The 57,671-nt window shown below is 41.6% G+C and carries 43 protein-coding genes and 3 pseudogenes (2 of these 46 only partly in view); 16 read left to right on the top strand and 30 right to left on the bottom strand.

Going from position 1 to position 57,671, the window contains the following annotated elements:
* The 18 genes and pseudogenes from HBH39_RS01725 to HBH39_RS01640 all read right to left on the bottom strand — a co-directional run.
* Positions 1-504, bottom strand: partial view of a type II secretion system protein gene (locus HBH39_RS01725; protein WP_167675035.1) — the 5' portion only. 9 nt of this gene lie to the left of the window's left edge; the window shows 504 of its 513 coding nt (coding positions 1-504); its start codon is at positions 502-504; its stop codon lies beyond the left edge, outside the window.
* Positions 505-711: 207 nt separating this feature from the next.
* Positions 712-816 (bottom strand): annotated as a pseudogene (locus tag HBH39_RS20080) (prepilin-type N-terminal cleavage/methylation domain-containing protein); the annotation flags it as partial.
* Positions 817-954: 138 nt separating this feature from the next.
* A complete protein-coding gene (locus tag HBH39_RS01715; RefSeq protein WP_167675033.1) occupies positions 955-1,467 on the bottom strand; it encodes a prepilin-type N-terminal cleavage/methylation domain-containing protein in 513 nt (170 codons plus the stop codon).
* Positions 1,468-1,520: 53 nt separating this feature from the next.
* Positions 1,521-2,126 carry a prepilin-type N-terminal cleavage/methylation domain-containing protein gene (locus tag HBH39_RS01710; RefSeq protein WP_167675031.1) on the bottom strand — a complete coding sequence of 202 codons (606 nt, stop codon included), beginning with the start codon at positions 2,124-2,126 and terminating at the stop codon, positions 1,521-1,523.
* A gap of 129 nt (positions 2,127-2,255) precedes the next feature.
* A complete protein-coding gene (locus HBH39_RS01705) occupies positions 2,256-2,858 on the bottom strand; it encodes a hypothetical protein (protein ID WP_167675029.1) in 603 nt (200 codons plus the stop codon).
* Between the two features lie 33 nt (positions 2,859-2,891).
* Positions 2,892-4,106 carry a type II secretion system F family protein gene (locus tag HBH39_RS01700; RefSeq protein ID WP_167675027.1) on the bottom strand — a complete coding sequence of 405 codons (1,215 nt, stop codon included), beginning with the start codon at positions 4,104-4,106 and terminating at the stop codon, positions 2,892-2,894.
* 4 nt (positions 4,107-4,110) lie between these two features.
* Entirely contained in the window at positions 4,111-5,871 is a 1,761-nt protein-coding gene (locus HBH39_RS01695) for a GspE/PulE family protein (protein WP_167675025.1), read from the bottom strand.
* Positions 5,868-7,103, bottom strand: a complete 1,236-nt coding sequence (locus HBH39_RS01690) for a tetratricopeptide repeat protein (protein ID WP_167675023.1) — start codon at positions 7,101-7,103, stop codon at positions 5,868-5,870. Before HBH39_RS01690 ends, HBH39_RS01695 begins: the two co-directional genes overlap by 4 nt.
* Entirely contained in the window at positions 7,100-8,056 is a 957-nt protein-coding gene (locus tag HBH39_RS01685; RefSeq protein ID WP_167675021.1) for an ExeA family protein, read from the bottom strand. The genes HBH39_RS01690 and HBH39_RS01685 overlap by 4 nt, the downstream gene beginning before the upstream one ends.
* Before the next feature lie 24 nt (positions 8,057-8,080).
* Positions 8,081-9,753: pseudogene (gene mshL, locus HBH39_RS01680) on the bottom strand (pilus (MSHA type) biogenesis protein MshL).
* A 13-nt stretch (positions 9,754-9,766) separates the two neighbouring features.
* Positions 9,767-10,087: an MSHA biogenesis protein MshK gene (locus tag HBH39_RS01675; RefSeq protein WP_167675019.1), complete on the bottom strand. Its 321-nt coding sequence runs from the start codon at positions 10,085-10,087 to the stop codon at positions 9,767-9,769.
* Entirely contained in the window at positions 10,068-10,724 is a 657-nt protein-coding gene (locus HBH39_RS01670; RefSeq protein ID WP_167675018.1) for an MSHA biogenesis protein MshJ, read from the bottom strand. The genes HBH39_RS01675 and HBH39_RS01670 overlap by 20 nt, the downstream gene beginning before the upstream one ends.
* A complete protein-coding gene (locus HBH39_RS01665) occupies positions 10,724-11,335 on the bottom strand; it encodes a fimbrial assembly protein (RefSeq protein ID WP_167675016.1) in 612 nt (203 codons plus the stop codon). The genes HBH39_RS01670 and HBH39_RS01665 overlap by 1 nt, the downstream gene beginning before the upstream one ends.
* The gene (locus HBH39_RS01660; RefSeq protein ID WP_167675014.1) at positions 11,332-12,213 is read right to left on the bottom strand and encodes a biogenesis protein MshI; all 882 of its coding nucleotides are present in this window, start codon (positions 12,211-12,213) and stop codon (positions 11,332-11,334) included. The genes HBH39_RS01665 and HBH39_RS01660 overlap by 4 nt, the downstream gene beginning before the upstream one ends.
* 382 nt (positions 12,214-12,595) lie before the next feature.
* Positions 12,596-14,503 (bottom strand): RNase E specificity factor CsrD, encoded by a 1,908-nt coding sequence (gene csrD / locus HBH39_RS01655; RefSeq protein ID WP_167675012.1) that lies wholly within the window; start codon positions 14,501-14,503, stop codon positions 12,596-12,598.
* A gap of 171 nt (positions 14,504-14,674) precedes the next feature.
* Positions 14,675-15,919 (bottom strand): malic enzyme-like NAD(P)-binding protein, encoded by a 1,245-nt coding sequence (locus HBH39_RS01650; RefSeq protein WP_167675010.1) that lies wholly within the window; start codon positions 15,917-15,919, stop codon positions 14,675-14,677.
* Between the two features lie 441 nt (positions 15,920-16,360).
* The gene (rpmE, locus tag HBH39_RS01645; protein ID WP_167675008.1) at positions 16,361-16,573 is read right to left on the bottom strand and encodes a 50S ribosomal protein L31; all 213 of its coding nucleotides are present in this window, start codon (positions 16,571-16,573) and stop codon (positions 16,361-16,363) included.
* 153 nt (positions 16,574-16,726) lie between these two features.
* Positions 16,727-18,142: a FimV/HubP family polar landmark protein gene (locus HBH39_RS01640; RefSeq protein WP_167675006.1), complete on the bottom strand. Its 1,416-nt coding sequence runs from the start codon at positions 18,140-18,142 to the stop codon at positions 16,727-16,729.
* Between the two features lie 393 nt (positions 18,143-18,535).
* Here HBH39_RS01640 and priA point away from each other — a divergent pair, with 393 nt between their 5' ends.
* The 3 genes from priA (at position 18,536) to HBH39_RS01625 (ending at position 23,255) form a co-directional block, all read left to right on the top strand.
* Positions 18,536-20,731, top strand: coding sequence for a primosomal protein N' (priA, locus tag HBH39_RS01635; RefSeq protein WP_167675004.1), 2,196 nt, complete (start codon positions 18,536-18,538; stop codon positions 20,729-20,731).
* Positions 20,732-20,910: 179 nt separating this feature from the next.
* Entirely contained in the window at positions 20,911-22,656 is a 1,746-nt protein-coding gene (gene argS / locus HBH39_RS01630) for an arginine--tRNA ligase (protein ID WP_167675002.1), read from the top strand.
* Between the two features lie 2 nt (positions 22,657-22,658).
* Positions 22,659-23,255, top strand: coding sequence for an SPOR domain-containing protein (locus HBH39_RS01625; RefSeq protein WP_167675000.1), 597 nt, complete (start codon positions 22,659-22,661; stop codon positions 23,253-23,255).
* A gap of 159 nt (positions 23,256-23,414) precedes the next feature.
* Here HBH39_RS01625 and HBH39_RS01620 read toward each other — a convergent pair whose 3' ends face one another.
* The gene (locus HBH39_RS01620; protein WP_167674998.1) at positions 23,415-24,515 is read right to left on the bottom strand and encodes an AI-2E family transporter; all 1,101 of its coding nucleotides are present in this window, start codon (positions 24,513-24,515) and stop codon (positions 23,415-23,417) included.
* A 258-nt stretch (positions 24,516-24,773) separates the two neighbouring features.
* Between HBH39_RS01620 and hslV the strand changes: the two genes are divergently transcribed.
* The 3 genes from hslV (at position 24,774) to HBH39_RS01605 (ending at position 27,176) form a co-directional block, all read left to right on the top strand.
* Positions 24,774-25,298: an ATP-dependent protease subunit HslV gene (gene hslV / locus HBH39_RS01615; protein ID WP_167674996.1), complete on the top strand. Its 525-nt coding sequence runs from the start codon at positions 24,774-24,776 to the stop codon at positions 25,296-25,298.
* Positions 25,299-25,318: 20 nt separating this feature from the next.
* The gene (gene hslU / locus HBH39_RS01610; RefSeq protein WP_167674993.1) at positions 25,319-26,644 is read left to right on the top strand and encodes an HslU--HslV peptidase ATPase subunit; all 1,326 of its coding nucleotides are present in this window, start codon (positions 25,319-25,321) and stop codon (positions 26,642-26,644) included.
* Between the two features lie 145 nt (positions 26,645-26,789).
* The gene (locus tag HBH39_RS01605; protein WP_167674991.1) at positions 26,790-27,176 is read left to right on the top strand and encodes a gamma-butyrobetaine hydroxylase-like domain-containing protein; all 387 of its coding nucleotides are present in this window, start codon (positions 26,790-26,792) and stop codon (positions 27,174-27,176) included.
* 206 nt (positions 27,177-27,382) lie between these two features.
* Here HBH39_RS01605 and acnB read toward each other — a convergent pair whose 3' ends face one another.
* Positions 27,383-29,980 (bottom strand): bifunctional aconitate hydratase 2/2-methylisocitrate dehydratase, encoded by a 2,598-nt coding sequence (gene acnB, locus HBH39_RS01600; protein ID WP_167674988.1) that lies wholly within the window; start codon positions 29,978-29,980, stop codon positions 27,383-27,385.
* A gap of 400 nt (positions 29,981-30,380) precedes the next feature.
* On the opposite strand from acnB, the gene hxpB reads away from it, so the two are divergent.
* On the top strand, positions 30,381-31,064 hold the full coding sequence (hxpB, locus tag HBH39_RS01595) for a hexitol phosphatase HxpB (RefSeq protein WP_167674986.1): 684 nt from the start codon (positions 30,381-30,383) through the stop codon (positions 31,062-31,064).
* Positions 31,065-31,146: 82 nt separating this feature from the next.
* On the opposite strand, the gene HBH39_RS01590 is transcribed toward hxpB, so the two are convergent.
* From HBH39_RS01590 to ampD, 8 genes are all read right to left on the bottom strand, one after another.
* Positions 31,147-33,444, bottom strand: coding sequence for a patatin-like phospholipase family protein (locus HBH39_RS01590; RefSeq protein WP_167674984.1), 2,298 nt, complete (start codon positions 33,442-33,444; stop codon positions 31,147-31,149).
* Positions 33,445-33,506: 62 nt separating this feature from the next.
* A complete protein-coding gene (locus HBH39_RS01585; RefSeq protein ID WP_167674982.1) occupies positions 33,507-37,982 on the bottom strand; it encodes an EAL domain-containing protein in 4,476 nt (1,491 codons plus the stop codon).
* 261 nt (positions 37,983-38,243) lie between these two features.
* Complete coding sequence (gene lpdA / locus HBH39_RS01580; RefSeq protein ID WP_167674980.1) at positions 38,244-39,671, bottom strand: dihydrolipoyl dehydrogenase; 1,428 nt, start codon at positions 39,669-39,671, stop codon at positions 38,244-38,246.
* 173 nt (positions 39,672-39,844) lie between these two features.
* Positions 39,845-41,809, bottom strand: coding sequence for a dihydrolipoyllysine-residue acetyltransferase (gene aceF / locus HBH39_RS01575; RefSeq protein ID WP_167674978.1), 1,965 nt, complete (start codon positions 41,807-41,809; stop codon positions 39,845-39,847).
* A 12-nt stretch (positions 41,810-41,821) separates the two neighbouring features.
* Complete coding sequence (gene aceE / locus HBH39_RS01570) at positions 41,822-44,488, bottom strand: pyruvate dehydrogenase (acetyl-transferring), homodimeric type (RefSeq protein WP_167674976.1); 2,667 nt, start codon at positions 44,486-44,488, stop codon at positions 41,822-41,824.
* Positions 44,489-44,580: 92 nt separating this feature from the next.
* Entirely contained in the window at positions 44,581-45,333 is a 753-nt protein-coding gene (gene pdhR / locus HBH39_RS01565) for a pyruvate dehydrogenase complex transcriptional repressor PdhR (RefSeq protein WP_167674974.1), read from the bottom strand.
* A 237-nt stretch (positions 45,334-45,570) separates the two neighbouring features.
* Positions 45,571-46,422: a beta-lactamase regulator AmpE gene (gene ampE, locus HBH39_RS01560; RefSeq protein ID WP_167674972.1), complete on the bottom strand. Its 852-nt coding sequence runs from the start codon at positions 46,420-46,422 to the stop codon at positions 45,571-45,573.
* 28 nt (positions 46,423-46,450) lie between these two features.
* Positions 46,451-47,014, bottom strand: coding sequence for a 1,6-anhydro-N-acetylmuramyl-L-alanine amidase AmpD (gene ampD, locus HBH39_RS01555; protein ID WP_167674970.1), 564 nt, complete (start codon positions 47,012-47,014; stop codon positions 46,451-46,453).
* Positions 47,015-47,378: 364 nt separating this feature from the next.
* Between ampD and nadC the strand changes: the two genes are divergently transcribed.
* The 9 genes and pseudogenes from nadC to mutT all read left to right on the top strand — a co-directional run bounded on the left by nadC (position 47,379) and on the right by mutT (position 55,591).
* Positions 47,379-48,257, top strand: coding sequence for a carboxylating nicotinate-nucleotide diphosphorylase (gene nadC / locus HBH39_RS01550; RefSeq protein WP_167674968.1), 879 nt, complete (start codon positions 47,379-47,381; stop codon positions 48,255-48,257).
* A 740-nt stretch (positions 48,258-48,997) separates the two neighbouring features.
* Positions 48,998-49,387, top strand: a complete 390-nt coding sequence (locus HBH39_RS19925; RefSeq protein WP_167674966.1) for a pilin — start codon at positions 48,998-49,000, stop codon at positions 49,385-49,387.
* Positions 49,388-49,451: 64 nt separating this feature from the next.
* Positions 49,452-51,160: pseudogene (gene pilB, locus HBH39_RS01540) on the top strand (type IV-A pilus assembly ATPase PilB).
* Between the two features lie 92 nt (positions 51,161-51,252).
* The gene (locus tag HBH39_RS01535; RefSeq protein WP_167674964.1) at positions 51,253-52,518 is read left to right on the top strand and encodes a type II secretion system F family protein; all 1,266 of its coding nucleotides are present in this window, start codon (positions 51,253-51,255) and stop codon (positions 52,516-52,518) included.
* Between the two features lie 21 nt (positions 52,519-52,539).
* Complete coding sequence (locus tag HBH39_RS01530; protein WP_167674962.1) at positions 52,540-53,466, top strand: prepilin peptidase; 927 nt, start codon at positions 52,540-52,542, stop codon at positions 53,464-53,466.
* A gap of 92 nt (positions 53,467-53,558) precedes the next feature.
* A complete protein-coding gene (coaE, locus tag HBH39_RS01525) occupies positions 53,559-54,182 on the top strand; it encodes a dephospho-CoA kinase (protein ID WP_167674960.1) in 624 nt (207 codons plus the stop codon).
* Positions 54,175-54,909, top strand: coding sequence for a cell division protein ZapD (gene zapD / locus HBH39_RS01520; RefSeq protein ID WP_167674958.1), 735 nt, complete (start codon positions 54,175-54,177; stop codon positions 54,907-54,909). Before coaE ends, zapD begins: the two co-directional genes overlap by 8 nt.
* Before the next feature lie 47 nt (positions 54,910-54,956).
* The gene (yacG, locus tag HBH39_RS01515; RefSeq protein ID WP_167674957.1) at positions 54,957-55,172 is read left to right on the top strand and encodes a DNA gyrase inhibitor YacG; all 216 of its coding nucleotides are present in this window, start codon (positions 54,957-54,959) and stop codon (positions 55,170-55,172) included.
* Between the two features lie 20 nt (positions 55,173-55,192).
* A complete protein-coding gene (gene mutT / locus HBH39_RS01510; RefSeq protein WP_167674954.1) occupies positions 55,193-55,591 on the top strand; it encodes an 8-oxo-dGTP diphosphatase MutT in 399 nt (132 codons plus the stop codon).
* Between the two features lie 41 nt (positions 55,592-55,632).
* Here the strand turns inward: mutT and HBH39_RS01505 are convergent, their stop codons facing one another.
* Together HBH39_RS01505 and HBH39_RS01500 are read right to left on the bottom strand one after the other, a co-directional pair.
* Positions 55,633-56,475, bottom strand: coding sequence for a Dam family site-specific DNA-(adenine-N6)-methyltransferase (locus HBH39_RS01505; protein WP_167674952.1), 843 nt, complete (start codon positions 56,473-56,475; stop codon positions 55,633-55,635).
* 61 nt (positions 56,476-56,536) lie between these two features.
* Positions 56,537-57,671: the 3' portion of an AAA family ATPase gene (locus HBH39_RS01500; RefSeq protein ID WP_167674950.1), read on the bottom strand. The gene runs 362 nt beyond the window's last position; 1,135 of the gene's 1,497 nt are visible here — the last part of the coding sequence; its start codon lies beyond the right edge, outside the window; its stop codon occupies positions 56,537-56,539.

Here is a 57,671-nt window from a genome sequence, read left to right as displayed (position 1 = left end):
ATCGGGATCCGTTTCTGCGACATAAGTTGGAAGAATTGACGAAGATTCAGCCTGTTTATAAGACAGGAAACAAGTTGTTGGAGCGCCGGATTGCCATATAGTTACTACACCTGATGTACCCACAAAGATATTCCAATCCTCAGTCCCAGTAGGATTAACGGCCAAATCTGTTACAGTATTAAATTTCACATCCATTGCATTCTCTAACTGTGCCTGATTTGCTTGCAGGTAACCAAATTGAGTCACCGCTGGCGTTCCTGTGCCAATATCCACAGAAGGCGCAGGGGTAGCAGTAGCAGCTTTTTTTTCTTCTCCAGCTATCGCAGCTTTAGAATAAACTAATGTGTTAGCACCCTGAATTGCCGCTTTCATACCCGCTAATGCAGATACGCGCGCATCACCTTGTAAATTGATAAATTTAGGTGCTGCGGTTACCGCTAAAATACCTAGAATAATAATCACCACAACTAATTCAATTAGTGTAAAACCTTGTTGTTTTTTCATTGTCAGACCTCGGATATTAAATTTAAAACTTATTAATTAACCAATCATTGAATTAGTCGTTATTAAAAGAGAGCACTTGCCCTGTGCCTGGGTTGTAGGTAATGCCATTTTCCCCAGCGGTATCTAAAGCTGGTACTGGATTAGCAATACCAGTGGTTTGGTTCAAGCTTAATGATCACCACCAACACTGGCATTTTCAGCTTCTTAGGTCACATAAAAAAAACGTGGGATAGCTGTTGCTGCAAGTAAACCGAGGATCACTATTACAATGACCAGTTCGATTAACGAAAAACCACTTTGTCTCAATTTCATAAGTTGCATACTCTTAAATTGCCCAATAACTTATTGCTGAAATTATCCTTACAACCGAGTTTACATTTACTTAACGTCAATACAATATAGCAAAAATAAAAAACCTGCATAAAGCAGGCTTTTTAAATTATTTTTTAATTAACAGTTATCTGGATCCGTTTCTGCAACATAAGTTGGAAGCGTTGTGGCAGATCCTGCTTGCGTATATACCAATGTGCAAGTTGCTGGAGCACCAGCTTGCCAAATAGTAGCCACACCAGCGTCCACAAAAATAGTCCAGTCTTCAGTGCCAGTTGTGGTTGGGTCATTAACTGCTGTTGCTACATTAAAAGAAACATCCATTGCATTCTCTAACTCTGCTTGAAGCGCTTGCAAGTAACCAAACTGAGTCACCGCTGGCGTTCCTGTGCCAATATCCACAGAAGGTGCAGGGGTAGCAGTAGCAGCTTTTTTCTCTTCTCCAGCTAATGCCGCTTTAGAATAAACTAATGTGTTAGCACCCTGAATTGCCGCTTTCATACCCGATAACGCAGATACGCGCGCATCACCTTGTAAATTAATAAACTTAGGTGCTGCGGTTACCGCTAAAATACCTAGAATAATAATCACTACAACTAATTCAATTAGTGTAAAACCTTGTTGTTTTTTCATTGTCAGACCTCGGATATTAAATTTAAAACTTAATTAATTAACCAATCATTGAATTAGTCGTTAGTAAAAGAGAGCACTTGCCCTGTGCCTGGGTTGTAGGTAATGCCATTTGCCCCAGCGGTATCTAAAGCTGGTATAGGATTAGCAATACCTGTGGTTTGGTTCAAACTCAATGACGCGACTTGGTGGTAAACACACAAATCGATACCCGTAACGGTTGCCCCAGTAATGCTTAATGCGTCACCACCAACACCGTCAAGCACTCTAACGGTATAACGCTGTTTTCTAGCATCTTCTGTATATAGTACATTGCGAGGCGCACTTTGCAGTACGGTATTAAATACTTCTTGGCAAGTCGCATCTGTCATCGTGGTGACATCCAGATTAGTTTCTCCAGTAGGGAAGCCAAAACGAGTGTCGAGTGAAACTGGGGTACCATCTAAAATAACAGAGCTATTACGACGACCGTCAACTTCCCATTGTGCACGTACAAAGCTTACTGCGGTCGATAATCCCCCAGAAACCCCATCAACACTGGCATTTTCAGCTTCTTCGGTCACATTTAAAAAACGTGGGATAGCTGTTGCCGCAAGTAAACCGAGGATCACTATCACAATGACCAGCTCGATTAACGAAAAACCACTTTGTCTCAATTTCATAAGTTGCATACTCTTAAATTGCCCAATAACTTATTGCTGAAATTAGCCTTACAACCAAGCTTACATTGCCATACAAATGTTAACAAGATTTTCACTAATATTAGCAGCTTAATGGATATTGCAAAAATATTAATTACTTAAATTGTGAGTGTTTGCCAAAAAAATGACTCTACCCGACGTTGTTTGATAACTAATTGTTGTAGAGTCTGGCGCAATGAATCGACACACGCCAATTTCAGCATCGTAACTCACATTTACTTGCTTAAGCGGGCTGACAAGTAATTGATACCACAATCGCTCACACCCCTTTACATCTAGGGTTTCTAAAACTGGCCAGCCTTGCTTAGATAAGCTAATCCAATTACCTGTAGCTAGCTGACTGTCAAAGTCTCGCGACAAGTTAACCGCATTATTTGTATCGCTTTCACCCACATTTGATTTTTTATTGGCTTTGATATCTTCATCTAAAGTTTTAAGCACATTTGGTGCCATACTTTGCCAATTAAGTAATATTTTGTCTGGCCTGCCGGTGGATAACCATTGGCTTTTCACCATGGCTAAAATATTTAGTAGTCGGTTGTGCTCCATCGCAAAGCTTTGGCCTACAAGGGTAGGAACAGTGTTGAAGTGACGGAACCCTAAAACACCTAGCACCAACAGCAGTACCACCAAAGCAAGTATGCGACCATAGACTTTTAATAAATCATCATCGGCTTTTTGCTGTCTTAACATAACCCGCACTGTCCATTGATATTCATGTTGCCTTTATCCTTTAACAACATTGAGCATATCCCACATTGGCAGATAAATGCCTAAAGCTAAAATTAATACGATACCCGCCACAAAGCCTATCAAGATAGGCTCTAGCTTAGCGGTGAGGTTTTTCAAATCGTAATCAACCTCTCCCTCATAAAAATCAGCGGCATCAGTTAATAGCTGATCAATTTGGCCGGTTTCTTCACCGACTGCCACCATTTGCAAAACCAAAGGTGTAAACAATTTGCTGCTATTAGACACCCTAAGCATTGATTCACCAGACTCAATACCATGACGCATATTCACAATTTTATCGTGCATATAAGCGTTATCGACGGCATCGGCAACCAAGCTAAGTGCTTGTGTCATTGGCACGCCAGCGCTAAGCATCATCGAAAAACTACGACAGTATCGTGATAAGGTTGAGCGCTCAATAATTGAACCAACGGCAGGAATATGTAACTTCCATTTATCCCATTGCTTTTCACCTTTTTCACTTTGATGCCAATACCGAACGCCAATAAATACGCCAAGTAAGCCAACCAACATATGCGGCCAAAAGTTAACAAATAGATTAGAGGTCGCAATTAATAATTTTGTCGCCCACGGCAGTTCAGCACCAAAGCGGGAGAACATGTCAGCAAATTTAGGGATAACCGCAATGTTTAAAATGACCATGGCAAGGGCGATGGCAATTAACACAAAAATGGGATAACGCATCGCCGATTTGATTCGGCGACGAGTCTCTTGTTCACGTTCAATGTAACCAGATAGCTGAATAAAGGCATCTTCTAACTTACCTGTGTTTTCACCAACATGCACCATAGACACAAACAAGGAATCAAATACATCTTGGTGCTGATTCATAGCTGAAGATAGCGGTCGACCAGAGGTAAGCTGAGTAGAAATATCATCTAAAGCTTGTTTCATTCTGACTGAATGAGTGGTTTCAGATAATCCTGCAATTGCCCGCAAAATAGGAATGCCTGAACGGGTTAGCGAATACATTTGCCGAGTAAAAATTTGCAACTCTTCGAGTGACACTTTACTGCTAAATAATTGCCCTAGATTGAAGTCTTTGCGGGGTTTAACTTCCCTTAATTCTAACGGAATGATGCCGCGCGACATCAAGGTATCTGCGGCAGCGCTTTCGTTGGCTGACTCAAGCTGCGCCGACACTGGCTGCCCTTGCGCATTTCGACCTCGATATTGATAAATAGGCATATGATTACATCTCTAGCGTATTTTGGCTGACCACATCTTGTGAAAGTGGCACTACGGACTCAGACACGTCTTCTACTAGTTTAGCCACTTCCTCAATGGTTGTTGTGCCCTTAAATAAATACTCCATGGCAGAGTGAGCTAATGGTACAAAATTAGGGCTTTTTACCGCAGCACGCGCAAAATCTTGTGGGTTACCTGTGCGCATCGCATCAATCATATTTTCATCTAATTCTAAAATTTCAAAAATACCAATCCGTCCACGATAGCCTGAACCATTACAGCTTTGGCAGCCCGTGCCGACTTTAAATGTCGCTTGACTAAAATCATGCTTAGAAACACTTTTAAGCCAGCTACTGTCTGCTGCGGTTAACTGATAATCAACACTGCAATTATGACAAACACGGCGCACTAGTCGCTGGGCAATGATCACCCGTAATGCACTTGCCACAAGATAACTGGCTGCGCCCATGTCTAATAAACGCAGGGCACTGGTGACCGCATCATTAGTATGCAAGGTAGATAATACAAAGTGACCCGTTAATGCACCCCTTAAACCAATTTCAACGGTTTCTTGGTCACGCATTTCGCCCACCATGATGATGTCGGGATCTTGTCGTAACGTGGTACGCAGTACGTTAGAAAAGTTTAGACCAATTTTATGGTTAACTTGTACCTGATTAATGCGTGGTAATTGATATTCTACAGGGTCTTCAACGGTAATAATTTTACGGTCGGCGGTGTTTAACTCGCTCAAAATACCATAAAGGGTGGTGGTTTTACCGCTACCTGTTGGCCCTGTTACCAGCAACATGCCATGTGGACGTTTAATTTGTTTACGAATGCGGGCAACGATATGCGGGGGCATACCGGTTTCATCTAAGGTACGTAGGCCTGCGGTTTGATCTAACAAACGCATCACCACTGACTCACCATGATAAATCGGCATGGTAGACATACGCACATCTATTTTATGGCCTTTAATTTCCATATGAAAACGCCCATCTTGCGGCATACGTTTTTCAGAAATATCCAAGCCCGCCATCAGCTTCAAACGCAATACTAGCGCCGATGCAATATTAACTTCATTCAATGTGTTTTCATGTAATTGGCCATCCACACGCTGACGAATACGCAATACCTTTTCACCGGGCTCAATGTGAATATCAGATGCACGCATTTGTACCGCATCTTCAAAAATAGACTGCAATAATTTAACCACAGTGGTTTCATTATCACTGTCGCCTTGGGTCAAATTGGCCAAGTCGAACATATCGTCAGCGGCGTATTCTTCTTCTAATTTTCCGGCAATCTGAGCAATTTGATCTGTACGGCGATATAAGTTGTCAAAAGCATCAAGCAATTGCTGCTCTGGTGCGACAGCAATTTCTAACCGTTTTGGCGCCACAAGGGTTTCTATGGTATCGATGGCTTGTAAATCGGCGGGATCGCTCATTGCAACCAACACATGATCGCTATGGCTTTCGACCACTAATGCTCGATGACGACGAGCTTGCACTTCTGATAATAGGTTGACCACTTCAGGAGTAATCGGACGACGACTAATATCTAAAAACGGTAAGTTAAGCTGCTGGGATAAAAACTGCAGTAACTGAGTTTCTGTAATGCAATTTAGGTCGATTAATGTTCGGCCTAACTTTTTACCGGTATTGCGCTGCTCTGACAGCGCCTGCTGCAACTGCACATCAGAAATAATATGTTCCTGAACTAAAAGATCACCTAAACGCATCTTTAATTTAGGTTTCATTGGCTTTCTCCTAGTTGAACTAATCTTTGCTCAATAAAGGTAATAGCAGTATCCGATAACCCGGGATACTGCAACGCTGAGCGGTAAGCGAGGGCGGCTTGAGCATATTGTTGTTGTGAGTCTAGCGCATAACCTAACCCCATCCACCAACGAGGTTGCGTCGACTCGAGTGTTAATAAAGATCGGTATGCTTTTTCTGCAATAGCAAACTGACCAACTTGCTGGGCTATCTCACTTTGGGCGATCCATTTATCTTTAGCGAAGGGTTGCTTATCTTCAATGAAGCTAAGTGTCATTAATGCGTCTTGATATTCTTGCAATGATTTTTCAATATTGGCTTTCATTAAATAAAACTCCCAATAAGCTGGGAACATGCTAATACCACTTTCAAGTAATCGAATCGCAGTATTGGTGTTATTTTGGCCAAAGTAAATCATCACTAACTGCTTGCGAGCAGCATGCAAACTGGGGTCTAAAATGATGGCGTTTAAATATAAACTAGAGGCCTCTTTTAAGCGCTGAGCCCCTTCTGCCACTTGCGCCTTTTGATATTGTGCTTGGGCTAATTGGGGTTTAGTCATGTTAACTTCAGTGACTGTCATGTTTGCTGGCTGTGCAGCTTGCTTAGGCTGAATTACTGTGACTGCTGCAACTGGCGCAGGGTTATCAATTGATTCTGAACTTACTACTTTTTCAAGTGTTTGCTCTGGATGGTCTTGCCTAGTTGAGGCCAATGAAACTGACTCAGCACTTGCAATTGCTGGTGCCTTAACTGGTGAAGGGGCATCTGCCAAGGCGATGTCGGTAAGCTGTTCGTCGCTCACCTGTTTATCTGTTACTTGCACCTCGTTAACCGCCCCATCTACCAGAACAGTTGTTTCAACACTCGTATTTGCAATAGTTTGACTTTGATTGGTCTGACTATTGGCATTGGGTGCATCGGCTTTAACTGGATCAATGTTGGTTTCATCTACTGTAGGCTGTTTAACCGTCGTGACTTTACTGACAGGTTGAATATTTTGAGCTTGTTCAAACAAGCTGTATCCCAACCAAACCATAAGCACAACTAGCGCGGCCAATACCCAAGGTAAGCGGGATTTTGTAGGCGGTTTTGCCTTGGTAGTAAATTGCAGTTCAGGCCGAACAAAGCTGGCAGGCTCAACTTTATTGTCAGCACTATCTGACTGTTGGCGCTTTTCTAAGTCTTGCAGCATTTTATTTATCACGCTCATAACAGCTCACCTATACGTGCAAACCAGTTGCTGCAACATGCCGCTGAACTGAAATTAAGCCCAACAATAATAGTAATAACCAAACCAACTAAAACAATCATTCCTGCTTTAGGTTTAACATTCATAACCGATAAATCTGGCTTGCTGGCATCCTCGGTATCATCTATTGCTTGTTTGCAATGAGTTGCGCTAACCCGTTTTAGGCCTTCGCCATAACACAGCAATAAACTTTTATGGGCCAGAATGTTTACTAACCTTGGGATCCCTCTGGCTGCGGTGGCGATAAGTTTAGATTCTTTCTCAGCAAAAATGGGATCAGTTTGTGCCCCTGCAACCTTTAAGCGATGATTCATGTAAGCCTGTACTTCATCCCAATTTAATGGTCTTAAATGATAACTAAAGGTAATGCGTTGCCTTAGCTGGCGAAGTTTTACTTGGTTCAGTCTTTCGTCTAACTCTTGCTGGCCAAACAGAACCACTTGTAATAATTTTCGGCTTTCAGTTTCTAAATTAGTAAAGAGGCGTAACGCCTCTAGACTCTCATCGGGTAAAGCTTGGGCTTCATCAATCACCAGTACCACCTGATAGCCCCGCTCATTTAAATCTAATAATCTTTCATAAATTAAACGGGTTAATTGCTGTTGGTCGAGTGACTCATTGATTTCAATACCTAAATCAGCGGCAACAGCCCAACGTAATTCTGCAGGCGTCAAATAGGGGTTAGGAATATATGCGCATTGAAACTGTGACGGTAAATCATTTAATAATTTACGACAGACTAAGGTTTTACCTGTGCCAACTTCACCAGTGACCTTAATAAAACCTTCGCCAGTTTCTAGGGCCATTTGCAGCACTTGTAATGCTTCGACATGAGGCTCTAAACCGAAAAAAAATCCAGTGTTAGGTGTCAAAGTAAACGGCAGCTGCGTTAGTCCAAAATGCGGCAAATACATATTTTTTGCTCTCTCAGCAATATTTTACTGTTGAGATGGATACCAACCGTCAATTAAATCTTGCGAGCGTTTAAGCTCATTTTTCCAGGTGTCTGCACCCACTACCGTTGGCTTTAGCAAGATTATCAATTCGGTTTTAGTTTTCGAGCGACTACGGTTGGTAAAGGCTTCACCAATAAATGGGATGCTTCCGAGTAGCGGCACTTTTGAAACAATTTCAACATTATCACTTTTCATCAAACCACCAATAACCACCACATCTCCTGATACGGCTTTAATGACAGTATCAGACTCGCGAATTTCGCTTTGCGCCAAGGGCAACTCAAGGGTGGAATCGCTGATTTTAATTAACTTAGTTTGCTCTTGAACATCGATCACCGATGGATGCACATGAAGCAATACGTTGCCTTCTTCATCAATTTGTGGCGTTACGTCTAGCGCAATACCCGAGAAAAACGGTGTTAATTCAACTTCAGGTGTGGTCACAGGCGTAGTACCAGCTACCGTTGTGGATGACACGTTAGTCACAAAATACTCATCGTTACCAACTTTAATCACGGCTTTTTGGTTGTTAGATGCGGTAACACGTGGGCTTGATAGCACGTCCACATCACCTTGGGTATCTAACAAACTGATCATGGTTGCAAAGTCTTTACCTTGCACATTGATTGTCGTGACACCACCAATCACACTAGTAATGGCATTACTTAATCCTTGTCCTGGCGAGGTGCCAAAGTCGATACTGGTGCTATCAGTGGGTTGCCCTAGCATTCTTTCCCACTGGATACCTTGCTGATACCCGTCGGATAAGGTTACTTCAATAATTTTGGCTTCTAAAATAACTTGGCGCTGTAAATGCGTTTCCGCAGTATTGAGGAAATCACGCACTTGACGTAATTCATTTGGCAGGGCACGAATGGTAACAAGTCCTGCTTGCGGTGTTACCACCACCTGCCGGCCGCCACCAGTTTCACCAATAATGGATGTTAAGGTTTCTTGTAATTCCCCCAAAAATCGGTTTTAGTTTTTGAGCGAATAAAGGTGCCGTTAGTGTTATCACCATTATTGTTGCTATTACTACCGCTGGTGTTATTGCTGCTGTTATTATTTGAGCTATTACCGTTGTTGCCATTACTGCCATTGGAGTTATTGTTGTTATCAGAAATACGGCCTGAACTGACTGACGTTAAAGATAATCCTTCACGCTCCATGTATAAATAATTTAGCGAGAAGGTTTCGGTACGCATACCTGCAGGGAAAATACGCAAAATACGTCCATCACGACTTACTTCATAACCAAAAATATCTTCTACAACCTTGATGGCCTCGTTTAACGTGACTCCTTTGAGCGATAACGAAATACGACCTTCTACATCAGGGTGCACTGCGACACTCAGCGGGGTACCTTGCACTAATGACGCAAAAAACACCTTGGCATCCACATCATTTGCAGATACATCAAAACGACGTTCAGCTGGCAATTGCGCCATCATTCTTGCGTTATTTTGGCTATTTAACTCACGTTGTACATCAGCAGGCATTTGCGCTGGCGGAGGTGTCACCGCTTTCGGTGTATTGGCTTGAGCAAGTGATTCATCAAGTGCCGATCTTGATGCGCTCGGTTCTGGACGATTTGTCGTCTGACATGCCATTAAACTTAATGCCAACAGAGGAGTAATGTAATTGATTGCTTTCATTTTAATTATTGTCCTATCTCTCTGTTATCGACTGGAATAGCTGAAGTTTTCTACCATCAGACAAGCTGACGTGACTTTTGCCAATAGCGACAATTCGCACACCTTGGACATTGTCCCCCACCTTCATAATTTTATTGTTAATCACTGCGTAGGAGTGAGCCCCATTGACCACGCTGTTAAGTACTAAGCCTTGTTGGTCATTTACCATTGCCGCACGCTGAAAGCCTTGGCTTGGCAACGTAGGATCGCGCAAACTCTGGGCGTGCACGCTAGCAACCAATATCAGTGATAACACACTGCTGGTGAGGTAAGGATTAATCTTGTTTGGCAACACTGATAAAGTCCTTATTTATGCTTAATGTATACAACTCCAATTCCACACTGGCTTTAGGATGTTGTATAACTTGATAATCTAAACGCTTCCAATAAAGCTTATCTGGCATGGTTTCAACGGCTTGAACAAAGTTGAGCACTGAAAAGTAATCACCTTCAATCGTAAGCTTAATCCCATGGCTATAAAGGTTCATCTTGTCTTCTTCGCCAACCTGCAATAAAGCAACAGGGGGAATAGATGCAAACGACAGCAGCTTAATCCCTTTCCCCTTAGATAAGAGTTGTGCCAGTACCGTTGGCATATAATCTGCCGGTACCATATCAACCATTTGCAAAGCCAGTTCAGCATCAACATCAGCCATTTGCTGATTGAGTAAGGTTAATCTTTGTTGATAATCTGCATCGGGATCTAAGGTTAGCCTTTGCTGATAAAGCGCAATTTGTTGCTCTAAGATATTGCTCTCTTGTTGCAAACCTTGTACTTGCTTGGTCAGTTTACTTTGCTCGTTCCATATAGATTCAAGGGGTAAAAATGCAATAAAACCAAGTAATATCAAGGTTGCGGCGGCAACTAATACGCGTTCACGCTGGCTCAATCCGTTAAATTTAGAACCTAATTCTTGCCATTGCTGAGCCATTATTTTATCCCCTTAGCAGCACTAAGGGCTGGGGTACTGGTTAATTTGAATGCAAGAGGCTGATCTTCACCTCTATCCATGGTCATCGCTGCGAAAGCAAAACCCTTTAAGGTGTCTGCGGTTTTTAAACGATCAATCCATAACGGAATGCTATAGGGCTGTTGGCCAAAGCCTTCGAACTCAATATGTTGTTGGTTGAAGTAAATACGGCTTAACCAAACAGAACCGTCAGAGACGGCAGCCAAATCAGTCAAAATTGGTGAGTAACCTTGGCTAATGAGCGCCGTGCGGTGTGCTAACTCATCTTTTAATAATTTTTTCAATTCAAGTCGTTGCGCTTGTAATTCAACTTGAGCCACTAGCTCACTATTGGGCATTCTTTGCGCTATCTGAATCTCAAGCTGTTCCTTGAGTTGAGATTGCTGCTCTTTTGCCTGACTTGCTTGACGATGTTGCTGTTTTAGCTGATTGACCTGATACCAAGAAAAACCATACAACAGCACACTTAACCCAACAACAGCAACCACAGCAGCAACTAAATGAGTAAAAGTAAGTCGTTGCTTTGGTGGTAATAAGCTTGCTGAAAATAGGTTTACTCTGGTTTTATTCACGCCTCACCTCTTGGTAATTCACTGTAGGCTAGCTTGGCTAAATAGGCAGGCACACTCTGATGCTCAATGGCTGTCACCGTTTGGTTAAAGTTAACAGCAACTAACTCAGCAAGCGCCTGTGATTCACCCTCAACCAATAAATTAATCGCTGATACAGGAGCTTGGCGAAGTTGGCTTTCAAAATAATCCATTGAACGCTGAATTTCTAAGCTAAGGTTATCGGCAATGCCATAACTTAAGTCTTCCTTTTTCGCCTTATCAAGTTGAGTAAAACCTCGCACTCGACGTTGCATTAATAAATCACCAGACTTGACCACTGTGAGTAAGAGTTCTTGCTCTGGCATATGAGTCACTATCATGTGCGCCATATTATCTGCCGAATATAAGTGACTCAGTGCTAGTTCTTCGATGGAGATACCAGAAATCTCAAAACCACTTTGAATACAGTTTTCGGCCAAGGCAACTAATTTATCGCGAGCCGCAATGACGACATTAAGTTTGTTGTTAGTACCTATAGGAGATTCAAAATAATCAAGATGGATATTACTGATGGGTTCAGACACCATATCTTTAACTGACCAAATCAGTGCTTGGCTAATTTCGTTTTCATCGACGGTTGGCTTATCGGCTTGCAGCAATTGATAATATGCCGTCGATAACACTATCTGCAGTTTGGCCGTGCCGTAATGATTTTTAATGGTTTCAAATACCACTGACCAATTTTTACTATTTACATCAAATGAAGCAAAAGATTCTGCTTTGGTATCGGTCGCAGGCTGAAATACCCATAGGCTTGCAGTGCCAATGAACACCCCTAACTCACCTGATCGAGTCGCGGAACGCCAAAAAGCTAATTTACCTAAAAATCCATTCTTCATTTAAAAGCCTATTCACATACTTAGTGATGATTCTATTGCTGACTTTGCCGCACGATGCGTCACATTAGCGTAACAGATTCAATAGCGCATAACATTGTCAGTCAAGCTTTTGACTTTATCGTTAAATTTTACGCCAAAAGGCATGTTTTTTGGGCGATTTAAGATAAAGTCTGTTGATATCCGAAGATTATATGCAATTTTGTTACCATCCAAATTATGAAGTAACAAAAATTAGCCGCTAGAGAACAACATTTTAACTGCTAATGTTTTAATTTTATAGAAAAATACGTAAAAAACACCTGCTTAATTAAGATAGATTGCTAATAGGAGATAAACAAGTTATCAACTTAACATAAACACAAAAAACACCACCGAATCTTAACTAAACAATTAAAGTGTCTCCCAAAAACGGGCCTTGCCCGGCACTCACACCTAAAATTTTAAGTGTTTGCCATTCTTCAAGTAGCTCAATGCCTTCTGCCATCACTTGTGCTTTGGTTCTAAAAATACCGCCAATAAGACTACGTATATACAATTGATTTTCAGGGCGTTGATGGACTTGACGAACAATTGAGCGATCTAATTTAACATAATCAAACTCAAAGCTTTGAATGTAATGAGTGCCTACTACCTGCTTGCCCACATGATCGACACTCAATTTAGCTCCCATTCCTGATAACATAACTAACGTTTTGCGGACTTGTTCGTCATGCTCACGCTTAATGAAAACCTCTTCAGACACTTCAAACACCAAGCGCTCTGCGAGTTTTCTGTGCTCAAGTAAGCTTGTTCTGATCCAGCGAGTAAATGCTCGGCTCGTCAGCGAATCTAAGGTTAAGTTAATGCTGTAAGTCAACTCGTTGTTAGGCATTAATTCGAACAACACTCTCTCTAAAACTTGGCGTTCAATTTGTGGCATTAACCCACATTTGTTAGCCATAGGAATAAATAAGGTTGCACGTATTTCATTGTCTTGATTATCCCGCACACGGCTAAACACTTCATAATGTAATTGCGTGTTGTCACTATCAAATACGGGTTGAGTGAGAACAAAAAAGCGCTTATTAACTAAGGCGTATTCTAAAAAGCTACGCCACCTGACAGATCCTTTGGCAATTTCTTTATCTACAGCACCTTTATCGTACATAAACCAGGTATTAAATCGCTGTAGTTGCGCTGCGCGAAGCGCCATTTCGGCCTCTTCAATTATCTGCAACTGCGCATCTTCTGCCTTATAAAACGCGGCGCCCAAATGCAGATAATTATCATGATTAACAATTTGCCTATGTTCTAACACTAGACAGTTTTTGAGTATTCTACTGGCTAAAATATCCGCCTCTGCCAGTGATAATTGCGGAGCAACTATCACCAGTTGCGATGGTGTTCTGCGGGCAAAAATGACATCATTAATCTCCGCAATCAACGGAGTGATCACCTCAACAATTTGAGTCAAATACACCTTATTTGCTTCAATATCAGTTGGTTCATAAAGTAATGCATCGTTGTCAAACTCAAGAAGGAAGATCACTCCATAAGCGATCATTTTATTATCATGAGTTAACGCATCGATTCTGTTCTCAAAATAAAGATGATTGCCAATTTGAGTAACGGGGTCTAAAAAGGTATTAGCACGAATAAATTGATCAAGTCTGCTACGTTCCTGTTTGGCATCTTCTAAATCATCTAACAAGCGTGACAATGCACGGTTAATCATTCTAGGTCGACCTTTACCAACCGCTTGTTTTGCCGATGATAAGTCACCTTCTAAAATAAGCTGACTTCGTTCTGCTAACTGTTCAATCCCCGCAAGCTCATTAGCGAGCCAACTTAAGCTCAAACGCACAAATATGCCGATGGCAAGTAAACCAATGAATAAAATAATGAGTTCATACCAACCCAGTCTATGCTGTAAATAGAATGATTGAACGTCCATTGTCATAGTCAGGCCACTTTGAGGCTCAATGACTCTTTGATAATGCCTTAAATTGCTTTCCGATGGCTGTGGAGCTTGAAATGAAAATAAAATTTTATTATCAACACTAAGGCTATATTGATCCACATGATAGGCAGTCAGTACAGAAGGCAACCACGCTTCAAGATTTCTTACCCCTTGGTGTTGATAATGCTTGAGCACCATAGACTCAAGTTCTGAAATTTTGTTTTGCTGAAATTGATAAGCTAACTGAATAAAGCTCATTACGGCACATAGCAAAAAGACAAATGCAACGCCTGACAAAGAGAGCAACCAAAAGCTGGTTATCTTTTTAGTAAGGATTTTTGTAAACTTCATTTATCAGCTATCCTGATGGATTTATTATTTTTAGCGGTTCTTAAGTATACAGAATCTCTCAATTAAATATTGTAAATATCATTCAACCTATACTGTCAAATAAAAAAGGGGCTTACGCCCCCTTTAATCATGCTCACTTAATCTTTGCAACATTTTGTATTAAGCCATAAATTACAGGCTGTAATCGGGTAATGTGGTGATTTTAGCAACCCCAGAATCAATAGCGGCTTGGGCAACAGCACGCGCGACATTCACCAATAATCTTGGATCCATTGGCTTAGGTAATACGTACTCGGGCCCAAATTCCAAGGATGTCACATTAGGGTAAGCTGCTAAAATATCTGTAGGTACTGGCTCTTTGGCTAACGCAGCTATGGCACGAACCGCAGCAAGTTTCATTTCGTCGTTTATGACTGAAGCACGTACATCTAGTGCGCCTCGGAAAATAAACGGAAAACACAATACATTATTCACTTGGTTTGGGTAATCACTGCGCCCAGTCCCCATAATTAAATCTGCTCGAATTGCATGTGCAACCTCAGGTTTTATTTCAGGATCTGGGTTCGAACAGGCAAAAATAACCGGATTAGGTGCCATTAAGTTAACTTCCGCCTCAGTTAACAAATCAGCGCCAGACAAACCTAAAAATGCATCAGCCCCTTCAATCACATCCAGCAAAGTGCGCTTATCAGTATTATTGGCAAATAAGGCTTTATATTCATTTAAATCATCTCGACGGGTATGAAGTACTCCTTGTCGATCTAACATGTAAATGTTCTCGCGCAGCGCACCACATTTGACAATCATGGTCATACAAGCAATAGCGGCTGCTCCTGCACCTAAGCAGACAAAAACACACTCTTTGATATTTTTACCTTGAATTTCAAGTGCATTTAACATGCCAGCTGCAGTGACAATTGCGGTGCCGTGTTGATCATCATGAAACACAGGAATTTGACAACGAGCAATTAATTCACGCTCAATTTCAAAACATTCTGGTGCTTTAATATCTTCAAGATTGATGCCGCCAAAGGTATCTGCAATTGCTTCCACTGTATTAATAAAATCTTCAGTAGTGCGGTGCTTCACTTCAATATCAATAGAATCGATATTGGCAAAACGCTTAAACAGTAGTGATTTGCCTTCCATCACAGGTTTTGACGCCAACGGGCCTAAGTTGCCTAAACCCAAAATAGCAGTGCCGTTTGAAATCACTGCTACTGTATTTCCTTTATTGGTATAGCGGTAAGCCGTTTCAGGATCGGCTGCAATTTCACGTACAGGCTCGGCCACACCTGGACTATAAGCTAATGCTAAATCGTGGCTTGTTTGTGCAGGCTTAGTTAAACAAACGGCAGTTTTACCTGGAACCGGAAATTCATGATAGTCGAGAGCTTGTTGGCGAATATCTGACATATTATCAATCCTGAAATGCGCAATGATGTTTGATGAAGTGTGATAAACAACAGAACAACAACTTAAATAACTACTGTTGCATTAACTAACCATACGCTAATACACAAAGGAGATAAATCAAAAAATACGACTTTTTACGCTTAGATTAAGATTAAGCAACTTAAGCTTGTTTATTACAACTTATCATTTATGAGCTTTTAAAAATCAACAAGTTAATAATGTAGTAAAATAACAAAAATTTAGTTTGAATATCGTAATTAAGCTAATGTGGAATGCAAAAATGTTGGTAAGTTAACAAAATGAAAACAAGTATAGAAGAGTGATTATTTATAACGATTAAAAGGCATTTCAAGCTAAATTATTTTGTTAGCTTACAACTTTATAAAACGATAAAAACAAAAAAGGCGCCTAAAGCGCCTTTTTGAACAATTGCAAATGCAATTATTTTTTACCAAGTACACCAAAGCGCTTGTTGAACTTGTCGATACGACCACCAGTATCAACAATTTTCTGAGTACCAGTGTAGAATGGGTGACATGCACCACATACGTCCAAGTGTAAGTTTTTACCTACAGTTGAATTTACTTTAATAACGTTACCACAAGTACAAGTTGCGGTGATTTCTGCGTACTCTGGGTGAATACCTGGTTTCATTGGGGATACCTCAATTTGAAGGCCATGTCGCTATCACAACCCGAAGTTGGACACCACATGCAGTTAATTAACAATATGTTTTAGGCGCGAGATCATACAGTTTCTTCACAGCGCATACAAGCAGTAATTTTAACCACTCATCACCGAGGTAAATTAGCCTTGTTGAGAGCGATTAACTAAGTCATCAAACTTCTGTTTATCTGCTTGCAAGCTGTCGTATTGCTGTAAAATGTCTTTTGAAGGGCACACCAAATTACTGTCAGCTCTTAACTTAATAATTTGGCCATTGGCAAAGGCATTTGGGTTGGCATCATAAATCGCCAACATGGCACCAAATACATTGGTTTGCCATTGCTCATGCTTTCTCATCGCAATGCGCCACAGGCTATCATCAGGCAGCTTATTTATTTCACATGCTTCAGAAGAATATGCAATCGACTCAATATCATCAGCGGCAACGTCAGGCACCTCGGCTTCATCAGGAATATGGATAGCCAACTCCGCATTATCATTCACTGCAGTATCAACCTCTGAAGATGAATTAATTGGATTATCGACTTCATTCATAACCTGCTGTTCTGTCAAAGCAGTTACCGCAGCAGTTTGTTGTTGACTATCTTCAATCAACTCTTCAACATATTCTATATCAGCAACTTGTGACTCTAATTCTGATGATTCAACTGACATAGTCATGTCATCATCTGTCTGAACAAGTCCGTCATGTTCTGCATAAGTTATTGATGTTAGCGTCTCACCAGCCACAACGGCATCAAACTTGGCTTTATCTTGATTGGCATCTTGATACTGCGCCAACACGTCCTCTGTTGGGCAATTTAGCTGACTGTCTGACTTTAATTTTTGAATGTTATTTTTGACAAACGCCTGCGGATTGGCCTCATAAATCGCTAACATTGCACCAAAAACATTGGTACCCCACTTTTTGGCATGGTTAGAGGCGACAGTCCACAAGGTATCTTCGCTGCTCTTATTAATAGCACAAGCATAATTCGCTTGTGGATACGTTTGATTTTTCGGGTGATTGCTAGCCTTATCGTCGAAATAAGATTGGCTAGAAGAATAAGAGGGTTGATTAGCCGCTTCTTTTGCTGTGGCTTGATAACGTTGCTTGTATGCAGGTGATGATTTTAATGTTTTGATTGCCACTGGCATACTGGCCTGCGTGCCATCATTTTGGACGGTAAACTTCTTATTAAACAAGGTAACAGGAGAATACTGCTGCCATTTCCCTTCTCTAAATTCAGAAACAATCAAGGTTGAATTGGGATCGATAATTTTTTCTTGGCCGCGCAGAATAAACGTATTTTGTTTATGATCATCAACCAATAACTTTTCGAGTACGACAGTGTTTTTATATTTTTGGCGGATATAAAAACTAAGAAGGGTTAAATCGTTATGATCACTGACCACATTGACATTAAGTTTAGGTAATTCGCCTGCCTCAAAATCCATGGTTTCTATACCAATATGGCTCACATCAGCATTCACAGATGAGCTTAATGCACCCATCGCAAAACTCGCCAAAGCGAAACATACCTGAAAGGCCTTCATTTATTCTTCCTTCACAAACGTTAGTTACATATCAATATTATGTTTTTATTTTTATCTATGGTTTTTGTTGTTTTTTTCATGCAACTTTTTAACAAAGCTTTGCAACTATATAGAAAAAAACCAACTAGCTGCAACTAAATACTGATGATTTAGCGATTATCATTCTGAATAGCGAATCAGCATTAGTGCAACCCATTAATGAACTAATGAATGAACTCATTTATCAGCTCCAAATGGTGTTAATGAATGATTAAATTATAGCCATTACCCCAGCGAAAGTTCAACTCAATATTAGCGAGAATCGTCTGATTTGGTGTTTGTTATTTGTATCTCATAGATATTTAACTGCAATAAACGGTAAACTAACCTTAATTACTCAAAATGATGAAATTTATGTCAGTGTTTGTTGAAGTCGCCCTACCCGTCCCGCTAAGAAGAAATTTCAGTTATTGCGTGCCTGAAAAACTTCAAGGGGACGTTGCTGTCGGCTTAAGAGTAAAGGTCCCTTTTGGTCGCCAGCAACTTATTGGCCTAATAACGGCAATAACTGACAGTTGTGACTTAACTCCGCAGCAGATTAAAAACATCACTCAAGTACTTGATGAGCATCCGCTACTGCCAACTTCACTGTATAAATTAACCTTATGGGCGGCAAGATATTACTTTACCACCCAAGGTCAAATGCTTAGCCAAGCCTTACCGGTTGCCCTCAGAAAAGGAGCTGATACCGCGCCACAATCCATTGTGCTTTATTGTTTAACGGATAGTGGCAAACAGGCTCAAGTCAGTTTATTAAATCGCGCTCCTGCGCAAAAAAAGCTATTTGAAGCACTACAGCAACAATCAATTTCTCATGATGAATTTATTAACCTTGAATACAGTAAGGCCGCATTAAAAGCCCTTGAAGATAAAGGCTGGGTAGCGCGCCAAAACCAAGCTGTAAAAATCGATTTAAGCTGGCGTCAACAACTTGAAGTTACCGAAACACCGCACAAACTCAATAAGCAGCAAGCGGTAGCAGTGTCTATTCTAAATCAACAGCAAGGGTTTCATTGTAGTTTACTTGAAGGCATCACAGGTTCGGGTAAAACTGAGGTTTACCTATCACTGCTTGAAACGGTATTAAAGCAAGGTAAACAAGCATTGATTTTAGTGCCAGAAATTGGCCTAACACCACAAACGATTAATCGCTTTAAGCGCCGATTTTCAGTCACCATTGCGGTGATCCATTCAGGCTTAACCGACAATCAACGCCTTGATGCATGGCGACAAGCAAGAAGTGGCCAAGCGGCGATTATTATTGGCACGCGTTCAGCGTTATTCACGCCCATGTTATATCCCGGAGTGATTATTTTAGATGAAGAACACGATGCCAGCTTTAAGCAGCAAGAAGGCGTGCGCTATCATGCAAGGGACTTAGCCGTAATGCGCGGCCATTATGAAGATATTCCAGTGATTTTAGGTAGTGCGACACCCTCACTCGAAACCTTACAAAATGCAATTAGTGGTCGCTATCATCATTTGAGTTTGTCTGAACGCGCTGGCGCAGCGCAAAAGGTCAAACAAGGCATTATTGATATCACCAGTCAGCCATTGAAAAACGGCATGTCAGCATCGCTCATCAATGAAATGCGCATGCATTTAGATGCAGGCAATCAAGTGTTACTGTTTTTAAACCGTAGAGGCTTTGCCCCTGCGCTACTATGCCATGAATGTGGCCATTTGCATGAATGCGATCGCTGTGATGCATTCTTTACTGTACATCAAGGGCTTAACGAAATTTGCTGCCACCATTGTGGTAATCAATATGCCATCCCTAAACAATGTCACCAGTGCGGTAGCACCATGTTGATGGGACATGGCTTAGGCACAGAACAACTTGAACAAGCACTCAACACCCTCTTTCCCACTTATCCAGTGGTTCGAATTGATCGCGATACCACCAGACGTAAGGGGTCATTAGAAAAACAACTGCATGGCATTCATAAAGGCGAGTATAAAATTTTAGTCGGTACGCAAATGCTGGCAAAAGGGCATCATTTTCCGGATGTAACATTAGTGGGTTTACTTGATGTAGATGGCGCATTATTCAGCGCTGACTTTCGCGCCCCTGAACGTTTTGGCCAATTATATACCCAAGTATCTGGCCGAGCTGGGCGGGCTGACAAACCCGGAAAGGTTTTGCTGCAAACTCATCAAAGTGACAATCCATTACTGCGTAGCTTACTACAAAAGGGTTACGGTGAGTTTGCAAGAGAGCAGCTAAAAGAGCGCCAATTAGCATCGTTGCCACCCGCTTGGCATATGGTGGTGATCCGCGCCGAAGCACATTTAGCCGAAGATGCCGATAAATTTTTATCGCTAGTTAGCCAACTACTACCACAAGATAAAGAATTTGAAATTATTGGTCCTATTCCCGCGCCACTAGACAGAAAAGCCGGCAAGTATCGTCGACAGTTATTATTTCAAGCCAAGAGACGTCAGCGTCTTCAAATTGAATTTGAAAACATTCTTAATCAAATTGAAACACTCCCTGAAGCAAAAAAGTGTCGCTGGAGTGTTGACCGTGATCCCCAAGACCTGATGTAAATCCAATCGTAAAGGGGCTTTAATTGCTTGGCCAAGCCATAAAATACTTAAAAATCACGTTTAAAATCGAATGACTAAATATTTAACCTAAGCCGATAGCAATTTACCCCCATAAGCGGCTAAAATATGCGGTTCCGTTGTGTCCTATCCATTAACGAATTGAGTGCAAGCAAAGGCCCATGAAATCACATATTGAATCTTTATTAGACCAAACCATCGCCTCTTTTAAACAACAAGGCTTAGTGCCGGCAGATTTTCAGGCCCGCATTCAGGTTGACCGAACTAAAGACAAGAGTCATGGCGACTTAGCAACCAATCTAGCAATGATGCTAACCAAAGTGGTTGGCAAGCCCCCTCGTGATGTGGCTCAGTTGATTATTGATAACTTACCCGCGTCATCTCATGTAGCTAAAGTGGCAATTGCTGGCCCAGGTTTTATCAACTTTTTCATTGATGACACTGCGCTAGCTAATCAGCTACAACAAGCATTAAATGATGAGCATTTAGGAGTTTCTTTACCCACTAAACAAACCATTGTGGTTGACTACTCATCGCCTAACCTAGCCAAAGAGATGCACGTAGGTCATTTACGTTCAACCATTATTGGTGACAGCGTCGTGCGCGCATTGGAATTTTTAGGCCATAACGTGATCCGTCAAAACCATGTTGGCGATTGGGGAACTCAGTTTGGTATGTTACTGGCTTATATGGAAGAGCTACGAGCAGCCAATGGCGAGCAAGCAACCCTTGAGTTATCCGATTTAGAAATATTTTACCGCGCAGCAAAAGTACGCTTTGATGAATCAGCAGAATTTGCCACACGCGCTCGTCAACTCGTAGTTAAACTGCAATCCGGTGATGAGTACTGCAATAAATTATGGCGTGAATTTAACGATATCTCATTAAGTCATTGTTTAGATATTTATCAACGTTTAGGTGTAAGCTTAACCCGTGAGGATGTGCGCGGCGAAAGTGCTTACAACGCAGATCTAGACCAAGTGGTTGCCGACTTAGATGCCCAAGGCTTATTGTCTGAAAGCAACGGCGCAAAGGTAGTGTTCCAAGACGAATTCAAAACCAAAGAAGGTGAACCTTTGCCGGTTATCATTCAAAAAGCCGATGGCGGATATTTGTATGCCACCACCGACTTAGCCGCTATGCGTTATCGTTCAAATGTACTCAAAGCCGATCGCGCTCTGTACTTTGTAGATTTACGCCAAGCATTACATTTCCAGCAAGTATTTAACCTGGCTCGTCTTGCTAAATTTGTTCACCCAGAAATGAGCCTAGAACACACAGGTTTTGGCACCATGAACGGTGAAGATGGCCGCCCATTTAAAACCCGTAGTGGTGGCGTAGTGAAATTGGTTGATCTACTTGAAGAAGCCAATGTGCGCGCCCTAGATTTAGTTCGCAGTAAAAACCCAGATATGGACGAAGCAACCTTAATTGAAATTGCTCGCGTGGTGGGTATTAGCGCGGTTAAATACGCAGATTTATCTAAAAACCGTGCCAGCGACTATATATTCAGTTTTGAACAAATGCTGAGCTTTGAAGGCAACACAGCACCCTACCTACTTTATGCCTACACCCGTGTTGCTGGTATTTTCAAGCGTGCTGAAGATATTGACCTAAGCCAAGCCAAAATTGTACTTGAGCATGAAAAAGAAAAAGACCTAGGCACTAAGCTTGCCCAGTTTAATGAAGTGCTAATACGCATGACCGACAAAGGGCAGCCACATGTGTTATGCGCTTATTTATACGAGCTTGCTAGCCAGTTCTCAAGCTTCTATGAGGCCTGCCCAGTATTAGCTGCCGACACGCAAGCCCAAAAAGAGAGTCGCTTGCTACTGGCTAAACTTACTGCAAACACTTTAAAAACAGGCTTATCGTTACTTGGTATCGAAACTTTAGAGCGCATGTAACTATGAGTCGTGATTACGCCAACCGTAAACCGAAATCAGCGGCAAAAGCGGGAAAAACCTCCCGCTCAACCAAACGAAGCGCACCAAAGCGTCGCCTGCCTATTTTGCCTTGGTTACTAGCCATTGGATTGATTTCTAGCTTTGGCTATTTTTTATGGCTCATTAATGGCAGCTCTGAGAGTTCTGATGCTTTGGTGCCAGTAACCAATAAGCCAACTACCAGCCAGCCAGTTAAAGAAACGCCGCAAGCACCAAAAGATCCTAATGCCCTGCCGCCAAAACCAACGGAAGAATGGACCTATCTGGAAGAGCTTGAAAACAAAAATGTAGAAGTAGATGTACCTAACTCAGGTGTCGTATCCAGTGGATTGTATCAAATGCAATGTGGTTCGTTCCGTCAAGAAAGCCAAGCGAATCAAATGAAAGCTCGTATAGCCTTTATGGGCATGGAGGCGCAGGTTCGCCGCTCTGAAGGAACAAATGGTATTTGGTACCGGGTGGTTTTAGGGCCATTTAAAAGTAAACGCGATGCCGAAAGAGGTCGTCATACCATTCAAAATGGCGGCATCAATACCTGTAAAATTTGGTTATGGCAGTAAATAAGCGGTTAACCCTCATCGGCTAAAAAGCAAAAAGCCTCAAAGCGATATTATAAAAGTTGCTTTGAGGCTTTTTTGTGACAACTTATCTTTATAGATATGGTAACAAAATAGTGTGATTACCTATGCCACGATTCTACTCGCCATCATGGCAAGCATTTATGATCGCTGTTCTACTTTATCTGACTCGTTTTGTGCAATATCTTGCCCTAACCACGCCATTAACAGCTTATAGCCTAGGGCGAGTACCACGGCACCAACAAATAAACCCACAATACCTGATAACAACATGCCACCAATCGCGCCAAGTAAAATAACTAGCATCGGAATATCAACACCACGACCCATTAGCATGGGTTTTAATATCGCATCACTACCGCTGACAGCCAGACACCAGATTAAAAAAATAACTGACACTGTTGAGCTTTCAACGGTAAATACATAAGCGGCAACGGGGCCCAAAATTAAAATTGGTGGTAACTGGATAATGGCTAAAAACAATACAGCCATCATCCAAATTCCTGTCGCAGGCACACCGACGACAGCCATACCTAAGCCCGCAAAAATTGATTGAATAACCGCGACCCCAAGCACACCTTGAACAACACTACGAACCGTGGCCACAATCAACTTAACGTATTCTTCACCTTGACCATGGTTAACCCGGTTAATTAAACGCTGAAAAAAGGCGTTCATTGCTGGTGTATGGCTCATAAATACCCCTGCAATAATGGTAGATACAACAAACTGCAACAAGGTTAAACCAATACCCCCTAATGTGGTTGCTCCTTTGGTTAATAAGCTATTGATTTGCTCGTTATGCTCTGTCGTAAATTGTTGAAGATTTGATGATGCACTAGACCAAAGCTGAAATAGATGCTCACCAATCAATGGCCAGCCTGCCACAGCCTCATTTGGCGGGGGAATCGTCAAAGAGCCAGATTGAAGCTTTTCATAAATCATTTGGCCACCGCTAATCAATGATCCCGAAAAACTCACCGTGGGCACAATCAATAACGCCACAATCAACACGGTCAACAAGGCGCTGGCTTTACCCATTTTCAAACCAGTCCTGTTAGCTATAGCACTCGCTACAGGTGTCAGTGCTATAGCAATAATGGCTCCCCATAAAATAGGCAACACAAAGGGACGCACAATTTGAAAACAATAACCAATAACAGCAAACATCAAAGCAATTTTAATTGCTACATCCAATGCCTCTCGGCTAATTATTGAATGATTATTTGTACCACCTTCCATACTCACTCCAGTTTTTAAATGGTCATCCATTTGATAATTTATATTTTGGGGTCAGAATCTTTTCTGAATTAGCTTAAAAATACTCAGCTAGTATCATAACTGTAACTTGCTGTATCATCATACTATATTATGCATTGATGCCTTTGATTATAGGCGCTATTACCAAAAACTCTTGAAAACCTTTCATACTATCCCCATATCCTGTTTATCCATCAGCTACAGTCATAGCTGATACCGTATCTGTAAAGAGGATCTACCGTGACTACTATCGTATCTGTTCGCCGCAATAACCAAGTTGTCATCGCTGGTGATGGCCAAGTCTCTTTAGGCAACACAGTCATGAAAGGTAACGCGCGTAAAGTGCGTCGCTTGTATCATAACAAGGTGTTAGCTGGGTTTGCCGGTGGTACTGCCGATGCTTTCACTTTATTTGAGCGTTTTGAAACCAAGCTCGAAATGCATCAAGGTCACTTACTAAAATCAGCCGTTGAATTAGCTAAAGATTGGCGTACCGACAAAATGCTGCGCAAACTTGAAGCCATGCTAGTGGTTGCTGACACTGAAGAGTCTTTAATCATTACTGGTAACGGTGATGTGGTACAACCTGAACATGATTTAATTGCGATTGGTTCGGGCGGCAACTATGCCCACGCATCGGCATTAGCCTTATTGCAAAATACCGAATTAAGCGCCCGTGAAATTGCAGAAAAGTCGTTAACGATTGCTGGCGACATTTGCGTATTCACCAACCAATTTAAAACCATCGAAGAGCTAAACTACTAGTTCGAGCGTAAGGAATCTTTATGTCTGAAATGACCCCTCGCGAAATTGTCCATGAACTTGATTCGCATATTATCGGCCAAAAAAATGCTAAACGTTCAGTGGCTGTCGCCCTTCGTAATCGCTGGCGTCGTATGCAACTTGAAGCCACTTTGCGCCAAGAAGTCACGCCCAAAAATATCTTAATGATTGGCCCAACCGGTGTAGGTAAAACTGAAATCGCCCGCCGCTTAGCCAAATTGGCTAACGCACCCTTCATTAAAGTTGAGGCCACTAAGTTCACTGAAGTGGGTTATGTGGGGAAAGAAGTTGAGCAAATCATTCGTGATTTAACTGACTCAGCAGTTAAAATGACCCGCGAACAACAAATGAAAAAATGCCGTTTTCGCGCAGAAGAATTGGCTGAAGAACGTATCTTAGATGCCCTGTTACCTAAACCGAAAGATGACTGGGATACCGACAACAAGGACACCTCAAATACTCGTCAAATTTTCCGTAAAAAATTACGCGAAGGCCAATTAGACGATAAAGAAATTGAAATTGATGTTGCCGCGCCTCAAATTGGTGTAGAAATTATGTCGCCACCCGGCATGGAAGAAATGACCAATCAGCTTCAAGGGTTATTCCAAAACCTTGGGCAAAGCACCTCTAAGCGTAAAAAGATGAAAATCAAAGACGCTTATAAACAGCTAATTGAAGATGAAGCCAGCAAATTAGTTAACCAAGAAGATTTAAAAGAACAAGCTATCGAGCTAGTAGAGCAGCATGGCATTGTATTTTTAGATGAAATCGACAAAATTTGTAAACGCGGTGAAACCTCAGGCCCTGATGTATCTCGCGAAGGTGTACAACGTGATTTACTGCCATTAGTCGAAGGCTGCACCGTGACCACCAAACACGGCATGGTTAAAACTGACCATATCTTATTTATAGCCTCAGGCGCGTTCCAGATGTCAAAACCATCTGACTTAATTCCTGAGTTGCAAGGTCGTTTACCTATTCGTGTAGAGTTAGATGCGTTATCGGCCAATGACTTCAAACGTATTTTAACCGAGCCACACGCCTCATTAACTGAGCAGTACATTGCATTAATGGGAACCGAAGGCGTAACTATTGAGTTTACCGAATCAGGTATTGAGCGCATTGCAGAAGCCGCTTGGCAAGTTAACGAGCGAACTGAAAATATCGGAGCGCGCCGCTTGCACACAGTGATGGAAAAGCTTATGGAAGAGATATCCTACGATGCCTCTGACAAATCAGGCTCGACCTTTGTGATTGATGCCGAATACGTCAATGCGCATTTAGATACTTTTGTACAAGATGAAGATTTAAGCCGCTTCATTTTATAATCACAGACTCTGGCTGCAATGATGCGTTTATGCATCACGTTTAAGCATGATAAAAATGGGATTAATGCTAAAATCGAGTATGATGAAAATCTTCGATTGAACGTTAATCCCTTTTTATTACAACCACTTTTATATAGGTAATAACATGTCAGAAACCACACCAAACGTTATTGGCCTGAAACTAAAACGTAAATCCAAGCTACTTGAAGTCTCTTTTGATAATGGTGAAGTGTTTAACATCAGTTGCGAAATGCTACGTGTCCACTCGCCGTCGGCAGAAGTTCAGCAGCATGGTAACCCTATTTTAGTGACCCATAAAAAAGAGGTTAATATCACTGCCATTGAGCCAGTAGGTAATTATGCAGTAAAAATCGTGTTTGACGACGGCCACGATACCGGCTTATTTTCTTGGAAAATCCTCTACGAGCTAGGCAGTCATCAAGTAGAGATTTGGGAGCGATATTTGGCCCGCCTGCGAGCTGAAAAAGGCTCGCGTGAAGCGTTAATTTCGATGAATATAAAATATTCTTAGGTACTTTAACGCCCTCAACCACGCTTGCACACGGTATTCAATCTCTTCGATTTAGCGTCACTTGAAGTAATTTTCAAACCGTCATCCTCGAGATCTTTTAATCAGGGATCCAGCTTTGCTTTTTTAAAGCAAAGCTGCCAACAATATCAAATAAAAATGCCAGCATTGCTGCTGGCATTTTTGATTAACGTCTTACGATAACAATATTAAACAGCAGCTTGGAAAATCACGCTGTTTGCTTTTTTGGTGTAAGAGTCAATTTGATCAAAGTTCAAGTAACGATAAGTGTCAGCTGCCGTTGCATCTAACTCTTTCGCGTATTCTTGATACTCTTCAACCGAAGGTAAACGACCTAATAACGCCGCTACGGCCGCTAACTCAGCTGATGCTAAATAAACGTTTGCGCCAGTACCTAAACGATTAGGGAAGTTACGTGTTGATGTTGAAACAACAGTTGCACCTTCAGCAACACGAGCTTGGTTCCCCATACATAATGAACAACCAGGGATCTCAATACGTGCTCCAACACGACCAAAGATTGAGTAGTAACCTTCTTCAGTTAACTGATCTTTGTCCATCTTAGTTGGCGGCGCAATCCATAAACGAGTTGGCAGCGTTTTAGCAAACTTGTCTAACATCTTACCGGTCGCACGGAAGTGACCGATGTTTGTCATACAAGAACCGACGAACACTTCGTCAATCTTAGTGTTTGCAACGCTTGATAACAACACAGCATCATCTGGATCGTTAGGCGCACAAAGAATTGGCTCTTTGATCTCGTTTAAGTCAATTTCGATAATTTCAGCATATTCTGCATCAGGATCGGCTTCCATTAATTCTGGATTTGCTAACCATTCTTGCATTGCTGTAATACGACGTTCAATCGTACGACGATCGCCATAACCTTCGCTGATCATCCACTTTAACATCACGATGTTAGAGTTTAGATACTCAATGATTGGTTCTTTATCTAGCTTGATAGTACAACCTGCGGCACTACGTTCTGCTGATGCGTCAGACAGCTCGAATGCTTGCTCAACTTTCAGTTTTTCAAGACCTTCGATTTCTAATACACGGCCAGAGAAAGCATTGATTTTGCCTTTTTTCTCAACCGTTAGCAGACCCATTTCAATCGCTTTTAATGGAATAGCATGTACTAGATCACGTAAGGTGATACCAGGCTGCATTTCACCTTTAAAGCGAACAAGAATCGACTCAGGCATATCAAGTGGCATAACACCTGTTGCTGCAGCAAATGCAACTAAACCAGAACCTGCAGGGAAAGATACACCAATTGGGAAACGAGTATGTGAATCACCACCAGTACCGACGGTATCAGGTAGTAGCATACGGTTTAACCATGAGTGAATAACACCGTCACCAGGACGAAGCGATACGCCGCCACGGTTCATGATGAAATCAGGTAATGTGTGGTGAGTATTGACGTCAACTGGCTTTGGATAAGCCGCTGTATGGCAGAATGACTGCATGGTTAAATCAGCGCTGAAACCTAAACAGGCTAAATCTTTTAGCTCATCACGGGTCATTGGGCCTGTGGTATCTTGCGAACCAACAGAAGTCATTTTAGGCTCACAGTATTGACCAGGGCGAACCCCCGCAACACCACATGCTTTACCAACCATTTTCTGAACTAAGGTATAACCCTTGCCAGAATCAGCCACATCTTGTGGGCGTACAAAAACATCAGAAGCGGCTAAGCCTAACGTTTCACGCGCACGGTCAGTTAAACCACGGCCAATGATTAATGGAATACGACCACCAGCACGAACTTCATCTAGAAGTACTTCGGTTTTTAATTCGAACGTAGAAATAACTTCATCAGTATCATGTAGCTTAACAACGCCTTCATATGGGTAGATATCGATAACATCGCCCATATTCATCTTGCTAACATCTAGCTCAATAGGTAATGCACCAGCATCTTCCATGGTGTTGAAGAAAATAGGCGCAATTTTGCCACCTAAACAGAAACCACCAGCACGCTTATTTGGCACATAAGGAATATCATCTCCCATAAACCATAGCACTGAGTTAGTAGCTGATTTACGAGAAGAGCCGGTACCAACAACATCACCGACATAAACTAATGGATGACCTTTTTCTTTAAGAGAGGCAATTTCTTTAATTGGGCCAACAACGCCAGCTTCATCAGGAACAATACCGTCACGGGCATTTTTTAGCATAGCTAATGCGTGCAACGGAATATCAGGACGAGACCATGCATCAGGTGCAGGCGACAAGTCATCAGTGTTGGTTTCACCCGTTACTTTAAATACGGTTAAGGTGATTTTTTCAGCCAATTTAGGACGGTTCAAGAACCAGTCAGCATTGGCCCAAGACTCAACAACTTGCTTAGCAAACTCATTACCTGCTTGCATTTTTTCTACCACATCGTGGTAAGCATCAAACATCAATAAGGTGTTTGATAATGCTTTAACAGCTAAAGGCGCTAAAGCTGGGGTATCTAACTGAGCAATCAATGGCTCAATGTTATAACCGCCTTGCATGGTACCAAGTAACTCAACAGCACGTTCTGCCGAAAGGATTGGTGACGATACAGTACCTTTAGCGACTGCATCTAAGAATGCTGCTTTAACATAAGCAGCTTCATCAACGCCTGGTGGAATACGGTTTTCTAATAAGTCGAGGATCACGGCCTCTTCACCAGCAGGTGGGGTCTCAACTAATTTCACTAACTCAGCCACTTGTTGTGCATCTAATGGCTTAGGGACAACCCCCTCTGCAGCACGTTCTGCGACGTGTTTACGATATGCTTCTAGCACGGCAACATTCCTCTTTGTTTGGCGCCTTACGGCGAAACTCAACGTCTGTTTTGTTAACGTTGATAATTCCACAGGTTCGGGCTTGAAATCCGACCCCCAGTATACTACAGCTTTAAAAAAGTATGAATCAGATCACAGTCTTACATAGATGAAATCTACGGGATTTTTTTGTCCGATTAACAATGTAAAGTCTGATTTAAACAAAGAAAATTAGACAATAGTTTGAAACAAGAAAAAAAGACCTTAATTTCATTGAGTTAATTATTTAGCCACATTTAAAGCAAACTGCAGACTTACATTTAACTTATGCAAAAAAAATTGATTAAAAATCGATTAATGGTGAACAATGTGTCAGATAACGATAATCTATTTCTAAAGTCAGTCGTTTATGAGCAGAAGAATGACAACACCTCACATCAAGGCCATCATATTTGATATGGATGGCGTACTGATTGATTCAGAACCAGCATGGCAACAAGCTGAAATTAAAGTATTTAATAAACTAGGGTTAAACCTATGTTTAGCAGATACTCTTCAAACCACAGGCTATCGCATCGATCAGGTTGTCCAGTATTGGTATCAACGATCTCCTTGGATAAATTACGATAATCACGCAACGTCACAAGCCATTGTGCAAGAGGTTGTAGCGCAAATTCACCAACAAGGTGCAGCAATGAATGGCGTGATAGAAAGTTTAGCTTTTTGCAGTCAACAAGGTTTAAAAATTGGCTTAGCCACCTCATCGTCATCGCTGATCATTGATGCAGTATTAACTAAACTGAGCATCGGCCATTATTTTGATGCAATTTGCTCTGCAGAACATTTAACCTTGGGCAAGCCTCATCCTGAAGTGTATTTAAACTGCGCCGCAAAACTGCAGGTTAAAGCTGAAAACTGCTTAGCCATTGAGGACTCTTTTACAGGGTTGATTGCAGCAAGAGCCGCCAACATGCAAACAGTTGCCATTCCTGCGCCGATTGATGCCACACAAAACAAGTGGATAGTGGCACATCATCAGCTAAACAGCGCAGCTGAGATACCGTCGCTATTGGCTGCGCTCAAACAAACACAAACGTTAAAATAAATGCGACTAAAAGAGTCTCATCCAATAAAAATGGCACCTCTCATCGGTGCCATTTTTAGATGCCTTACTGTATTTAAGCTCTTTAGAAATTTTTACCAATAAATAAGTAAACTGACTTATCACCCAAGTCAGTAAAACCAAAGCCTAATGCCGCAGGCCCCCAAGATGTATCAGTACCAAGATAGATACTACTTGCGTAAATTAAATCATCTAAATCGACATCATCACGCTCATACCACACATTACCCGCCTCAAGACTGATACCCACATACAATGGCACATCAGTAATCAACATGTCGCGGCCTAAATCATATTGATAAATTCCCGCACCAAATAATTTATGAGGTCCAGCCAACGCATTTTTATGGTAACCAGATAAGTTTAAAAACCCACCCAAACTACTAAAGTGAATAGTAAAATCACCGTCACTTTCCACTGTAGAGGCCGCCACTTTACCCACAAAGGCATGATTACCTATTCTTAAGGCGCCTTTCCAATCGGCTTCAATCTGCCAGGTTTTATCATGAGTATCTACGATATCTGCGCCATGATATTTTTCATCACGCATAAACCAAGTCACGGTAAAACGATTACCTTCTGTCGGAAAGCTAATGCTATTTAAACTATCATAAGCCAGTTTGACATAGCCTCCGTAAGTGGTGTAGTCAAAATCACTGCTTAATGCGACTTCATTAGCCAGTTTGCCACGCTCAGTAATAAAACCAAGCTCAAAAATACCATTGGCCGACAGGTTATACCCTAGCCCAGTTGCAAGGGTGGCAACGTGTTTTTTCAATTCAAACACGCGCTCATTTTGGTCAAAAATATCCCATTTATTGATTTCGTACTCTAAGCGACTTAAATTGTAAAAGTCTTGGTCTCTATCTAAAGGTTGATAAAATTCCGTCGCGATACGCTTTTGAATCCCCATCTCTAATTCATTATGCCACTCACCACCATTGTCAGTTAAATTGGTCATGGTATAGGCAAGATTTAGGGAAACAGCAGAGTCTAAACTCAAATCATCTTCCCAATTAAAACCTGCATTAAAGTAGTTTGGTCCCCAAGATTTCGCCTTAGAAGTGACGGTTAAAATACGTCCATCTTCAGAATCTGTAAATTCGGCATCCACTCGTTCAAACTTATTGAGCGAATAAACTCGTTGTAATGCCGCTTCTAAATCTTCTTTTGAAACCACTTGACCTTTTTTAATGCCCAAACGATCGGTAATTAATTTATCGTTAATCGCAGATTGATTATTCAATACCACCTGATAAATAGGTTGCTTAATAGGATCAACCCATGCGGTGCGTTTTTGCATTTTGGCACGCACATAATTTTGATAAGCCTCATCTGAAATAGATAACTTTGCTAACTTTTCATATTTTAATTGCGCTGCTTGCTCACCAATAACTAATGCTTGTGGCATGATGCTAAAATCAGTGGTACTTAAGTTATCAATCCACGGGCGGATTAATATATCCCTTTCATTTAACAATAGTTTTTGTCTTTCAGTGCTAGCAGCCGTTAGCATGGTTGATAATTGCTCTAATACCGCAATTGTTGAATTAAGCTGATTTTGGCCCACAAGTGGTGACCCAATATCGACCGCAATAATAATATCTGCGCCCATCGCTTTTACCACGTCAACGGGCATATTATTGGCGATACCCCCATCAACAAGTAACTTTCCATCAATTAAAGCGGGTTGTAATGCGCCTGGTACAGTGGCTGATGCCTGCATCGCTTGCACAATGCTGCCTTTTGACAATATTACGGGTTCACTAGTGGCAAGATCGGTTGAAACCGCACGAAACGGAATAGCAAGGTCGTCGAAGTCACCAAACTGCTCAACTAAATCCGTTGAATGACGAAGAAGATGAGACATGGTTTGCCCTTGAAGCAAACCTGATGGCGCAGTGATCTCACGGTTTTTAAAACCTACGTCAATTGGGATATTATATTTGTCACGTAATTGCTTATCGCGGTAAGACAGGTTTTCACGTGGGATGGTATCTGAATACCCTTTATCCCAGTCACCTTCAAGCATAATGGTTTCAATTTCATTAGCACTAAATCCCAATGCATACATACCTGCTACATAGGCCCCAATACTGGTTCCGGCAATATAATCAACAGGAATATTATTGGCTTCAAGTACTTGTAGTACGCCAATATGTGCTGCCCCTTTAGCTCCGCCACCACTTAACACTAACCCTATGGTTGGTCGTTCAACGTTGGGATTTTCGCTAGCGTCTTTAGCAAGAGAGCTGACTACATCAGCATTAGCCACTGCCGCTATTGGAACAATAAATAAACCCCATGTCAGCAAACGGCTAATTAATTTATTACCTAATTTAGTCTGGACGAAACTCAGCATGATTGCCTCAACGTGAATAAAAACAAGTGCATTCTAACAAATACTCAACAAAGTAAAATTATTTATTCAGTCAAACTCATTGTTGACTCATCCAACCCCATAAACTTATCTAATTCATGTCTGGGCATTGGTTTAGCAAAGTAATACCCCTGAATAATGTAACACCCACGACTGAACACTTGCTCCAATTGCTGATGTGTCTCTATGCCTTCTGCAACCACTTGTAATTTCAGGTTACGAGCAAGCTCAATAATACTCGATACGATAGCTTGGTCTGCTTGATTTTCGGCAATATCGATTAAGAATGAACGATCAATTTTTAATGTATTCACTTCAAAGCTTCGCAAGTAAGCCAAAGAAGAATAACCCGTACCAAAATCATCAATTGCAACTTGAACACCTAACGCTTTTAAGTTTGAGAGGTGTTGAGTAGCAACATGGAGCTCTTTCATTAACACGCCTTCGGTGATTTCAAGGCAAAGCTTTGCAGCGGGAAAACCAGTTTCATCTAATATATTTTTCACATGACGGATAAAATCATTTTGACCAAAATGCACTGCAGATACATTCACAGACAACTTGAAGTTTGCATCATAATGCTGATGCCATCGCATTCCATCAAGGCAAGCTTGCTTTAACACCCAGCTATCGATATCGATAATTAAACCACACGACTCTGCCACCTGAATAAAAACATCAGGACGGATAAAGCCGTCAATCGGATGTTGCCAGCGAATTAACGCCTCCATTCCAATAAAACGATCGTTATGCAAAATATCTATTTGCGGTTGGTAATAAAGTTCAAATTCATTGCGCTCTATAGCTTTGCGCAAGTCAGACTCTAAGCGAAGATGGTATAAGGCCTCAGTATTTCTTTCTGCTGAATAATATTGAAAATTACCTCGACCTTCGTCTTTTGCATGATACATAGCTAAGTCAGCATTTTTAATCAGGGTTTCAGGGTCGCGACAATCATCAGGCCAACAACAAATACCAATACTGGTAGAAATAAAGAACTCTCGACCATATAACCTGAAAGGCTTTTGTATCTGCTGCAGTAGTTTGTTAGCTATATGATTAATAGCATCTAAACTTTCTATTTTTCTGAGTAATATGACAAACTCATCGCCGCCAAAACGACATAAAATATGTTCAGAACTTAAACAAGACTGTAACCGATTAGATGCCTCAACCAGCAAAGCATCTCCCATTGAGTGACCATATGAGTCATTGACTGATTTAAATCGGTCTAAATCTAAAAATAGCAAAGCCAACTTTTCATTAGTGTCACTCGCTTCTTTAATGATTTTATTTAAGGTCGTTAAAAATTGTGAGCGATTAGCAACCCCAGTTAACGCATCGGTATTGGCAAGCCTTTGCAGCTTGATTTCATTTTGTTTACGATCGGTTATATCAGAAAAAACAACCACATAATGTAAAATATTTTCTGAGATATCCTGCATTTTTGAAATATTCAACCACACAGGACAAGGCATTTCATCGGCCCTCAACAAGGCTCTTTCGCCACTCCAGAATGTCGCTTTAGTAAATAACTTATCAATATTAAGCGGCACTTGGCTAGAAATCACAATATCGGTAAAGGCTTTGCCGTTAACCGCCTGATCCGATAAACCCAAAATCTTATTTGCCGCCTGATTACTCACTTTGATATTTTGCTCAGCATCAAGAATGAGCATGCCTTCTGAGGTATTTTTAAATGCCTCAGCAAATAAATGAACTTCACTTTCAAGCTCTCGTTTACTGGTAATATCGGTATAAATACCCGCTACCGAGATTATGCGATTCGTCATCGGATTAATGGCAGTAGCTCGACCTCGAACCCTAAACCAACGCCAACTACCTGAGTCATGCAAGTAACGATGCTCGACATCTATCATGTTTGTTTCCGATTTTAAAAAGCCTAACCAAGCTTTAGTGACCCTGGCCACATCTTCCGGATGGATTGGGAAATCATCAAATCGATAAACAATTTTTGTTTGCGAACCCAATAAACCACTACGGTTATCTAAAGTTAATTTTTGGGTATTATCGCGCCACTCCCATAAATCCGAATCACTGCCTTTTAAAGCTTGTGACAATCTGTCATCACTTTTAATCAGCGCTTCGTTGACACGTTTAAACCTTTTTACTTGGCGGTGGTGATAAAAAGACACGCTAAAGGCAACCAGTAAAAACATAAAAATGATCATGCTTCTAAATAACTGCGACTGCCACCAAAACTCTGCTACGGTAAAGCTAAACTGCAACGGTTTATCAGACCAAACACTGCGATTTTTATACAATAACTCGAGGGTATATTCTCCTGCTCTTAGGCCAGAAATATTGATTTGTGACTGCCCTTCTAACAATACAAAACCGCTTGGTTCTTCGCCTTGTCTTAATAACCGATACTGCAATCCCATTGGGCTGTCATCAAGATAATCAAGATCGGATATTTGAAAACTTACCAAGCTAGCCCCTGGCTGTATCACTTTTAAATTTTCAGGAAGCAGAAACAAATCTGTCTTGTCATCATAATAAACCGATACCGACTCAAGGAAAGCTTGATCGTTATTAATGCGATTAGACAATTTATAAGGGTCAATTAACATTGCACCGTCTGGGGTACCAATATATAACCCTTTGTCAGTTTGATAAAAAATCGCCGCCTCATTGAGCTCATGGGAAATAAAACCATCTTTATGGGTATATGAGCGTCGTTCATTGGTTTGTTTATTAATTTCGATAATTGAACTTGAGCAGCCAATTAAATACGACTCATCCATAACTTGAAAAAACAACGTGGAAGAGCAATCAATATTTAACTTTTTATCAAGATCCAATAATTCACCGGTCAAAAAATTATATTCAAACAAACCATGCTGAGACGTACCCAACCAAAGTATTCCGTCACCAACCTCTGTAAAATTAAAAAAACGCGGTATAACATCAATATTTTTGAATAAAGAATCTCGTGTTATATAACGACCATCAACATCAAAGTAGCCAAAACTTTCCACTCCTCCAGTCCATAAACGACCACCTTTATCTCTTAAAATCACTCGATATTCGATGTTATTTAGACTGGTTTCTGTTTGACTAAAAATTAATTGCGTGATGTCTGCTGCACCTGGTTCCCAAAAATAAATGCCTTGGTTGGTCACAAACCATATTCGACCTTTTAACAGTGGGTCTTTATAACTCATGTAAATGACTTTATTTCTTAATGATTTTTCCCCACCACTCCACCAAGCAAACCGACCTGATTCAAAGGTTTCAGTATTAACCACAAATATCCCATTGGTGGTGCTCAATGAAATATGGCTGTCATCCAAGGTATCAATTTGATAAATACTGTCATTTACCTCCAGCCCCTTAACCACAATCACTTTCGCTGGCTGATTTTTGGCTTCAATCATTTCTAGGCTACCATCGGTACCAAGCCAAAGTTGTTCACCATGCTGGTGAATAGCCCAAATCATTTCATTTTTGAGGTAATAAGGAGAGTCTTGTGAATAAACATCAAGCAGAAAATCAGGCTTTGTTGCCGCCAGCGCTAAACCGTCACCTGAACCACCAACCCAAATTAATTGATTGCTATCAATAGCCAGAGCATGAATGTAATCAATATTGGCCTGTAGTTTTAAATCCGCTTTGTAGTTAATGGTTTCATTGGTTGCCACATTCCAAGAAAAAAGCCCTGAGCGACTCCCAAGCCATAACAAGCCATCGTCATCTGCAACCATTGATTCAATATAAAAATTTTTATCGCTAATTGGGATAATTTGTCTCAGTGCAACATCAAGTTGAAATAGGCCTTTGGTTGCATATAACCACAAGCGTTGTTGAGAGTCGTAAAGCATCCCTTTAATCACGCCATAATCATCATGCCATTTAAAGTCAACAACTTGCCCTGAAGATGTATGAAGCTCTAAGCGATTGACGGCGGCGAATAACATGTCATTATTTGGCAACACAAGTTGCGACACCCATTCAATATCAGAGGTTAGATCTTGTAATGGCTGAAATGTTAACGCTAAGGTTTGAATATTAAATAAATAACGTGTGCCATCTTTCCCCAAAATAGCAAGGTAGTTTTCATCATATTTAACAATAGAAGCAACCCCTACAGGCGTATCTTGGTCCCAATGCTCATTGGCATGCTCTGACGAGTAAGGTTGAAATATTTCAGTAAAAACATGTTGTGGGATATTGTATAAATACAAACGATTATCTGAAGTCAGTAACAGATAATCATCGTTTACAGAAGCAATGCTATACACCCTTTGCTCAGTTAAAACTGATTCGCGCCCCATTTTATCAATACGACGAATTGAGTTATTAGAAACACGATATAAGCCTTCTGCAGTCGCAAGCCAAGTGTAGCCATACCGATCAAAATAAATATCGTGGATCACCGTATTGGCTAAACCATCTCTAGCATTGAAAACACGCTGAATAAAATCTGCACCGATAACTGGCGAAACAGGTAAAAGATAACTAAAGACAATTAAAAAAAGACAAACAATTCGATGCATGCTGAAATAAAACCCCAATACTAACATCTTAGTCAGAACACACTGACAATGCTAAAGTCGCAATCTAGAAATGATAAGGTGTTTCATTTCTACTTAATATTCAGAAAAACCAATAACCACCAACCTATCTATCTAGCAAAGATAAAAGTCATTAACAATAGACTTGCCAGCAGAGCCTAGCAATATAGCATCATCAGCTAAGTGTAGACCAAAAAAAAGCACCCATAAGGGTGCTTTAGTACAATTTGTCACAGCTGTTAACTACTTCTTTTTAACTGCTTTTGGGTTTGGCAAATCGGTAATTGAACCTTCATAAACCTCAGCAGCAAGACCAACTGACTCATGTAAGGTTGGGTGAGCATGAATCGTTAATGCTAAGTCTTCAGCATCACAACCCATTTCAATAGCTAGGCCAATTTCACCTAATAGCTCACCACCGTTAACACCCACAATAGCACCACCAATAACACGGTGTGATTCTTTGTCGAAAATTAACTTGGTCATACCTTCACTACAATCCGATGCAATCGCACGGCCACTTGCTGCCCATGGGAAGGTAGCGGTTTCGTAAGCAATACCTTGCTCTTTAGCTTCTTTCTCAGTTAAGCCAACCCATGCAACTTCTGGGTCAGTGTAGGCAATTGATGGAATAACTTTTGGATCGAAGAAATGCTTAAGACCAGAGATAACCTCAGCGGCAACATGACCTTCATGCACACCTTTGTGCGCCAACATTGGCTGACCAACAATGTCACCAATTGCAAAAATATGCGGCACGTTTGTGCGTAATTGCTTATCAACATTGATAAAGCCACGCTCATCAACATTAACACCCGCTTTTTCAGCAGCAATAGTCTTACCATTTGGTGTACGACCAATCGCCACCAATACTGCATCGTAACGTACGGGCTCTGTAGGCGCTTTTTTGCCTTCCATTGTCACGTAAATGCCGTCTTCTTTCGCTTCGACTGCGGTCACTTTGGTTTCAAGAATTAAGTTAAACTTCTTCTTAATTTGCTTAGTGAACACGCGCACAATGTCTTTATCTGCAGCTGGGATAACTTGGTCGAACATTTCAACCACGTCAATCTCACTGCCAAGTGATGAGTAAACTGTGCCCATTTCTAGGCCGATAATACCGCCACCCATCACTAATAACTTACCAGGAACTTCTTTTAATTCTAATGCATCAGTCGAATCCCAAATACGTGGATCTTCATGAGGAATAAATGGCAATTGAATTGGACGAGAACCCGCTGCAATAATGGCATGTTCAAAGTGAACCACTTTAACGCCGTCTTCAGCCTGCACTTCGATAGTGTTAGGGCCGGTGAACTTACCAAAGCCATTAACCACATTCACTTTACGCATTTTAGACATGCCGCCTAATCCGCCAGTTAATTGGCTAACGACTTTTTCTTTAAAGCCACGTAATTTATCTAAATCGATTGTTGGCTCACCAAATACCACACCGTGATTGGCCGCAGCTTTGGCTTCTTCAATCACTTTAGCAATATGTAAAAGTGCTTTAGATGGGATACAACCAACGTTTAAACAAACACCACCTAGGGTGCTAAAACGTTCAACGATAACCGTTTCTAAACCTAAATCAGCAGCACGAAACGCAGCTGAATAACCTGCAGGGCCCGATCCTAATACAACTACCTGAGTTTTAATTTCGTTACTCATGTTTTCCTCTATTCTTTTGCAAGTGTTGGCGGTGAAATCCTTTCCAACAATCAATGTGGCCAGATGATGTTAGCTGACTGCATTTTACCCTTTGTTTGATGTTGATCACAATCAAACAATGGCGATAATCAAAGACATAAAAAAGGCCACTCTAAAAGAGCGGCCAGATTTGTTTACAATATCAAGGTACGAATGTCAGATAAGATACCTGACAAAGTGACGCTAAAGCGCGCGGCCATCGCCCCATCAATGACACGATGGTCATAAGATAATGACAATGGTAACATCAACTTAGGCTCAAACTCTTTACCATTCCACTTAGGCTTAATTTCAGACTTTGACACGCCTAAAATGGCCACATCAGGATAGTTAACAATTGGTGTAAATGCCGTACCACCAATGCCACCTAAACTTGAAATCGTAAAACAGCTACCTTGCATATCAGCGGCTTTCAATTTGCCATCACGGGCACGAATTGAAATATCCGTTAATTCGCGTGACAGCTCAACAATGCCTTTTTGGTCAACATCGCGCACCACTGGCACCATCAAACCATTTGGCGTATCAACCGCCACACCAATATGGAAATATTTCTTCTGAATTAATGACTCGCCATCTTCACTGAGACTAGAGTTAAACACAGGGAACTCAGCCAATGTTTTAGCCACCGCTTTCATCATAAATACCAGCGGCGTGATCTTGTAATCGGCTTTCTTTTTGGCCGCAATATCATTTTGCTGCTTACGGAAAGCTTCTAATTCAGTAATGTCAGCTTCATCAAATTGAGTAACGTGAGGAATAGTGACCCAGTTGCGATGTAAGTTAGGACCAGAAATCTTCTGAATACGGCTTAATGGAACTTCTTCCACCTCACCAAACTTACTAAAGTCAACTTTAGGTGCAGCAATCACATTTAAGCCACCAGCACCACCTGCAACAGCTGTTGCAGCTGTCGCTTTAGGACGTGATAACTCATATTTGATAAATGCTTGTACGTCTTCTTTAAGAATACGACCTTTACGGCCTGTCCCCTTAACCAAGGTTAAATCAGCACCAAACTCACGCGCTAAACGACGAACTGCCGGTGAAGCATGCACAACACCACCAGAAGCCGTAACCGCAGCACTTGGATGATGCGGCACAGGTGGAGTTGATGGACGACTTGCGGCCATAGGTGCTGGGGCTGCTTGTTGGGCTGGCTCAGGCGTGGGTGCAACAGGCTCAGCAACCGCTGGCGCTTCACCAGCGACTTCGAGCAATAATACAAGTGAGCCTTCAGAAACCGTGTCACCAACTTTTACGTTTATTGACTTGACCACACCGCCTTTTGGCGCAGGGACATCCATTGTTGCCTTGTCAGTTTCAAGGGTAATTAAACCCGCTTCAGCTTCAATGGTTTCACCCACGGCGACAAGCACTTCAATAATCGGCACATCAGTGTCACCGCCAATATCAGGCACTTTCACTTCAATCACTTGCGATGCTGCTGGTGCTGCTGCCTGAGGCGCTTGAGCTACTGGCGCTGACTCTACAGATGCTGCTGGTGCAGAACCTGCTACTTCTAACATCAGTACTAAGCTACCTTCAGAAACCGTGTCTCCCACTTTAACGCTGATTGATTTAACCACACCGCCTACAGGTGCAGGTACATCCATGGTGGCCTTGTCAGTTTCAAGGGTAATTAAGCCCGCTTCTGCTTCGATGGTTTCACCCACAGCTACTAGCACTTCAATAATTGGGACGTCTGTATCGCCACCAATATCAGGCACTTTCACTTCAATCACTTGAACGCCTGCTGGCGCTGCAGCAACCGCAGGGGCCGCTACTGGTGCGACAGGTGCAGGCGCAGCGGCTTGAGCAGCCACAGGCTCAGCTTTTTCAACTGGTGCAGAAGCCGCGTCGGCAGCCGACATCATTGCAATCAATGTGCCTTCAGAAACCGTATCACCTACAGCTACTTTTAGCTCAACTAAGGTACCAGCAAAAGGTGCTGGAATATCCATGGTCGCTTTATCGCTTTCAACGGTAATGATTGATGCTTCTTTTTCAAGCTCATCACCTACAGCTGCACAAATTTCAATAACTTGTACAGCATCAGTATCGATATTAGGAACCAAAACTTCTTTTAAATCAGCCATTCTGAATTCCTCTTACGCGTACTGTGGGTTGATCTTGTCAACGTCGATGCCGTATTCAGCGATAGCTTTACTTAGCACGTCGACAGGCATTTCGTTACGCTCAACTAATGATTTCAATGCCGCAATCACAATAAACTTAGCATCAACTTCAAAGTGATGACGTAGGTTTGCACGGCTGTCACTGCGACCAAAACCGTCTGTACCTAACACTTTGTAATCTGTTGGTACATAAGCGCGTAATTGCTCTGCATACACTTTCATGTAGTCAGTTGCTGCAATAGCAGGGATATCAGCAGCTAATACTTGGCTGATATAAGCTTGTTGCGGCTTAGCTGTTGGGTGAAGCATGTTATAACGCTCAACCGCTTGGCCATCACGCGTTAGCTCGTTAAAGCTAGTAACGCTGAATATATCTGCACTCACATCGAAATCTTTCGCAAGGGCTTGCGCCGCTTTACGGACTTCTTCAAGAATAGTGCCACAGCCCATTAGCTGAACCTTACCTTTACCGCTACCCGCTACGCTTTCAAGCTTGTAGATACCTTTAACAATACCTTCTTCAGCGCCTTCTGGCATTTCAGGTTGAACGTAGTTTTCGTTCATTGTGGTTAAGTAGTAGAACACATCTTCTTGATTTTCACCGTACATACGACGGATACCGTCTTGTACAATCACTGCAATTTCATAACCATAAGTAGGGTCATATGACACACAGTTAGGTACAGTGTTAGCCAGAATATGGCTGTGACCGTCTTGGTGCTGTAAACCTTCGCCGTTCAATGTTGTACGGCCAGATGTACCACCAACCAAGAAACCACGCGCACGCATATCACCTGCAGCCCAAGCCATGTCACCAATACGTTGGAAACCAAACATTGAGTAGTAGATATAAAATGGAATCGTAGGCAAATCGTTCACTGAATAACTGGTTGCCGCAGATACCCAAGATGACATTGCACCTAGCTCGTTAATGCCTTCTTGTAACACCTGACCACTTTTATCTTCGCGGTAATAAGCAACTTGATCAGAATCTTGCGGTACGTATTTTTGGCCTTCATGAGCATAAATACCCACTTGACGGAATAAACCTTCCATACCAAATGTACGCGCTTCATCAGGAATAATTGGCACAATACGCTTACCAATTTTCTTGTCTTTTAGTAGTGCGGTTAATACACGCACAAAAGCCATTGTTGATGAGATTTCACGGCCATTTGAGCCTTTTAATACGGCATCAAAAATCTTTAATGAAGGAACTTCAAGTTCTTCAGTAAACTTCTCGCGGCGTTGCGGTAAGAAACCTTTTAACGCTTCACGGCGCTCTTTTAGGTACTTCACTTCTTCCGAATCTGGGCCTGGGTGATAGAAAGGGATCTCTTCTAACTTGTCATCAGGGATCGGGATATTGAAACGGTCACGGAAGTAACGGATAGCATCGGTATCCATTTTTTTCACGTTATGAGCAATGTTTTTACCTTCGCCCGCATCACCTAAACCATAACCTTTTACGGTTTTAGCTAAAATAACCGTAGGACGTCCTTTAGTTTTCTTAGCATGATCTAATGCAGCATAAATTTTAACTGGGTCATGACCACCACGGTTTAAGCGCCAAATGTCATCATCTGACATGTTAGCCACCATCGCTGCTGTTTCTGGGTACTTACCAAAGAAATGCTCACGGGTGTATGCGCCGCCTTTGGCTTTACAGTTTTGGTATTCACCGTCTACGGTTTCTTCCATTAACTGTAATAACTTACCGCTAGTGTCGCGCGCTAATAATGGGTCCCAGTAACGGCCCCAAATCACTTTAACTACTTCCCAGCCTGCGCCGCGGAACTCACCTTCTAACTCTTGAATGATCTTACCGTTACCACGAACAGGGCCATCAAGACGTTGTAAGTTACAGTTAATGATAAACACTAAGTTATCTAATTCTTCACGAGCAGCTAAACCAATTGCACCTAATGCTTCTGGCTCATCACACTCACCGTCACCTAAGAAACAGTAAACAGTTTGCTCTGAACAATCTTTCAAGCCACGGTCAGTTAAGTACTTTAAATAACGTGCTTGGTAAATGGCTTGGATAGGACCAAGACCCATAGAAACCGTAGGGAACTGCCAGTATGTTGGCATTAACTTAGGATGTGGGTATGAAGATAAACCTTTGCCATCGACTTCTTGACGGAAGTTGTTCATCTGCTCTTCAGTGATACGGCCTTCTAAGAATGAACGAGAGTAAATACCAGGCGCGATATGACCTTGGAAGTAAACTAAATCACCACCGTCTTTTTCGTTTGGCGCACGGAAAAAGTGGTTAAAGCACACATCGTAAATAGTTGCACTAGAAGCGAAACTTGAGATATGACCACCAAGCTCTAAGTCTTTCTTAGATCCACGTAATACCATTGCTAAAGCATTCCAACGGATGATAGCGCGAATGCGATGTTCCATCTCTTGGTTGCCAGGCATGCGTGGCTCTTGACCAGCAGGAATGGTATTTAAGTACGCTGTGGTGGCGGTATAAGGTAAGTGAGTACCATTACGACGCGCTTTATCGATCAATTTTTCTAATAAATAATGTGCACGTTCAGGCCCTTCTTGCTCTAATACAGCTTGTAGGGCATCAACCCATTCTTGGGTTTCTGATGGGTCTAAATCGTTTAGCATATCTTCAGACATTTCGCTGTCCTTCCTATATACGAGGGTTATATTTCGGCTAATGCTGCTTGTTGACACAACACCTGCATAGCTCAGTAATTCTTAACTGAGGACTATGCGCCGCTCTTTAAACGGCGCAAGCTACGCTGCAACCGGCTGTCTTCTTCCCTAACCGACAACATGACTTCTTCGATATAGCTCAAATGCTCATTCGAAGCTTCACGTGCAGCGTCGGGGTCCCGGCGAACAATCGCAGCCAGTAAATCTCGGCGATGATCGTTTGCCATTGTGGAAGCTTCTTCGCGTCGGCTTAGAAGCTCCAAATTTTGTGCGACATTTTTATGTAGCACAGGGGTCAAACTTAAAACTAAATGCAGTATAGCCACATTATGAGACGCTTCCGCCACTGCGCGATAAAAGCGCACAATGGCATCAGCCTGAGCCTCAATGCTTTCTGCGGCTTCAACTTCATTAATGCTATTTTTAATATTTTGCATGTCAGCATCGGTTCCCCGAAGCGCAGCAAAATAAGCCATCATGCCCTCTGTGGCATGACGGAACTCTAACAAGTCATATTGGCTTTCAGAGTCATTGTGCATTAATTCAACAATAGGATCGGCAAGGCTTTGCCAGAGTTGCTCTTTAACATAGGTACCACCGCCCTGACGGCGCATCAGTAAACCTTTTGCTTCAAGCTTTTGAATGGCTTCGCGCAGTGAAGGACGTGACACTTCAAACTGAACCGCTAATTCACGTTCAGGAGGTAATTTCTGCCCAGGCTGTAAACTGCCTTCAAGGATCATGCGCTCAAGCTGCTCCATGATCACATCAGAAATTTTTGGCTGGGTGATTTTACTATAAGCCATTTAGCGCTCTGCTCCATAAAACACTTATTGTCAATTGGTCTTACCAATTGGCGTGAGAGAGCGCACTTTAACAAATCGTGTGACCCATGTCTAGCTTATAAGGATATTGTCGACTATTTAACAGTTTAAAACGCTCAGAAAACAATCATAAACTATAACCACAGGAATGGGGTCAGACCATTTAACAAAAACCACTTTTTGTTTTAATTTTTTACTAACTAAAGGTAAAAACCCAGCTTAACTAACAACACCAAAAATAGTCAGTACCGATACAAAGGTCACTAGTAAAATAAAATTGCGTTTAGTTAACGCCAACAATGCCAATGTGGGCTGCACACTAACAGGTGCAGCGCCTGCTTCTGGTAATGATTCGGCAGCTAATGCGGTATCAGTGACCACGGTTTTTGCATGACAATGAAAATCTAACGCGCGCTTTCGCCATGCATGTAGCCCTTGTGAAAACTGGCCACTTAATACATAACCAAAACTAAACACCCGACTGGGTAGCCAATCAAATAATTTTTGCAGATGATCAATTAACGGTAAGGATAAATCTTGCTTGATGTTTAAATCGTAGTAAAAACGAATGCTGCAATAAAGCACTGCCCCAACAGGGCCAAAGCACACTAAGTACAATGCCACAGCGCCATAATAGCGATAGTTAATCCACGCCACACTTTGGCCTACTTTTACGCCTAAATCTTGCTCATCAACCGCATCAATACATTCACTGCAATCTAACTCACCGGCATAACGATAACAGGCTTGCACATCACCTCGACAAGCTGCTTGAACATACTTTTTAAACGTAAGACGCAAATCTTGATGACTAAAACACACCAAGGCCACAATCACCCACAAGCCTAAGCTGAGTAGTTCAAATAAAATACCATCAACCAACATACCCAAGGCAAATATCACAATTGACGGAATAATCACCGCAATCGCCACACCCAACTCAGTAGACAACGACGACTTATCCCAAAACTGTTTGTGATAGCCTCGCATAAGGTAATCAAACTGCCAGTTAACCGGCAGCAACTTTAACCGCTCCACCATAATGGCGACCAACAACGAAAATAAAGCCATGTGAAACCTCGATGAATGATGAGTATGATTAAATAGTATTGTTTACTAACGCTTGTTTATATCTTGCCCAATCAAAACTTTGCCCAGGATCCGTTTTACGACCGGGTGCAATATCACAATGCCCCACGATTCGGGTTGGGTTAATCATAGGATACTGCGCCATTAACTCAAATGTTAACTCGATAAGATTTTGATACTGCGCATCGGTATAAGCATGGGTATCAGTACCTTCCAATTCAATCCCAACTGAGAAGTCATTACAACCTTGGCGACCTTCAAACACTGACACACCAGCATGCCAAGCTCGGTCTAAACAACTGACATATTGGACTAATTCACCATCACGACGAATTAAAAAATGCGCAGACACCTGCAAGCCTGCTAACGGCTCAAAACTGCTATCAGCGTTAATGTCTAACTGACCTTGAAATAACGCATCAATGTGTGGCAAACCAAAACACCCCGCGGGTAAACTGATGTTATGGATCACCAGCAAACTCACTTCATTATTCGGCCGAGCATTAAAATGCGCTGACGGACACCGCCGCGCTCGAGGCAGCCATCCTTGTGTAAAGCTAGAAGGTGTTTTCATAACAATTTCTAAATACTAAAATTTAACTAAATAACCTGAGCTGCGTATAAGAGATTAGCTAATATACTGATTCATAAGATTTTTACTTGCAAGTACATTTCTAGAGAGGTATTTTTGCTTAGAACAAATTTAACGCAGTTATCAGTAAAAATAGGCTCTAGAAAGCAAGTTGTTATGCGCAGCTCAGGTTAAATAAACATCTTAAGTGAGCCAATGTAACAGCTATCTACCTAGCGTTAAACAACAAAAATGGCTTAAACGATAAAACAAAACCTGACGGGCTATAAAACAAAAAATACATCTATGATAATCTACAGTCATAAATTTTGTTCTTCACGCCTGAAGTTTAGCAAGGACTTTGCTTATGTTAGAAAATGATATCCGACACGCAGTTAAAACTGCACTGAATGAAGACTTAGGTCATAACGATCACCAAACCGTTGAACAACTCTTGCAAGCCGATATTACCGCGCAGCTCATTCCAGCAGACAAGCATGTTGAAGGCAGCCTTATCACCCGAGAAGAAGGGGTGTTTTGTGGTAAAGCTTGGGCCGAGCAAGTGTTTAATCAGCTGGGTGGCGAAGTTGCCCTGCATTGGCATGTCGACGATGGTGATTTAGTAGTGCCTAACCAAGTATTGTGTGAGTTATCCGGTCCTGCGCGCGCAATTTTAACTGGCGAGCGCACTGCGATGAACTTCATCCAAACCTTATCGGGGGTCGCAACTTTAACTAAACTTTATGTTGATAAGTTAGCTGGCACTCACACCCGCTTACTCGATACCCGCAAAACGATTCCCGGCTTACGCACCGCGCAAAAATATGCGGTAACTTGCGGAGGCGGCAAAAACCACCGCATTGGTTTATTTGATGCCTTCTTAATTAAAGAAAACCACATCATGGCTTGTGGTGGTATTGCTCAAGCAATTCAAGCTGCCCGCACCTTACATAGCGACAAACCAGTTGAAGTGGAAGTAGAATCCATTGACGAGTTAACCCAAGCCCTAGACGGTGGCAGCGATATCATTATGCTAGATAACTTTGATATCACCATGATGAGCCAAGCCGTTAAACTTAACCAACAATACAAACAACAGGGTAAAGGCGCAAAACTGGAAGTGTCGGGTAATGTCACCATAGATACCATTGCTGACTTTGCTAAAACCGGAGTCGATTACATCTCGGTTGGCGCACTCACCAAACATGTTAAAGCACTTGACCTATCGTTAAGATTAAAAGGCTAATAAAAGCGATTAACAGCCAGAGACGAGAAGAACTAAGTGACAGGTTTACTCGTTCGCAACTCGTCTCTCAACCATGCTCCCACATAACAATTGTTAAAAAAATGTACAACACAAACACCCACTTTTCATGCCAAAAAAATGACACAGAACATTTAATAGTCAACAAATAAATCTAACTGTCTACTTGTCAAAAAAAATACGCCTTTATAACCATACAAAAAAGCCAAGTATTGAAAATTTCTACATTTATTTTCATTTCAGCCCACAAAAGTATTCCATTTTAGGTAACTTTATACTAACGTTTACAGTAGGCGAGTGACCTTTCGGTCAGAATCTGTAACATTAACTTAGAAGTTTGCTCACTAGCATAAATTTTGTAACGCCGCCTTACTTGTTACAAAATTGTGTTTACTGAAATAAATACTCTAGAATGTGACAACTCAGCCGAAATGTCATGAATAAGCTGAGGTAAAATTTTACTGAACCTTTTTTTAAACCTGTTTATAAAAATAATCAGTACAAATTTTAACCTTCAACTAAAATGATAACTTAACTGACCAATTTTTCGTTTGGATTGGTTAAAAACAGCAAATAACAATTTATGTGTGCCCGTAAGGCTGTGGCAACAATGGAGCCACTGCACTGTACAATGCGATGTCACAGTTACCACTGCTAACTCGCCCACTGCAGCGCAGCATCGAGGATTGATAAGCCCACGCACATTTACGGAGAGAGAAAAAATGAAAGGTATCAATCAAATCAAAAACGCTAAGGGTTTTACCCTTATTGAATTAATGATCGTAGTTGCGATCATCGGTATTTTGGCAGCAATCGCATTGCCTGCTTATCAGGATTATACAGCAAAAGCTAAAGCATCTAATGCCCTAGCTTCTTTAGGTGGCCAAAAAATTAAAGTAGCTGAAGCATACGCCACAACATCTACACTTGGTTGTTCTAGCGATGGTGTTGCAATCCCAAACTGTTCTGGTAGTGGTGTGTTAGCCTTTACTTATGATGGAATAACCGCAACTTTAACGCCTACTGCACCCGCTTCTATTGGACAAAATATTACTTGGGGATGCGTCATATCAGGAACTGGTGCTGTGGCGATAAAAGGCTGTACGATTTAAAGTGAAACCTTTAATATTAAGCGTTAACAATGCTGTTAACGCTTAATTTTTTTATGGGATATATATGCCAAACTCCAGCCTTAATCTCGGATTATCGAGCTTATTGATCAGAAAAGGGCTACTTAGTGAAGAAGCTATATCTTCCGCGATCTCAGAATCAAGAAAATCTAAACAACCTTTTGTCACCTCTCTGATAAAATTAAAAAAAATCTCAGCTAGAGAAATTGCTGAATTATGTTATGAAGAATATGGTACCCCCTTCTAGATTTAAGTGAATTTGATATTTCATCAATTCCTGAAGATTTACTCAACAAAAAGCTCATAGAGAAACACAAATGCTTACCTCTTTTTAAACGAGGCAATCGTTTGTATATTGCGACATCAGATCCCACCAATATTGCAGCATTAGAAGACTTTCAATTTAGCCTAGGTTTACACGCTGAAGCGATTCTTGTTGAAGATGATAAACTGCATAAAGTATTAGAAAAAATTATTGAAGAAGATATTTCAGGATTGGATTTAGCAGGTGCTGACCAAGAAGCACTGGCTAATATGGAAATTTCTGAAACAGAAAGAAATGATGAGCCCACCGGTGACAGCAGTGATGATGCACCGATTGTTATTTATATTAATAAAATTTTGACCGATGCCATTCGCAAAGGGGCATCAGATTTACATTTTGAACCTTACGAAAAACGCTACCGGATCCGTTTTCGCATTGATGGCATATTACATGAAGTTTCTGAACCACCAGTCAATTTAGGCGGCAGAATATCAGCCCGATTAAAAGTAATGTCGAAGCTGGATATTGCTGAGCGCCGTGTGCCACAAGATGGTCGCATTAAAATGAAGCTGTCGCGCACCAAATCAATTGATTTTCGTGTCAGCACCTTACCCACTATATGGGGCGAAAAAATTGTAATGCGTATTTTAGACTCATCTTCAGCGCAGTTGGGCATTGAAAAGCTCGGATATGAAGATGATCAACGTAAACTTTATGAAGAAATGCTAGCCAAACCTCAAGGCATGATTCTGGTTACTGGCCCCACAGGTTCAGGTAAAACCGTCTCGCTTTACACCGGCCTAAATATATTAAACACTGAAGAACGCAATATTTCTACCGCAGAAGATCCGGTTGAAATTAACCTTGAAGGGGTTAACCAAGTTCATATTAATTTAAAAGCCGGCTTAACCTTCGCTTCTGCGCTGCGCTCATTTTTACGTCAAGACCCTGATGTGGTGATGGTTGGTGAAATCCGTGACTTAGAAACCGCTGAAATTGCCATTAAAGCAGCACAAACCGGTCACTTAGTGTTATCAACCCTGCACACCAACTCGGCCGCTGAAACCCTGACCCGTTTAATCAATATGGGGGTACCGGGTTATAACATTGCCAGTTCAGTTAATTTAATTATTGCTCAGCGTCTTGCGCGTCGTTTATGCCCGGCTTGCAAGCAACCAGAAGATATCCCAGTTGCAGAATTACAACGTTTAGGCTTTACTGAACAAGATATCCAGCGTGGCTTTACCGTTTATAAACCTTGTGGCTGCGATTTATGCTCAGGCGGTTATAAGGGGCGTGTCGGTATTTATGAAGTTATGAAAATGACCGATGAAATTGCCCGAACCATTATGGAAGGTGGTAATTCATTACAAATAGCCAGTCAAGCAAAAGAGCAAGGTATGCGAGATTTACGCCAGTCTGGATTATTAAAAGTCACCCAAGGGGTGACCAGTATTGCTGAAATAAACCGAGTAACCAGCTTTAATTAAACCATGAATAAGCGAATTAACAACCCAATTAAAATAGCTTTAACGAATTCATAAAATAAAGCAGTTAACGGAATAAATAAAAGGATTTGAACATGTCCACCGCGGCAGTAAAAAGAAAACCTAAAACAAAAAAAGAGGTAAAGCACCAACCCAAAGTGTTTACCTTTGAATGGAAAGGGGTAAACCGTGATGGTCAGAAAACCGCGGGTGAACTTCGTGGTAGCTCCATCGCTGAAATCCGCAGCACCTTAAAAGCCCAAGGGGTGACCCCGAAAAATGTCCGTAAAAAGGCGACACCACTTTTCAAGTCAGAAAAAAAAGTCACCGCGATGGACATTGCCATGTTCACTCGCCAAGTGGCTACTATGCTTGCAGCTGGGGTTCCTTTAGTGACCACCATCGAGTTATTAGGTAAAGGCCATGAAAAGGCGAAAGTACGTGAATTGCTTGGCAGTATTTTATCCGATGTGCAATCGGGTATTCCGCTATCAGATGCCTTAAGACCTCATAGGCAATATTTTGATGATTTGTATGTCGATTTAGTAGCCGCAGGTGAGCACTCTGGCTCGCTCGATGCGGTATTTGATCGTATTGCAACCTATCGAGAAAAAGCAGAAGCACTTAAATCAAAAATAAAAAAAGCCATGTTTTATCCTGCTGCTGTAGTTGTCGTAGCGATAGCCGTTACCACACTATTATTGCTGGTTGTGGTGCCACAATTTGAAAGTATTTTTAAGGGTTTTGGCGCTGAACTACCGGCCTTTACTCAATTAATTGTAAATATTTCCCGTTGGCTGCAAGCTTCTTGGTATTTTTTTGCAATTGCTATTATCGGTGGTATTTGGCTTTTTCGTCGAGCACATAGAAGCTCGCAAATGGTACGTGATAAAGTCGATGAAACCGTGTTAAAAATTCCAGCTATCGGGGATATTTTGCACAAGGCATCTATGGCACGTTTCGCTAGAACATTAGCTACCACCTTTGCCGCAGGTGTCCCGTTAATTGATGGCTTAGAGTCTGCTGCCGGTGCGTCCGGTAATGCCGTGTATAAAAAAGCCTTACTTAAAGTGCGCCAAGAGGTGATGTCGGGCATGCAGATGAATGTGGCCTTGCGCACCACAGGCTTATTCCCCGACATGCTGATTCAAATGGTAATGATAGGTGAAGAATCAGGCGGATTAGATGACATGCTTAACAAGTTAGCTAACATTTATGAAATGCAAGTCGATGATGCGGTTGATGGGCTTTCAAGCCTGATTGAACCCATAATGATGGTGGTCATCGGTAGCCTAGTAGGCGGCTTAATTGTGGGGATGTACTTACCTATCTTCCAAATGGGTAATATTGTTAGCAGCTAATATTAAAATAAAAGAATAATAATGTCCGAATTTATCTCTACCTTTACCGCCAGCATGAGCCAAAACCCTTGGCTGTTTGCTGCCGTTAGTTTTGTGTTTGCTGCCACCATTGGCAGCTTTTTAAATGTGGTAATTCATCGCTTACCTGTGATGATGAAACGTGAATGGCAAGCGGAATGTAACTTCTACTTAAACGAATATCATCCTGATATTGTCGAACAAGTGGGTGAAAAGCGCTTAAACAAACCTATAGATGTCTTTCCTGAAAAATACAATCTAGTGGTGCCCGGCTCTGCCTGCCCAAAATGTAACGCTAACATTAAACCTTGGCATAACTTACCGGTTTTAGGCTGGCTGATGCTGAAAGGCAAATGTGCCAATTGCCAAACCAGTATCTCTGCCCGCTACCCAATAATTGAGTTACTCACCGGCTTATTGGTTGCTACCTTGGCATGGCACTTAGGCCCAAGCGTGCAGTTTTTGTTTGCTGCCATATTAACCTTTTTTCTGGTGGCATTAACCGGTATCGATTTAGATGAAATGCTATTGCCCGATCAGCTCACCCTACCACTATTATGGCTAGGCTTATTAATAAACCTGCAAGGTGTGTTTATCAGCCCCACTGATGCAATCATTGGTGCCATTGCCGGGTATTTAAGTTTGTGGAGCGTGTTCTGGTTATTTAAGCTCGTCACTGGCAAAGAAGGTATGGGCTATGGCGATTTCAAGCTTCTTGCTGTATTTGGCGCTTGGTTAGGCTGGCAAATGCTGCCGTTAATTATTTTGCTATCATCATTAGTTGGCGCGGTGGTGGGGATCACCATGATCATCACTAAAAAGCTTCATGCCGGTAAACCCATTCCATTTGGCCCATACATAGCCGCAGCAGGCTGGATTGCCTTGTTATGGGGCAATGACATTATCAATTGGTATTTGGGCACACTCTGAAGGCTTGTAATCGCTAGCCCATGTGAAGGCAATAGCTCATTATAACGATGACTCCAAACCGCGTTGGCGACTTAAATTAATACAGGTGACTTATGGCTAAGTACATTGTTGGCTTAACCGGTGGCATTGGTAGCGGTAAAACCACTGTAGCCAATTTATTTGCCGAACTTGGCATTACCTTGGTTGATGCCGATATTGTCGCGCGCGAGGTTGTTGCCCTTGGTTCGAGTGGGCTTGAGCAAATAAAAGCCCACTTCGGTGATAAGATTTGTTTAGCCAGCGGTGAATTGAACCGCGCTGCGCTGCGTGAGATTATATTTTCAGATAAAAGTCAGCTTGAATGGTTAAATAATCTGTTACATCCCTTAATCAGGCAAACTATGCTGCAACAAGTACAAATTGCTGATTCTGAATATGTAATTTTAGTTGTGCCCTTGCTATTTGAGAACGGGTTAGATAGGTTAGTCAATACAACTTTAGTGGTGGATGTTTCACCTGAGTTGCAAGTATCACGGACGAGTCAACGCGATAATGTCGCACCAACCCAAGTTGAGCACATTATTAACAGCCAAATTTCCCGCGAGAAACGATTACAGCAAGCCGATGCTGTAATCAATAATCAAGGAGAATTAGCTGAGTTACAAAGTCAGGTGGCGTTATTACACGATAAATATCTAGCCCAAGCGAGCTTATACGAAACCAAGCACAATGACTGAACTCATATACGAACAACCACTAAATGAAAAAATTCGCAGTTATTTACGTTTAGAATACTTGTCGGCTCAATTACAGCAAAACCTCACTGAAGATCTTCAACATCGTTGTTTTTACCCGCTTTTCTCATTGTGTGAACTTACTGATAGATGTGATTATCGCTCCGATGTATTAAAAGATATTGATCGCAATATTATTTTGCTCTCTAAATGGCTTGAACAACCTGAGGTGCATAAAGATCAAGTTCACCACATCATTAATCGACTCATACAAGCAAAGGCGCCCTTGCAAACCCCAGACAGAATTGGTGTGCACCTTAAAAAAGAAAAATTCATCTGTGCTTTGCGACAGCGATTTGGTATGCCCGGTGCTTGTTGCAACTTCGATTTACCCCAATTACATTTTTGGTTAGCAAAATCATGGCAAGAAAGACAATTAGACATTCAATGTTGGATTGATCAATTTGAGCCCTTACTTACCCCAGTATCACTGCTATTGGAACTTATCCGCAATACCGCTGAATTTAATCAAGCTGATGCAAATGCTGGGTTTTATCAAAGTGATAGTAGCCAAGCACTGGCATTGATCCGAGTTAAAATTGATGCCAAGTACGGTTGTTATCCAACCATCAGTGGCCATCGGAATCGTTATGCGATTCATTTTGTCGATTTTGACCAACAACGCCATACAGACAAAACGATTCAATTCTTACTGGCTACTTGTAGCTAAAAAATTTACTATCCCATAAATTTTTATCATTGCTGAGTAAACAGATTATGTCATTTTCTGTAGATTGCCCTATTTGTAAAACCCCCGTTAAATGGGTTGCCGAATCCCAATTTAGACCTTTTTGTAGCGAACGCTGTAAACTCATTGATTTAGGTGATTGGGCCGACGAAAAGCACGCTATTCCGGTTAAGCCTGAATTAGACCCTGATATGTTTGATGATATCGGTTATGACGACGCCCCCTTTTTTAAAGATGAACACTAACACCAAGGTTTAAGTAAACAATGCAAAAAAGAATTCATGTTGCTGTTGGGGTGATTATTAACCAGCATCAGCAGATATTACTGGCCAAAAGGCACGGACACCTTCACCAAGGCGGTAAATGGGAGTTTCCGGGCGGTAAGGTAGAAGAGAACGAAACGGTAACTGAAGCGCTGATTAGGGAGCTTAAAGAAGAAGTTAACTTAGATGTGGTTAGCTCATCCCCTTTTATGGACATCAGCCATAATTATCCTGACAAACATGTTCGTTTAGACATTCATTTAGTGACTGATTTTAGTAATGAAGCTAAAGGAATGGAACAACAGCAAATCGAATGGGTGCCATTTAGCCAACTTGTTGATTACGACTTTCCAGAAGCCAATAAACCAATAGTCGATAAAATACTTAGTGAGCTAACCTAATCGAGTGCAAGCCGGTTATGCCCACTTTTAAGCTTAACGGATTAATTGTCGTTTTCGTCAAAATAATGGTGATCATATAGCGCCATGATTTCATCCACTTTATTACGGGATGAACCTTTTTGACTGATATTACGTTGCACAGCAATGGTTGCTAATTTAGCACCACGATATAGCTCACGGGTTAGCGGAATATCATGGTTGCTGATCAGCACCGGAATATTACGCTTATGCGCACTTTGACGAGAATAGCGCGCTAACAAAGCTTGATCATCCAAACTAAAGCCTGGGCCTGCGTAAGTGGTAAAGCTGGCGGTGGTGGATAACGGTGCATAAGGTGGATCGCAATAAATCACATCACCATCAACCGCTAAATCAAATGCAGCTTCGTAACTAATGCACTTAAAGGTAGCTTTTTGTGCTTTTTGCGAAAAATGCAAAATTTCCTGTTCAGGAAAATACGGTTTTTTATAAGATCCAAAAGGCACATTAAAACCACCGTTACGGTTATAACGGCATAAGCCGTTAAAACCGTGGCGATTTAAATACAAGAAAAACACCGAGCGCTCAAAAGGGTCGCGGCTTAAATTAAATTGTTCACGGATTTTGTAATAGGCTTCTTTTTGGTTCATTTCAGGCACAAACAAAGCCTTTACCGCATTAATATAAGCCTGTGGTTTTTGCTGCACAATCTGATAAAGGTTAATCAAATCCTGATTAATATCGCACAATAAATACTCTTCATAATCGGTATTCAAAAACACTGAGCCAGCACCCACAAAAGGTTCAACTAAACGCTGCCCTTCTGGTAAATGCTTAGATAATTCATCGACGAGTTTAAACTTGCCACCCGCCCACTTAAGAAAGGCTCTATGCTTTTTTATCATAAAGTTAGTTAATTGCCGTTAAAATCAAAGCTGATGATTGTACTCTGTTTATACTGATATATCATCGAATTTCCCGCTCAATAATGTATTCATCTAAATCTTGCCATTTTCTCACCCAAGGGGCGCTTAAACCTAATTGCTGTATTCGTTTGGCTACAGCTTGCGCTTGCTCAGTAGAGTTGAACTGACCTAGCAGCAACACAAATCGAGATTGATGTTTAGCAAGATACAAATTTTGCTCGCGGGAAAGTTTGGCAATAATCACATCGAGAGACTTTTGATTATTCACACTGGCAATTTGCAAGGTAAAACCTTGTGGCTTACCAGGTGGTATTTTAGAGGGGGCAGTTAAGTCTGCCTCTTTAAATGCTGCTGGCTGTACAGCTTGATGAATTTCAGCGATATTTATTTTATCGCTCAATAGCGTGTTTTCTATATTTGCAGAGACTTTTTGAGTCTTGATAGGCGCAAAAGTTGTGGCTGATTGAGTATCGTTTTTACTGATTTTTGTACTGGTTATAGTAACTTCGTCATGCGAGTCAATCTTAGTTATCAATATGCCACTATTTAATGGATATTGAGACGCATGAGTCTCAACTTGCTCTAACAACGGCTTTAATTGCTTTGCAGTCTCTGAAGCGCCGAAATTGGTATCTTGGCTATTTTTATTCACCACAGCGAATACTAACTTCCGCCCATGCTCAACAAGAAAGCGATTGGCTTGTTGTTTGTGTTGCAGTTGTAATACGGTGAGTTGTTTTTCTACTTGTGGTTGACTAAAAAAACTTTCCAATTGGCCGCGGTTAAACCAATAAATACTCCCAATAACCAACAAGATACCAACGCTAATCAGCATTGTTTTTACTTGCCAAGACCACTTATTAACTTCAACTTCTGGCTTTTCAAGTGCCAATGCCAGTAGATCGACAACTTCTGCAGGTGTGCCTGTTTGCTTTTCTAATTGACGATAAATGATATCTCGCGGAGTAAAGGGGGTTTGACCTGTGCGTAACAATAAACTTTGATATAAGCCATTACGCTCACTCACAGGCAAAGCTTCTATAGTGATTGGCAATAAATTATCCCGCATCGACTCCGATAACTCCGCCACTAATGTGGGGTAGTAACTTGAGTCCATCGCCATAGTAACGCTAACTTTTGCCCCTGCGCACATCATTTGCGATAGCAAAATACAT

Source organism: Shewanella aestuarii (assembly GCF_011765625.1).
In the GTDB taxonomy this organism is placed as follows: Bacteria; Pseudomonadota; Gammaproteobacteria; order Enterobacterales; family Shewanellaceae; genus Shewanella; species Shewanella aestuarii_A.
This window is presented reverse-complemented; position numbering and strand designations above follow the sequence as displayed.

Bases quoted from the DNA above. Each gene is read 5' to 3' on its own strand.
- HBH39_RS01715 (WP_167675033.1), bottom strand. From the start codon at position 1,467: ATGAAAAAACAACAAGGTTTTACACTAATTGAATTAGTTGTAGTGATT.
- HBH39_RS01710 (WP_167675031.1), bottom strand. From the start codon at position 2,126: ATGAAATTGAGACAAAGTGGTTTTTCGTTAATCGAGCTGGTCATTGTG.
- HBH39_RS01705 (WP_167675029.1), bottom strand. From the start codon at position 2,858: ATGTTAAGACAGCAAAAAGCCGATGATGATTTATTAAAAGTCTATGGT.
- HBH39_RS01700 (WP_167675027.1), bottom strand. From the start codon at position 4,106: ATGCCTATTTATCAATATCGAGGTCGAAATGCGCAAGGGCAGCCAGTG.
- HBH39_RS01695 (WP_167675025.1), bottom strand. From the start codon at position 5,871: ATGAAACCTAAATTAAAGATGCGTTTAGGTGATCTTTTAGTTCAGGAA.
- HBH39_RS01690 (WP_167675023.1), bottom strand. From the start codon at position 7,103: ATGAGCGTGATAAATAAAATGCTGCAAGACTTAGAAAAGCGCCAACAG.
- HBH39_RS01685 (WP_167675021.1), bottom strand. From the start codon at position 8,056: ATGTATTTGCCGCATTTTGGACTAACGCAGCTGCCGTTTACTTTGACA.
- HBH39_RS01670 (WP_167675018.1), bottom strand. From the start codon at position 10,724: ATGGCTCAGCAATGGCAAGAATTAGGTTCTAAATTTAACGGATTGAGC.
- HBH39_RS01660 (WP_167675014.1), bottom strand. From the start codon at position 12,213: ATGAAGAATGGATTTTTAGGTAAATTAGCTTTTTGGCGTTCCGCGACT.
- csrD (WP_167675012.1), bottom strand. From the start codon at position 14,503: ATGAAGTTTACAAAAATCCTTACTAAAAAGATAACCAGCTTTTGGTTG.
- HBH39_RS01650 (WP_167675010.1), bottom strand. From the start codon at position 15,919: ATGTCAGATATTCGCCAACAAGCTCTCGACTATCATGAATTTCCGGTT.
- rpmE (WP_167675008.1), bottom strand. From the start codon at position 16,573: ATGAAACCAGGTATTCACCCAGAGTACGCAGAAATCACCGCAACTTGT.
- HBH39_RS01640 (WP_167675006.1), bottom strand. From the start codon at position 18,142: ATGAAGGCCTTTCAGGTATGTTTCGCTTTGGCGAGTTTTGCGATGGGT.
- priA (WP_167675004.1), top strand. From the start codon at position 18,536: ATGTCAGTGTTTGTTGAAGTCGCCCTACCCGTCCCGCTAAGAAGAAAT.
- argS (WP_167675002.1), top strand. From the start codon at position 20,911: ATGAAATCACATATTGAATCTTTATTAGACCAAACCATCGCCTCTTTT.
- HBH39_RS01625 (WP_167675000.1), top strand. From the start codon at position 22,659: ATGAGTCGTGATTACGCCAACCGTAAACCGAAATCAGCGGCAAAAGCG.
- HBH39_RS01620 (WP_167674998.1), bottom strand. From the start codon at position 24,515: ATGGAAGGTGGTACAAATAATCATTCAATAATTAGCCGAGAGGCATTG.
- hslU (WP_167674993.1), top strand. From the start codon at position 25,319: ATGTCTGAAATGACCCCTCGCGAAATTGTCCATGAACTTGATTCGCAT.
- HBH39_RS01605 (WP_167674991.1), top strand. From the start codon at position 26,790: ATGTCAGAAACCACACCAAACGTTATTGGCCTGAAACTAAAACGTAAA.
- hxpB (WP_167674986.1), top strand. From the start codon at position 30,381: ATGACAACACCTCACATCAAGGCCATCATATTTGATATGGATGGCGTA.
- HBH39_RS01590 (WP_167674984.1), bottom strand. From the start codon at position 33,444: ATGCTGAGTTTCGTCCAGACTAAATTAGGTAATAAATTAATTAGCCGT.
- HBH39_RS01585 (WP_167674982.1), bottom strand. From the start codon at position 37,982: ATGCATCGAATTGTTTGTCTTTTTTTAATTGTCTTTAGTTATCTTTTA.
- lpdA (WP_167674980.1), bottom strand. From the start codon at position 39,671: ATGAGTAACGAAATTAAAACTCAGGTAGTTGTATTAGGATCGGGCCCT.
- aceF (WP_167674978.1), bottom strand. From the start codon at position 41,809: ATGGCTGATTTAAAAGAAGTTTTGGTTCCTAATATCGATACTGATGCT.
- aceE (WP_167674976.1), bottom strand. From the start codon at position 44,488: ATGTCTGAAGATATGCTAAACGATTTAGACCCATCAGAAACCCAAGAA.
- pdhR (WP_167674974.1), bottom strand. From the start codon at position 45,333: ATGGCTTATAGTAAAATCACCCAGCCAAAAATTTCTGATGTGATCATG.
- ampE (WP_167674972.1), bottom strand. From the start codon at position 46,422: ATGGCTTTATTTTCGTTGTTGGTCGCCATTATGGTGGAGCGGTTAAAG.
- ampD (WP_167674970.1), bottom strand. From the start codon at position 47,014: ATGAAAACACCTTCTAGCTTTACACAAGGATGGCTGCCTCGAGCGCGG.
- nadC (WP_167674968.1), top strand. From the start codon at position 47,379: ATGTTAGAAAATGATATCCGACACGCAGTTAAAACTGCACTGAATGAA.
- HBH39_RS19925 (WP_167674966.1), top strand. From the start codon at position 48,998: ATGAAAGGTATCAATCAAATCAAAAACGCTAAGGGTTTTACCCTTATT.
- HBH39_RS01535 (WP_167674964.1), top strand. From the start codon at position 51,253: ATGTCCACCGCGGCAGTAAAAAGAAAACCTAAAACAAAAAAAGAGGTA.
- HBH39_RS01530 (WP_167674962.1), top strand. From the start codon at position 52,540: ATGTCCGAATTTATCTCTACCTTTACCGCCAGCATGAGCCAAAACCCT.
- coaE (WP_167674960.1), top strand. From the start codon at position 53,559: ATGGCTAAGTACATTGTTGGCTTAACCGGTGGCATTGGTAGCGGTAAA.
- zapD (WP_167674958.1), top strand. From the start codon at position 54,175: ATGACTGAACTCATATACGAACAACCACTAAATGAAAAAATTCGCAGT.
- yacG (WP_167674957.1), top strand. From the start codon at position 54,957: ATGTCATTTTCTGTAGATTGCCCTATTTGTAAAACCCCCGTTAAATGG.
- mutT (WP_167674954.1), top strand. From the start codon at position 55,193: ATGCAAAAAAGAATTCATGTTGCTGTTGGGGTGATTATTAACCAGCAT.
- HBH39_RS01505 (WP_167674952.1), bottom strand. From the start codon at position 56,475: ATGATAAAAAAGCATAGAGCCTTTCTTAAGTGGGCGGGTGGCAAGTTT.